Consider the following 57,671-nt stretch of genomic DNA (forward strand, 5'->3'; position numbering starts at 1 on the left):
CAGCGCCGATGGTAGTTGGGGCTTTGCCCCTGCAAGAGTAGGACGCCGCCAGGCAATTCCATTCCATTAACTTATAATGATGGTGATGCTCTGAAATATCTAGCTGCTAGGACAAGCAATTCATGTTTTGGACTAACAATAGATTTTCATTATTGGATTATTCCACAGTAGCTCAGTGGTAGAGCAATCGGCTGTTAACCGATCGGTCGTAGGTTCGAATCCTACCTGTGGAGCCACATGGAGAGCTGTCCGAGTGGCCGAAGGAGCACGATTGGAAATCGTGTAAGCCGTTACCGCGGCTTCGAGGGTTCGAATCCCTCGCTCTCCGCCATTATAACTTATATTATTGGCCCGTTGGTCAAGCGGTTAAGACACCGCCCTTTCACGGCGGTAACACGGGTTCGAATCCCGTACGGGTCACCAACATGGAGGATTAGCTCAGCTGGGAGAGCACCTGCCTTACAAGCAGGGGGTCGCAGGTTCGAGCCCTGCATCCTCCACCATCTTTACTTTATAAGATATACAATTATCTCCCACATCGCGGGGTGGAGCAGTCTGGTAGCTCGTTGGGCTCATAACCCAAAGGTCGTAGGTTCAAATCCTGCCCCCGCAACCAAATTATTTCAATATGGTCCGGTAGTTCAGTTGGTTAGAATGCCTGCCTGTCACGCAGGAGGTCGCGGGTTCGAGTCCCGTCCGGACCGCCACTTTCAAAAAGTAGCTTATTATATTTTTAGATTAAAACTAAATTACATTTTATGGCTTGGTAGCTCAGTCGGTAGAGCAGAGGACTGAAAATCCTTGTGTCGGCGGTTCGATTCCGTCCCGAGCCACTTTTTCATTTAAACATATCTGGAGGGGTAGCGAAGTGGCTAAACGCGGCGGACTGTAAATCCGCTCCCTCAGGGTTCGGCAGTTCGAATCTGCCCCCCTCCACCATGTTTTATTTTTCTTTAAAGGTTTGGTAATATAGGGGTATAGTTTAACGGTAGAACTACGGTCTCCAAAACCGTCAATGTGGGTTCGATTCCTACTACCCCTGCTTTTATTGTGGCGGTCGTGGCGAAGGGGTTAACGCACCGGATTGTGGCTCCGGCATTCGTGGGTTCGATTCCCATCGATCGCCCTCATAATAAATTTTGGGCCATAGCCAAGCGGTAAGGCATCGGGTTTTGATCCCGTGTACCCCAGGTTCGAATCCTGGTGGCCCAGCCATTTGCGGAAGTAGTTCAGTGGTAGAACATCACCTTGCCAAGGTGGGGGTCGCGGGTTCGAATCCCGTCTTCCGCTCCATATTATTATTGGCGGTATAGCCAAGTGGTAAGGCAGAGGTCTGCAAAACCTTTATCACCGGTTCAAATCCGGTTACCGCCTCCATATTACATGCCGGTGTGGCGGAATTGGCAGACGCGCGGGACTCAAAATCCCGTTCCTTCACGGGAGTGTCGGTTCGACCCCGACCACCGGTATCAATAGGTCGAAACGAGTTAAATTAATAAACGAAAAAGCACTCACAAATGTTGATAAATCAATGCTTGTGAGTTTTTTTTGATTTTGAAGAAAAAGGTGGGATCTGAATTATTTTGGCATTATTTTTTAACATTTTTTACAGAAGGGTTTTAAAAAAACGATAATACTTTAATTGGATTATTATTGAGCTTATAAGGCGATTTATATATTATGTTATAATACAAAGTAATCACAATTAAACTTTAGATAAAGGTAATTTGATTAGCTAAATAGTCTTCTTGACAGAAATCTCTACAGAATTTACATGCAAGGGTGACATGAGATGTTACATACATTCAAATTTAATTAACTTTAGAAATATTGACGTATACAATATAGCTATTAAAATTCTGAAATTTACCAGGATAAATTAACTGAATAGGGTTAATATATTTTCTTGAGAAAATATATAGAACTTATTGACAAGTGCGAAAAATACCTTTATATTATTCCTAAGAGTTACATCTTAAGTGGAGATGAATGGATTGAAAACAGTTTTAGTAACGGGATATGCAAAAGCGCCACAGGGAACTTCCATGTATGAAAATTACAAACATGCAGGAATTATTTTAGTAATCAACACAGAGACAAATAAAATAGAAAATGCATCTTTTACTTTTATCTCTGAATTGACAACAACCTTTTTTCAAAACCTTTTGGTAGGCTATGACTTATCGAATGGATTGGACGAGTTAATTAAACGAATTCAAAATCATTATTTAGCACCATCTCAGCAAGCCGTTATTGTGGCTCTGAAATCTGCCGCACAGAGGTACTGGGACCATAAAAATGAAGATTCATAATGTAACGTGCAGTTCTTTTGCGGTGATAAAAGTCACCCCTTTTATCAACTAACCATTAAAACTCAGCACATACAATATGAGATCAGGCGATTTAACAGTCTGGTTGAATGTTGTTGTGCTGAGTTTTTTTATTGAACTTAATGAAGGAGAGAACAAAATGACCGGGATATATGCAGCCCTACGATCGGGGTTTTGGCAAAATCAATTTGTGTTTAAAAATAAAAATCCACTGGAGTTATTATCATTTGCATTTTTAAACACACTTTCAATCAGTGCTTTAGATGAAAAAGTTATCGATAATTTTATTGTGATAACAATTGAGAACAGCTTTGAAGAGGAGGAAATCAAGGCAGCTTTAATCAAACAGTTGGACACAGAACCAGATAAAATTAAAGTCGTCTTCCGACCAGAACATACAGGAAATGATTTACGGCATTTGTTGAAAACGCTGTCAAGTAATAGCAAAACAGTTTTGATTGGGTCGATATCCATCAATAACACCATACTAGAAGAGACATCTCTAGGTAAAACAGTGAGCAGAGAAGCCATCGACAGCCATTTTAGTAATGGAGAGGAATATATTCAATCACAAAACTATCAAAAAGAGATTTTTCCAATTCAGATAGGAGAAGGGATGAATCAGCAAGAGTTTTTATTTGATGAGTGGAATAGCGAATCAAACCTGAATGTAAATAAAGTTAATGGAGTAGCGACCATTTTGTTGAAGGCTGATAAGGATTTACTAAATTACCATAAGTTACCAATTGTTAAGGTGGATCAATGGAAGTTTAGCCAAGAAGATTCTCTGCAACTGGTTAAACTTTTAAAAGAATTCTCAGTGGATGAAAGCTGGATTGTTGAGTTTGATTACCTTTCACTGGAAAGTTTCCTTAAATTGAAAAGACTGTTGAAGGAAAACGATATTAAAATACCGCAAATGAAAAGCGGCGGATCCGTATTTTATGGAAATTCTAAAATTCTAAATGGATTTCGCGCAATCACTTCGGCTATGGCACAACTTGAACAGTCCATCCATGGAAAAGCAATTCTATTTATCATAAATGAGAATAATACGATAGAAGTACTTACTCTATATCGAAATCAGGAGGTAGATTAGATTGACAGAGCAAGCAGTTAGGGATTCAGAGCCAATATTACAAGAGGTCGAGAACAAGGTGGGTTACATTACTCTTAACCGGCCAAATAACTATAATGCTTTAAACACAGAATTAATGAGAAATCTGAAGCGGAGTCTTCTCGAATTTAATAAAAATGAATCGGTGCATTGTATTGTAATCAGAGGAGCAGGGAATGCTTTCTCAGCCGGTGCAGATATCAAAGAATTCAGCTCTCAAACAGATAATAAAGCTAAAATTGAAGAGCGTGCTCAACTGACGATGGAAATCCACCAAATGGTGAACAAGCTAGATAAGCCGGTTATTGCTTCTGTTCAAGGCTATGTTTATGCGGGTGGTTGTGGGATTGCGTTAGGCAGTGATTTAGTTGTCGCAGCAGACAATGCAGTATTCTCCTATCCAGAAATTAAAAGAGGCTTCGTCCCAGCAATTGTCAGCCCGAATCTCGTGCGCATTTTAGACCGTAAAAGAGCGTTTGAACTGCTGATAACAGGAAGAAAGCTTCACGCAGATGAGGCTTATAGTTGGGGGTTGGTTAACGAAGTCATTCCTCTGGAAGATTTAGCATCACGAACAAAAGAATTTGCGGAAGAAATTGCTGCTTATAGCCTTAATGCATTAACTATGACGAAAAACCTTTTCTATGAAGTGGCTGAAGGAGACTTTGACAACGCATTACAAACAGCGAGACAGTCTAACATCAAAATGAGACAGACAGATGCATTTAAAAAAGGAGTAGAAAGTTTTATTAATAGAAAATAGGAGGCGCATATATGTTTTCAAAAGTTCTTGTAGTGAACCGAGGAGCGATTGCAGCTCGAATTATTCGAACACTCAGAAAAATGGATATATTCATAGTTGCCATTCATTCTGACCCTGATTCGGAATTACCTTATTTAAAAGAAGCAGATGAAGTTTATTCCCTCGATGGAAAAACTGCAGTAGAGACGTACTTAAATCAGGGGAAAATTTTAGAAATCATTGATGAAGCCAAGGTTGATGCTGTTCATCCTGGCTATGGATTTCTAGCAGAAAATACAGGTTTTGCGAAAAAGCTGGAAGAGCGAAATGTAACATTTATCGGCCCTTCTTCCAATTACATTTCCTTAATGTCAGATAAGAACGATGCTCGGACATTAATGAGCAAATACGATTTACCTGTCGGAAAAGGGTCCGCCGTATTATCACAGGATTTGAATGATATGAAATTAGAAGCAGAAAAGGTTGGCTATCCGGTATTAGTAAAGCCAGCCAATGGTGGTGGGGGGATTGGAATGATCCCGGTATACGAGGAGAAAGAATTAGAAAAGGCTGTGGAACGGGCCCGAAGCATGGCAGAAAAGTTTTTCTCCGATGGCAGTGTTTATCTAGAAAAATATTTTGAGCAGCCTCGCCATATCGAGTTTCAAATCATGGCCGACAGAGAAGGCAATGTCGCCCATCTTTACGAAAGGGACTGCTCCCTGCAAAGGAGACACCAGAAAATCATTGAAGAATCACCAGCACCTGGTATCGCACGGGAGGAAATCGTTGGACTTGGTAAGAAAATTCAAGAATCAGTAGAAAAGATTGGCTATGACAATATTGGAACAGTGGAGATGCTCCGAAGTAAAAACGGAGACTATAGTTTTCTTGAAATGAATACCCGACTTCAAGTGGAACATGCAGTAACAGAAGAAATTGTAGATGTTGATTTAGTAGAAGCACAAATAAGATCAGCTGCAAACGAATCTTTATCAGCTATCCTACCAAAAAAGATTGAACCAAGTGGACATAGTCTAGAAGTTCGAATTTATGCGGAAGATCCTTATAATTTCTTCCCATCACCAGGAACACTCGAGACCTACCAGTTTCCGGAAACAGAAGGTATTCGGATTGAAACAGGTTTTAAAGAAGGAAACGTAATTTCATCGTTTTACGATCCAATGATTGCTAAGGTCATCGTCCATCGGGAATCAAGAGAACAAGCAATAGCAGATCTTATTGAATATCTGAAGGAAATTAAAATTGAAGGTTTAAAAACAAACCTTCCATTTTTAATCTACGCGTTACAGTCTGAAGAGTTTCAAGCTGGTCAAGTTCATACTAAACTCGCAGAAGAATTAGCAAAACGAATGAAAGAATCATCAAAGCTAAAATCATAGGAGGAATTAAACATGAAAATAGAAGTGACATCACAAATGACAGGAAATGTATGGAAAGTTGTAGTAGCAAAAGGAGAACAAGTAGAGGAAGACCAAGAAATTCTAATCTTAGAATCTATGAAAATGGAGATTCCCGTAGTTTCTCCAGATGACGGAACAATTATTGAACTCAAAGTGGAAGAAGGAGATTTTGTTAGCGAAGGCGATGTCATTGCTATTTTAGAAGAAGATTAATTTAAAGGAGAGAAGAGTAAATGACGAAACAAGTGGTGGAAGAACAAAACGAATTGAAACAAAAAATTGATAAGCTACTCGAAAAAAAAGAAAAATACAGGGAAATGGGTGGACAGAAATATATTGATGCCCAGCATGAGAAAAATAAATTAACGGCTAGAGAAAGAATCAACCTTTTGTTAGATGAAGGCTCTTTTAAAGAAATGGGAATTCTTGCCCATCATCAAAACCTTCATCCAACGATGGAAGGAAAGTTCACACCCGCAGATGGTGTAGTTGCAGGAAGAGGGACAATCGACGGAAGAGAAGTTTGTGTTGCTGCACATGACTATACTGTGTTAGCTGGTGCAATTGGTAAAGTTGCTGAAACAAAGGTTGCTCGTGTTCGTGAGTGGTCATTAAAGAATCGCGTGCCAATGATTTGGTTAGTGGACTCTGCGGGAGTTCGCGTCCAGGAATCTATCGGTTCCTTGTTCGCAGGCAACGGTCGTCAATTCTTTGACCAGGTACAAATGTCAGGGGTTGTTCCGTTAATCTGTGCATTGATGGGCCCTGGTATTGCCGGAACTGCATATCTTCCAGCACTTGCTGATTTTGTGCCAATGGTGAAGAAAACGAGCTATATGGCACTTGGGGGACCACACCTCGTCCGTTCAGTTGTCGGTGAGGATGTAGACGAACAAACACTTGGCGGCTCAAGAGTTCACACCCAAGAAAGCGGTGTTGCGGACCTCGAGGTAAAGAGTGATGAGGAATGTCTTAAAGTCATTAAAAAGTATCTTTCCTACTTCCCATCAAACAATGAACAAAAACCACCGATTAAGGAAGGCGTGGAACGAGCAGAAATAACAATCAATGAAAGATTAGCCGAAATCGTACCAACTAATCCGAAGAAAATTTATAACATGTATGACGTCATTAAAGAACTCTCTGATGATAACGATATCTTAGCTATGAAACCAAAATGGGCAAAAAACATTATTACTGCATTTGGAAGAGTTGGAGGATATCCAGTAGGCTTTATCGCGAACCAGCCGATGCATTTAGGTGGTGCTCTGGATGGGGATGCTGCAGATAAAGCAGCAAGATTTATGAATATCTGTGATTCATTCAATATCCCACTTGTATTCCTGCAGGATATCCCAGGATTTATTGTAGGTTCGAAAGTGGAGAAAGCTGGAATTATCCGTCACGGTGCAAAAATGCTTCATATGGTATCCGAGGCTACGGTGCCTAAAATAACGATTATCATCCGCAAAGCATACGGAGCCGGATATTTCGTGATGAATGGCAGACAATTTGACCCTGATTATATTGCAGCGTGGCCGACTGCTGAAATAAGTGTAATGGGTGCAGAAGGTGCTTCCAGTATTTTATACCATAAACAAATCCGAAAAGCGGAAGATTCAAAAGCTGCATGGTCGGAATATGCAGATCAATTTCGAAATCTCATTGATGTAGAGGTTGCTGCGTCCAATATGCTTATTGATGATGTCATTGACCCAAGAGAAACGAAACTACAAATCTTTGATGCTGTTGCGTCCGCATGGAATAAGAAAGTTGAACGACCATGGAAGAAAAACAGTATTCGTCCGGTATAAGAGGTGAAAATATGAAACTGCCAACAAGTGTTGTGATTAATGAATGTTGGGCAAGGGACGGGTTACAAAACCAGCATAAATTTATCGAAACAAATCAAAAAATAGAGATGTTGGAGTTGTTGGTACAGACTGGGTTTCGTCGCATTGAAGCGACGTCTTTCAGTCACCCGAAATATGTCCCGCAATTTAGAGATGCCCTGGATGTATTAAAAAGATTGCCGGCAGCCGAAAATGTTCAATTCAAGACAACGTGTGTGAACAGGAAAGCATTGGAACGAGCAATTGAAGCAAAAAATAGCGGTATTCGCATTGATGAAATCAGTTTTGTCATGGCTGCCCACGAAGATTATAATCTCGTGAATGTTCGCATGAATAATAAAGAGCTTTTAGAAACGATTAGAGGGAATATCGAACTAGCTCAAAAAGAGGATTTCCCCAGTATTTTAGTAAGCGTTTCCACTGCGTTTGGCTATCAGAATTTTGGTGATGTCAGTGAAACACAGATTGTCGACCTGGTCACTTATTTTTATAACTGCGGCATCAGGAAAATGGCAATCTCCGATACGACAGGAATGGGGAATCCGAAGCAGGCATATGACCTGTTCGCTTTGCTACTTGAAAAGTTTCCAAATGCTCAATTTATCGCCCACTTCCACGATACGAAGGGATGGGGAATCGCTAATAACCTGGCAGCATTGCAAGCGGGAGTTCGATTCTTTGACTCTAGTCTTGGTGGAATTGGCGGCCCCCCAGCTGAGAGATTGGCTGAAGGAGATGAAAATACTGGAAATGTTTGTACGGAAGATTTTGTCTTAATGCTGGAAACGATGGGCATTGATACAGGCCTTGATTTATCACTAGTTAAGGAAGCAGGTCGCAAATCAGAAGAATTATTGGGTAGACAGTATTCTTATACATTAACAAATTAAAGGGAGATGAAGGAAAATGGCAATGTTTTTTGATGATTTTAAAGTAGGAGATAAATTTACTAGCCCAGCAAGAACGGTGACAGAAACGGATATCGTGATGTTTGCAGGGTTATCTGGAGATTACAATCCATTACATACAGATTCAGAGTTCTGTAAAAAAACTATTTTTGGAGAGAAAATTGCTCATGGATTATTAGGACTTTCGATTCTAACCGGTTTAAGTACACGTCTTGGTATTTTTGATGGATCAGCTATCGCATTTCTCGGAATCAATGATTGGAAATTTAAAAAACCTATCCTTGTAAATGATACGATTCATTTTGAAATGGAAGTAATCGAAAAGCGAGAGACATCGAAAGACGATCGTGGAATCATTTTTAGGGAGTTCAAATTGATCAACCAAAAGGATGAAGTAGTTCAAAGTGGCGTGTTGCCAATTATGGTGGTTAGGAGGAAAGAGCATGCGGTGGTTAATGAAAAATAGAAGGAGGTTTTGTATGTGAAAAATAATATAATATTAGTCTTTATAATAGTTTTAATTATGGTATTAGCAGCCTGCAATGATAACAGTTCTAATGGGATTGAGGCTAACTCAAGTGGTTCTGGCAGTACGAATTTGGCTGTAGGAGGCTCAACTTCTGGATCTGTTGCTTTTGCCTATAGTATTGCTATTGGAAACCTTACCGGATCTGAAACAGATGGTATTAATATGCAAATTCAAGAGACTGCAGGTACGGTAGATGGAGTTAGGCAGTTAATTGATGGTGGTGTGGATATAGCTGTATCCGCTTCAGGAACAACAATTGATGCTCTAAATGGGGTCGGCCCATTTGAAGCAACAGGAGAGTATGAAGACTTAAGACTCTTATGGAATCTATATCCTAGCCCATTCAATATGGTAGTTGCTGAGAATTCTGAAATCGATACACCTGAAGATTTTGTTGGTAAATCAATAGGTGCCGGAGCCCCGGGAAGTGGCAGTTATATTATGTTAGTCGATGTGTTGGAGGCATATGGAATTGATGTTTCTGATGTTGATCTGCAAGCTTTGACACCGGAAGAACAAGATACAGCTTTCAGAGATGGACATCTGGATATTATGACTTTCCAAGCTGGTCCACAAACAGCTTGGTTGACAGATTTAGCCAGAACTAGAGATTTAAAATGGATTCAGATTCCAGAAGAGAAGTTTGAAGAAATGATTGCGTCTCAACCAGCAGGTTACTATGTCTACTCTGAACTACCGGCTAATAGCTATGAAGGCCAGAGTGAACCAGTAAAAACTGTAGGGGCAAATATCGAATGGGTAGCAAACAGTGAGCTAGATGAAGATACAGTTTACGAATTTACAAAGGCTTTCTGGGAGAATAAAGAGAAAGCTGATGAGATGCATACAATAATAGCTCAAAGTTCAATTGAAGATGCTTTCGGTAGTGCTTCTACGGAATGGCATCCTGCGGTGATTAGGTATTTGGAAGAAGTAGGAATTGAATTTACTGAGTTTGGCAGTGGTTCAGACTGATTCCAAGGGGCATTAACCGATTAAAGGAGGATGATTAACTTGATTACATCAAGAATAGATAGAATACTAAAAATACTGATGGCTGTAATCGCCGTTTCTACCTCAGTAATTTTTATGTATACTGCTTTCGTTGGATCATTTGAGGCAGTTATCCATAGAAGTCTCCTGTTATTAGGAGCACTTCTATGGGCATATTTAAACTTTGCATATCGCTCAAAAACACTGACAGGTAAAGTTTTTCATATAGTTGGAGGTATGCTAGCTGCCGTTCCACTATTCTACATTGTCATGTCTTGGGATAATATAGTACTTCGTTATGGGATTCCTCTCCTAAGAGAGTATGTAATTGGAGGAGTATTGTTAATCATCCTTCTGTATATCGGTAAGAGAATGCTTGGATGGGGCTTCACCATTATTGTTGCTGTATTCATTGGTTATGCACTGTTTGGTTCTTATTTGCCTGGTATATTCGAGCACCGGGGAATATCTTTAGAAAGATTAGTTTCCACAACTTTTCTTACAACTCAAGGTATCTTTGGGACGGTAATGAACGTTGCTTCTACGGTAATAATTCAATTTGTGATTTTTGCAGCTTTTTTAAGAATATGGGGAGCAGGAGACTTCTTTATGGATTTATCTAGTTCCTTATTTGGATCAGTAAAAGGTGGACCGGCAAAAATATCTGTAATCGGAAGTGGGTTAACGGGGATGTTCAATGGTGTTGCTACAGCAAACGTAGCAAGCACCGGATCTGTAACTATACCCTTGATGAAGAAAAATGGATATCCCCCAGAATTTGCAGGAGGAGTGGAGGCTGCAGCATCCACTGGGGGGCAGATTTTACCACCAATTATGGGTGCCTCTGCTTTTGTAATGGCAGAGACGTTAGGGGTTCCTATTTCAGAAATAATTAAAGCAGCAATAGTACCTGCATTACTCTTTTTCTTCTCTATATATTTAGCTGTACATTTTAAGGCAGGTAAAAGCAATTTAAAAGGGCTTAGCAAGGATAGCTTGCCAAACTTTAAGAAGACATTCAAATCGGGTTGGTTGTACATCGTTCCTATTATCATTCTGGTAGTTGTTATTTTTAATCAATTTTCTGCGGGAAGAGCAGCTGCATTAGCGACTATATCATTAATAGTTATCGGACTTTTTATTAAGAATGCGAAGCCCTCATTCTCTAAAGTAATAGAGGCATTAAAAGCAGGAGCAGAAGATACGGTGATGATTACTATTGCTTGTGCAATGGCTGGAATTGTAGTTGGTGTACTTAACATTTCAGGTCTAGCTGTATCCTTAGGAAGCTTGTTGATCTCTATGTCTTCGGGCGTGTTTATCCTCTTATTGATATTTACGATGATCACTTCCATTATCTTAGGGATGGGTCTTCCAACAATTGCAGGTTATATCATTGTTTCCTTGACAATCGCTCCTGTATTGGTTGCTGAATATGGTGTTATCCCTATTGCAGCACATTTATTTGTATTTTACTTTGCTATTTTATCTGTAATTACGCCGCCAGTAGCTGTAGCGTCATTTGTAGGTGCCGGAATAGCAAAGGCAAATCCAGTAAAAACAGGCTGGGTAGCTTTTGCCATAGCGTTACCTTGTTTCATTGTTCCGTATATATTCATCTACAATCCTCAAATATTATTAATGGGGTCAGCTATAGAAGTGACATTTAAAATAATCTTGGCTGCATTATCTGTTTATGCTCTAGCTATGGCGATTCAAGGATACCATCGAAAATCAATAAATACAGTAAACAGGGGTTTATTGTTTGCGGTTGCTGTATTACTAATTGTTCCAAATTTATATTTTGATTTAGTTGGGTTACTATTACTTGGATTAATCTTATTTATTGAGCATAGGCAAGTAGAGGTTATGAAGTTTCAGCCAGAAAGTAGAATCTCGGGATAAATGGATTCTCCAATATTTAAAATTAATAATATGACTCAGAATCATTAGTAATTAAGCAATTGATAACACAAAAGAGGATGCCGATTATGGCAGTTATAAATAGTGAAGATAGTATAAGTTGAAACTAGGGAGGATATTCTATGTTCCAACCCTTTGAAGGTGTAAAAGTTCTTGATTTGACCGAGGGAGTTGCCGGTCCCTATGCAACAATGATCCTTGGTGATTTAGGAGCTGAGGTAATAAAGATAGAACGACCAGATGGAGATTGGGGACGCATACTAGGTGAGGTAAAGGATGGTTTTTCTTCTCAATATATAGCCTTGAATCGAAATAAAAAGAATATCTCATTAAATATTCAGGAACCAGAGGGGCAAGCGATATTTAAGAAGATCGCAAAACAATCGGAAATAATAATAACCAGCTTTAGACCAGGTGTAACAGAAAAATATGGAATTGGATATGAAGATATAAAAAAAATAAACCCTGAGATTATTTATGGCAGGATCAGTGGTTATGGGTATCAGGGGAAATATAAAAATTATACCGGGGTGGATACAGTAATACAAGCTAACTCAGGAATTATGAACCATATAGGTCCTAGGAATGGTCAACCCTATCGAACAGGTTTTCCGATTGTTGATCATGTTGCAGCAAGAGACTTGGTGCAGGGAATACAAGCAGCCTATATTGACACTTTAAAAGGAAAGGTAATTGAAGGACCAATTGATGTCAGCCTCTATGCTACAGCAGCGGCTTTACAAGCTCAGCAATGGCAGGATTACTTGTTAAATAAACAAGTACCTATGAGAAATGGGAATATGAATCCGGTTATCTCGCCCGCAGCTGTTTATGAAACAAGGGAAGGCTCCTTTATTTCTATTACTATTGTTCGAGATAAACAATGGATAAGATTTTGTGAAGCTATAGAAAAAAAAGAACTTGCAACCAATGAAAAGTTTTTAACAAATGCTTTGAGATTAAAGAACCGTCAAGAATTGGAAGAAGTTATCGTTCAAGAATTAAAAACAAGAACTCTTGATGAATGGATTAGTGTATTTGAAAAATTTGATATAACTCACGCTCCTGTGTTAGATATGGAGCAAATATATCAATCGGATTATTTTGACGCAATACCTACGGTCGATTTTTACCTTAAAGGTAATAAAGTTAACGCAATTGGACTTCCGTTTGTATACAATGGTGAATTGCATCGCAGTAACCTGGAACCACCAGCCTTGAGAGGGGAACAGACAATTGAGATTTTAAGTATTCTCGATATTGAGCAAGGGACGATTAAAAGATTAATTGATAAAGGTGTCATAGCTGTGGCTGAAGAGGTGATTTATTGAAATTAAAAGCAGCAGTATCATATGGAGATAGTAATTTTGTTATTGAAGATGTATTTTACGAAGATATAGATCCAGAGGAACTATTGATCAGCATCAAAGCTGTTGGTATTTGCCATACCGATATTTCTTCCACCGAAGGTATATATCCCTTTACATATCCTGTCATCCTCGGACATGAAGGTGCAGGTATAGTTGATAAAGTTGGAGAAAATGTGAAAGGGATAGAAGAAGGTGATCATGTAATTTTAACTTTCGCCCAATGTAATTCTTGTGAGGCTTGTGAACAAGGAAAACCTTATATTTGTGAAAGTTTTTATCGATTAAATACACATGGAGTAAATTACAAAGGTACAAAGAAAATCAAACTTGAAAGTGGAGAAAAGGTTTCTAACTTTTTTGGTCAATCTAGTTTTGCAGAGTATGCATTGGTCCACATGAACAATGTGGTTAAAGTTCCAAAAGATCTGCCATTAGAATATTTAGGTCCACTGGCTTGTGGAATAATGACTGGTTTTGGTGCAGTCCTTGAAAAAATAAAGCCAAAGGTAAATGAATCTATTGCAGTATTTGGGTGTGGTACTGTTGGGTTAAGTTCAATTATAGCGAGCAAATTGGCAGAATGTAAAAAAATAATTGCAGTCGATATAAATGAAGAGAAATTATTAAACGCAAAGAAATTCGGCGCTACTCACACCATTAATAGTTCAATAGAAGATGTTCCTAAAACAATTAAAGAAATTGAAAAAAACGGTGTGGATTATGCAATAGAATCAACAGGGATTCCATCTGTATTGACGCAAACGGTAGATTGCTTGAAAATACCTGGAATGGTAGTGATATTAAGTGCTACGAAATATGGAACAAAAATTGAAATTGATTATAAAAGCATACAAACTGAAAGACAAATTGTAGGCACTGTTATGGGAAGTGTGAATCCTACTCAATTTATTCCCAAATTAATCAGTCTCTATCGTGACAAGAAATTACCACTAGAAGAAATGATAACGTTTTTCCCTTTTGAAAAAGTAAATGAAGCAGTAGCATCAGTGGAATCGGGACAGTCAATTAAAGCGATTTTGAAATTTTAGAGGAGTGTGAGACAATGAATAATTTGTATATAAATGGAGAGTGGAAATCTTCGGGTACAGGAGAGACACTAGAAGTCATAAATCCCGGAACAGGAAAACTTTATAAAGAAATCCCGTTTGGAGGAGGCAGTGATGCCAATGAAGCTATAGAAGCTGCACATAGAGCATTCTACCATTGGTCTAATATGACGCCTAATGAGAGATCCCAATGTTTAAGAAGAGCTTCAGAACTCATTGAAGAGCATGTGGAAGAACTAGCTCTGATAGTCACAAGAGAAACTGGCAAACCAATAACTGAGGCAAGGAATGAGACATTAAGAGCTAGTGAAAACTTTCTTTGGTACTCAGAAGAAACTAAAAGAATTAATGGGGAGACGTTACCATCAAACATACCAACAAAACGCTTAATGGTATTAAAACAACCTATAGGTGTAGTAGGGGCTATTACCCCTTGGAATATTCCACTAAACATGATTGCTAGAAAACTAGGACCTGCATTAGCAGCAGGATGTACAGTAGTTTTGAAACCATCTGAAAACACCCCCATCAGCTCTGTTAAAATATTCGAAATCTTCGAACAGGTTGGTTTTCCAAAAGGAGTAGTAAATCTAGTAATAGGAAAACCACAGGAAATTGGGGAGGAATTCATCAATAATGAAAAAGTAAGTAAAATTACATTCACGGGGTCAACTCGTGTTGGAAAGTACTTAATGGAAGGGGCCTCTAAACAAGTAAAAAACATTAGTTTGGAATTAGGAGGCCATGCACCATTTATCGTATTTGAAGATGCAGATATAGATCAAGCAATTGACGCGCTATTTTTAACGAAGTTTGGAAATAATGGCCAAATGTGTATCAGTGCTAATCGTCTTTATGTACATGAGGATATCGTGGATGAATTTACTAATAAACTAGTAAATAGGTTATCTAATACAAAAGTCGGTATTGGTGAAGAGAACGATACGGATATTGGTCCTCTGATTAATGAAGATGCGTTAAATAAAGTTTTGGATCATGTCAACGATGCAGTTTCAAGGGGAGCGACAGTGGTTTATGGAGGTGAGAGAATTAATTCAGACAGTTTAGAAGAAGGATTCTTTTGTATGCCGACGGTATTAACTAATGTAGACAACACGATGAAAGTTTATAAAGAGGAGACCTTTGGGCCAGTTGCACCAATCATTACATTTACTAGCGATGAAGAAATTGTAGAAAAAGCTAATGATACCAAATACGGATTAGCTGCTTACTTCTTTAGTAAGAACACGAAGAGGTGTTTCGAAGTATCGGAAAAATTACAATTTGGAATGATTGGTGTTAATGACGGTTGGCCAATTCAAATACATACACCATTCCCAGGTCATAAAGAAAGCGGAATAGGAGTGGAAGGTGGATACTTCGCTGTCGATGAATTCTTATTAACAAAATTAGTTACATTTAATATTGAAAATTAGGAGGGAATACTATTATGAAAAAAATACTTATTTTAATTCTGGCTATGTTATCACTGTTTATTGCTGCATGTGGAAGTGATGAAGGGGAAGCATCAGGATCTGATGAATCCGTCAATCTTCGGATTAGTACAGGGTTACCTGATACTCATCAATGGATGCTTGGTTATTTTAATCCTATGTTAGAAGAGATTAAAGAAAAGTCAGGAGAACAATTAGATTATACCTTGTTTACATCGGGTGAGCTAGTTGCTACTCGTGAGGAGCAAGAAGCACTAAACTCGGGAACTATTGATGTAGCAATTCCATTACATCCAATTTATGATCCAGAAAGATTTCCATTAGCAGAAGTAACAATGTTACCGATTTTAACTTCGAATGTTGAAATCGCAACAGAAGCTTTTAATAATCTCATAAACAGTGAAGAAGAGTTGACGGATGGGATGAACTATAGAGAGTATGTTTATGAACAACATGGACTAAAAGTATTTCCTATGGTATCAACACAACCATACGTAATTTCTACTACAAATACTGAAATAAAAAGCGCTGAAGACCTAGCAGCATTAAAGCTTCGTTCAGGTGCAAGGGTGCATGATTTGTTTGCTTCAAATATCGGGGCATCCCCAATTTCTCTGCCATTTACTGATTTATATGATGGTCTGAGCAAAGGGACTTTAGATGGTACTTTATTAGCAATTCCAGATTGGACTAGTTACGGAATTGAGGACCTTTTCTCCTATACTCTTGAAGGAATAAATCTTGGTCATTACTCAGCGTTAACGGCTATGACTATGGAAAAATGGGAATCGTTACCGGAAACTGTTCAAACAGCATTTAATGAAGCAAGTCAAAATCAACTACAATCTGGGATTGATAATTGGCTTGAAGTTAACGAAGAAGTAGTAAAAGAAACAGAGGCTAATGGAGCACAATTTGTTAGTATACAAGAATTAGATCAAGAAATTCAAGATATGTTTAATGATGCAATTGAAAAAACATGGTTGCAGTGGATTGAGGATGTAGAAAAACAGGGGCAACCTGCTAAGGATGTCGCTATTATGTGGAGGGATTTGATCATCGATGCTGGGGGCGAAGTGCCAGCTGCATTAATGGATATTGAGTAATCTACTCGGAGTAAGAGACTGGGAACGAAATTAAGGATTAATCGGGAAAGGCGAACAATATTTCCGTAAGGGTGGTCTTCTACTAACTTTGTATGGAATTTACCATAACTGGATAACTTTATCCCAGCCTCTTACTTGAAAGGATTGAGAAAAATGGATGAAAATCTTGTAATACTTATTGTTATGGTACTTTTTATAATATTCCTTGCTTTAGGTCAAAACATTGCAAGTTTACTACTTTTCTTCGGGATTATGGGGATTTTCTTACTAGATGGATGGAATACAGTCGGGGGATTCTTAGAAAATGGTCCATTCTATCTAGTTGCTACTTATACACTGACAACAATACCCTTGTATATTGTAATGTCCCAGTTTATTTTACACTCAGGTCTGATTGAAGATATATTTAAGATTATTAATAAATACTCGAAAGGGAAATCAGGAATTCTGGGTTCTTTGACTATTGTTGTGGGGGGGCTTATGGGAGCCGTTTCTGGGTCTGGTGCTGCAACTGCTGCGACTTTGGGTCAAGTGGCAACTCCACAGCTAACCAAATATGGATTTCCGAAAGATCTTGCAGCTGCTGTATCTGCTTCTGGAGGTTCACTAGCAGGGCTTATCCCACCTAGTATTATTTTAATTCTCTATGGCTCAATTACCCAGACTTCTATCGGACATTTGTTTATTGGAGCTATTATTCCAGGTGGGTTGCTAGTTTTAGTTTTTATACTATACACACAATATCTTTATGTAAAGCACAAGAAAAAAATCTCACAGGAAACACCAAATAATACAGAAAAGAAAGAAGCTCCTGGAGAAGAGATTTCCGTTGGCCGACAAATTGTTGTATTAACAGTTGGGGCTACTGTTTTTTCAATAATTTTTGTAGGTATCTATTCTGGGGTTTTTACACCTAATGAAGCTGGAGGGGTTGCTGCTTTAGTAGCGTTTCTTACAGCATTACTGTTTAAGAAAGTTAATTGGAACTTTTTGAAGACTACTTTTTCAGAGACGATTAAAGTCTCTGGAATGATTCTTATGATTATGATAGGGGCGCAAGTGTTCGGTAGGTTTATATCGCTCTCTTTAATACCTAGGAAATTAATTGCCTTATTAGAGCCGATTTTAGAGTATCATATTTTAATTATATTAATATTAACTATATTTTATTTTTTCTTATTTATGTTTTTAGAAACTGCTGCAGCAATTGTTATGAGTGTGCCAGTTACATATCCAATTGCAATGGAAATAGGACTAGATCCCGTTTGGTTTGGAGTATTTATCTGTATAATTTCAGTTCTTGGTTTATTAACACCTCCAGTCGGAGTAAGTACATTTATGGTTGCGAGTGTGACAAGAGTTTCTGTTGGTCCTTTATTTAAATTGACTACTATCTATGCAGTTGTAGGACTAATCATTGTAGGTACTTTGATTACGTTATTCCCGGAACTCATCACTTGGTTACCATCAAAAATGAACTAGGAGGATTGCTATGGTCATATTTAATAAAATATATCATGCTCTAAAATATGTTAAAAGACTAAGTTTGATAATATCGGGGATTGCTTTGGCATTTATGATATTAGTAATTTCAGTAGATGTATTTACAAGAAATATAGTTTCTTATGGCATACCTGGGAGTTATGAAATAGTTGAAAGTATTATAATGCCTACTGTAATATTCTGGGCATTCATAATTACCTATTCATCAGGATCTATACCTCGGATTGATATGTTAACAGAAAAGTTTAATGAGAATATTAAGTTTGCGATAGGGATTCTTTTGATATCAATCGATATATTTATTTACTCTTTGATGACCTATTATGGTTGGTCTCGGGCTGAAATTGCTTTGACTTCAGGTGTTTCAATCTCTGCTGGGGGGAGTTTAATAAGTATTGCACCAGTATTTGTATTTTTACCCATAGGATTTTTATTAGTAACTATAGAAGCTGTGTTTATACTGATCAAAATGTTAATTCATAAAAAATACTATTACAGTGTGGATAGTGAGAATGAGCCAATGAAAGAATAAAAGAGCAGTACTTGATTAAAGGGAATTTAAACGAGCTAGTTAAAGGAGGTTTTTAATTGAAAACAAAAGCAGCCATATTAAATAAAACTGTTGAAAATCAGCCATTTAAAGAGTCAGAACCATTGTTAATAAAAGAGGTTGACATCAGTAAACCAGGAAAACGTGAAGTCATGATTAAAGTAATGGCGGCAGGCTTATGTCAATCGGATGTGTCGGTTATAAAAGGTTATATTGACCGTCCGCGACCGATGATAATTGGACATGAAGCTGCAGGTATAGTATATGAGGTCGGTGAAGATGTCAGAGATTTTAAACCGGGTGATAAAGTTGTTACAACTTTTGTTCCTTCCTGTGGAAAGTGTTTACCATGTTCAGAGGGAAGACCTGCCCTTTGTGAGTTAGGGGTTGAATCTAATAAAAAAGGAGAACTTTTTGAAGGTGGAACTAGGTTTAGTGATGACAATCACCACATATATACGCATGTAGGAGTTTCTGCCTTTTCTCAGTACACGGTAGTTTCTGAAAACTCATTAGTCAAAGTTGATACAGAAGTACCTTTTGAGTACCTAGCATTATTTGGTTGTTCGATAGTTACAGGAGTTGGAGCAATCGTAAATGCTGCAAAAATAAATTTAGGTGAAACAATTTGTATATTAGGACTAGGCGGAGTTGGATTCAGTGCATTAATCGGAGCAAAAGCAGCCGGTGCCGCAAGAATCATAGCAATTGACGTGAACCAAAAAAAACTACAGATGGCGAAAGAACTGTCAGAAGATATTGAAGTATATACTCCAGATCAAGTTAAAGAAAAGATTATTGAAGTGGATGTAGCTGTGGAAACTGCTGGAGTAATGGACGCGTTAAAACTTGGATATTCACTGGTTAAACGGGGAGGTAGAGTTGTTACTACCGGGTTACCTGGCCCCGATAAAAAAATAGACATTCCAATTATGTCTGTTACTTTTGAGGAGAAAGAAATAAAAGGTTCTTATTTAGGTAGTTGCATTCCAAAAAGAGATATTCCAAGATTCTTAGAGTTATATTCTAAAGGAAAATTACCCATTGATAAACTCTTATCAAAAACAATTTTATTAGAGGATATTAATAGTGGTTTCGATGATTTAGTATCCGGAGATAATATTCGGATCGTTGTAAAGTTTGATTGATATAATGAGTTCTGTTTTTAGAAAAGTCAGGAATTAATGCTCTTCTGAAATAATTGATTTAGACACTGCATTATTTCAATTTAACTAAGTTTATAAGGAAATCGTATTACTCAAATAGGAGGGAAAGTATGCAAAGTTTCCAACCGCTAAAGGGACTCCAAGTCATTGATATCACAGAAGGTGTTGCGGGTCCTTATGCTGGACAGTACCTTGGTGATTTAGGGGCAGACGTAATTAAAGTAGAACGTTTTGAAGGAGACTGGGGAAGGACGTTAGGCTCTTTAAAATATGGTTTCAGTACGCAATACCTTGCATTAAATAGAAATAAGAGAAATCTATCTATTGATTTTAAGAGTGAAAAAGGGAATAAAGTTGTCAGAAGGCTTCTCACGAAAGCTGATATTGTTATTACTAGTTTTAGACCAGGTGTTACCGAAAAGTATGGGCTAGGATATGAGGATATTGTAAAAGAAAATCCTAACATGCTTTATGGAAGGATCTCCGGTTACGGATATACTGGTCCAATTGCACATAAAACGGGTGTGGACACGGTCATCCAAGCGAACTCAGGTGTGATGAACTATGTAGGTCCTCCAGATGGCGAACCCTTTCGTATCGGATTTGCTGTAATTGACCAAGTTGCTGCAAGGGATTTAGTGGCGGGTATTCTATCATCTTATATTGAATACTTAAAGACAGGTAATGTAGAAGGACCAATAGATGTTAGTTTATTTGCTACTGCAGCCGCACTGCAATCTCAGCAATGGCAAGACTATTTGGAAACCGGAAAAGTTCCGATGCGGGTTGGTAACAAAAATCCGGTAATCGTTCCATCTGCAGTTTATGTTACAAAAGATGAAAAATATCTTTCTGTTGCTGCTGTACGTAATGATCAGTTCCACAGATTATGTAAGGTGATTGGACATGAAGAGTTGGTTGATGACGAACGCTTCAGTTCAAATAATAAACGTATGAAACATCGTCATTTATTAGAGCCAATTTTAACTGAGACATTTTTAACGAAAACCAGGGATGAGTGGGAAGGAATTCTAGAGGAAAATGATATTTTAGTAGCTCCAGTTAATACCTTGGAAAGTGTATATGAGAATAAAGATTTATATAATTCTATTCCAAAAGCTGTTTATAAACTAAATGAAGTTGAGAAGGAAATCGTGTCTATTGCAAAACCTTTTGTAATCAACAACGAATATAAATCGGAGGCAGTTATTCCGCCAGCTTATCAAGGGCAGCATACAGATGATATCCTAAAAGAACTAGATTTTTCGAATGAAGAGATAATGCAGATGAAGGAAGAGAATATTATTCGTAGTGCGAAAGAGGAATTAACAACAAATAAAGGATGAGGTTTATGTCAAAAATTATTAAGGATGTAAATCAATTATTGCGTGAACAATTAACAGACGGCCAGACGATTTTAGTAGGCGGGTTTGGTTTAATCGGAGCGCCACTTACGTTAATTGAGGAATTATCAAATATTGATGTTTCGGATCTTAGTATCGTCAGTAATAACTTAGGAGAAAAAGGAAAAGGCCTTGGGAAAGTCTTGAATCAAGGTAAGATAAGCAAAGGGATTGGTTCCTACTTCACGAGTAATCCCGATGTAGGTGAACGTTACCAAAAGGGGGAAATTGAACTTCAGCTATTGCCACAAGGTACCTTATCCGAATCGATTCGCGCTGGGGGAGCGGGGATTGGCGGTTATTTTACGAAAACAAGTGTGGGGACTGACCTTGCAAAGGGGAAAGATATACGGGTAATCTATGGGGAAGAATATGTTTTTGAGCCAGCTATAAAAGGGGATGTCGCTTTTATCAAGGCGTATAAAGCGGATCAGGCTGGAAATCTGGTATATTACAAGACTGCACGAAATTTCAACCCATTAATGGCAACGGCAGCTAAATATGTAATAGCTGAAGTAGAGCATATTGTAGAAGATGGTGAGCTCGATCCTGAAGAGATTGTAACGCCGCATCTATTTGTCGATGCGATTGTACAATCGAGGTACATTCTCACCAAGGAGGGAGTTGTTCCAGTTGAACGTGAAATTGTCTAGAAATGAATTGATTGCAAAGCGAGTAGCGGAAGAATTGGAAGGCAGATTAATCGTTAATCTTGGTATCGGTATTCCAACACTAGTGCCACAGTATTTGGATAATCCGGAAGTGTTTTTACACACGGAGAACGGCATGCTTGGAATCGATGATGTAGAAGAGGATAATATTGATCCAAATATCGTTAATGCTGGTAAGTTGCCAATAGCAGAAACAAAGAACTCATCTTACTTTAATAGTGCGGAGTCATTTGCCATGATTCGTGGTGGTCACGTGGATGTTGCAGTCTTAGGGGCGCTGCAAGTTGATGAAACTGGAAAAATTGCCAACTGGGCGATCCCTGGGAAGAATATCATTGGAGTCGGAGGGGCGATGGATTTGCTCGTCGGAGCCAAAAAAATTGTTGTGGCCATGACTCACTTGACAAAGAAGAATCAAATCAAGATTAAGAAACAATGTGAATTTCCACTTACTTCTACACGACCAGTAGATATGATTGTAACGGATTATGCTGTTTTTAGAGTGAAAAATGAAGAACTGTATTTAACAGAGTTGATGCCAGGAGTAACACTGGAAGAAGTAAAGGAAAATACAGAAGCAAATTTTACTGTACAGTTGAAAGGTGAGGAAGTCTATTGACTGGGGTTGTAATTGTAGATAGTGTTCGTACAGCTGTTGGAAAATTAGGTGGTACGTTAATTAATGAAACGGCAGATAAACTGGCGGCGACTGTTCTGAAGGACTTATTTGAGAGATCAGGGATTACCTATGAAATGATTGATGAAGTCATTTTAGGCCAGGCCAAACAAACAGCAGATCTTTCAAATGTAGCAAGGGTAGCTTCATTATTAGCAGAATATCCTATTGAAATACCGAGTTACACGGTACATCGACAATGCGGATCTGGTTTGCAGACAGTTAACAACGCTGCCCAACAGATTATTGCCGGGCTAAGTGATGTGATTATTGCTGGTGGAGTCGAATCGATGAGCACCGCCCCATTTTATGTAAACAATGTTCGATTTGGAGTCGGGTCCGGTAATGTAGAAATGCGGGATCCGAACGTTGCGAGTCAGCCAGGATCACAGCCAACCTCTATGTATCAGATTGACACAATGGGTGGAACGGCTGAGACATTAGCTGAGAAGTATCAAATCAGCAGAGAAGAGCAAGATGAATTCGCTCAATTAAGTCAGGAAAGGGCCCATCACGCGATTGAGAAAGGCTATTTTAATAGTCAAATTACTCCTTATATCGTGAAAGAACGAAAAAGGACTGTAGTTTTTGCTCAAGATGAGCATCCTCGCTTGACCTCTTTGGAAAAGCTAAGTACGTTAAGTCCAGTTTTCAAAAAGGGCGGAACGGTCACTGCGGGAAATTCAAGTGGAAGAAACGACGCGGCTGCGGCTTTAGTAGTAATGGGGAAAGAATATGCATTCAACCATGGCTTTAAACCAAAAGTGGAAATCATCAGTCAGGCAGCGGTGGGATGTGATCCGCGTACAATGGGGCTTGGTCCTGTGTATGCAACACAGAAGGCGTTAAAGCAGGCAAATCTGAACATGAATGATATCGATGTTGTCGAATTGAATGAGGCTTTTGCTGCACAATCGATAGCTTGTATACGTGATCTAGATATTCCGCTTGAAAAAGTGAATCCAAACGGAGGGGCAATCGCACTCGGCCATCCAATTGGAGCAACCGGAGCAATTTTAATGACAAAATTAATCCATGAATTAGAACGAACAGGTAAAAAATACGGTCTAGTGACGCTCTGTATTGCTGGAGGACTTGGAATCTCAACGATAGTTGAAAACTTGAATGTGTAAGGTGATCGTAATGAATCGGGAACAGATTATAAGGGATTTTCATGAGAGCGGATTTTGGAATTTTATGAATTTCAAACTGGTTGATTTACAAGAAGGTACCGCGGTAATTAAACTTTATCTTGAATCCCAATTAAAAAATATTCAAGGTATTCTCCATGGTGGAGCAATCATGTCATTAATTGATACATCTATGGGGATGGCCGCAAGGAGTATAGGTGCAGAAAGAGTCTCTACCATCCAGCTTGAAGTACGTTTTATTGACTCAGTAGTTTCAGGTTCTGTGATAGCGGAATCAACGGTTATTCATCAATTGAAAAGCACATGTATCATCGAGTGTAGAGTAAAAGATGAAGCTGGTAATCTAGTTGCTTTAAGTACGTCGACATTTAAGAAATAGTTGAACTGTTATCCAAAATCACAATAGCGTGGTAGCATGTGGAAAATGTTGGGGGATCAAAAGTCATGGAAAACATAGCATTCGTTAAAAATTCAAAGGAAAAACACGATGTTTCTTTTGTCGAGGAAGTCTTACCGGAACTAAGTGAAAATGAATGTTTAATAGAGGTGCATGCAGTTGGAATTTGTGGTAGTGACTTACACATGTATGAGGGTCATGGAGGCTATGAGTGGATAACCTATCCCTTAGTTTTAGGTCATGAAGTTACCGGTAAGATTATCGATGTTGGCAACCTCAAAAATAAAGGCTGCATTTCTAAGCGGATTGTTATCGACCCTTATACCGGTTGTGGAAAATGTAGTTTTTGTAAAAATGGAGAAACAAATCGCTGTGATAGTGGAACATTTCAATTAAACAAAACTCCTACTGATGCATTGCAGTATGGTTTCAGAAAGGCAGGCGGATTAGCGAAATTTATGATTGCCGACATCAATAATTGTATTATCATTGATGAGGCAATTACAGATGAGGTGGCAGCAATTTCCGAGGCACTAGCTGTTAGCTATACCGCTATTTTAAAAGTGAATGATTATACTAATAAGAAAATATTAGTAGTCGGGCCAGGTCCAATAGGTTTGGGGGCTCTGGCAATATTGGTAGGAGGAGGAAATAAACAGGTAGATGTTTTGGGAACAAGAGAAGATGGAGATAGACTGAATTTGGCGAAGAAAATTGGTGCACAACGAGTATACGTAGACTCAAAGGAAATAATTGAAGAATCTTTCTCAGGGTACGATGTTGTCATTGACAGCTCAGGACATCCAAGTGTTCCCCGAGAGAGCATTAAACTCTTGAAAAGAGGCGGGCAGATGGTATTAGTGGGTATTAATCATGCTGATTTTTCACTACAGATGAGTCAAGTTGTTCGCGGTGAAATAACTATAGATGGCAGCTATGGTATTACAAGAAAAAACTATGAGAAATTATTGGAGCTTGCATCGGAGCCAGAGTATCCGTTTGACCGATTAATTGCAGAAAAAGTAAACTTTAAGGATGTGATTAAAGGATTAGAATTGGCTTCTAAAAAGGTAAGTGGGAAAGTCGTCGTTCGGATGAAAGGTTAATAGAAAGATTAAGGGGGTGATTAAAAAAAGTAATGGAATGTGTCGTAGAGCAGGGGAGAAATTAGCTTAGAAAAAACTATTTAATTAGGAGGAGATTGATAAATGAGTCGTTTAAGTGAAAAGTTGGATTTTGATGCAATTGTCATTGGTGGGGGATTTAGTGGCATTTATGCAGTACACCGTTTAAAAAACGAACTTAATCTAGATGTCCGTGCTTTTGAAAAAGGAGGACATGTCGGAGGTACTTGGTATTGGAATCGTTACCCAGGAGCGTTATCGGATACGGAAAGTTTCGCTTATCGATTTTCTTTCGATAAAGAATTATTACAAGATTATACTTGGACACATAACTATCTAAAACAGAAGGAAGTTCTAAAGTATTTAACACATGTTGTAGAACGTTGGGATATAAAAGATGAATTTAGCCTGTATACAGAAGTTATTAAAGTAGAATTCAATGAAAAAGAAGCTCATTGGGAAGTGACAACCAATAAAATGGAAACGTTTACTGCAAGGTTTCTAGTTAATGGATTAGGGCTCTTAGCAGCCGTTCATAAACCAGACCTTCCAGGGATTGATAACTTCCAAGGTGAATACTATCATACTGCGGAATGGCCAGACGATGCAGAATATAAGGGGGAAAAAGTTGGTGTCATTGGAACGGGTTCTACTGGAATTCAGTTAATCACTGAAATTGCTCCTGATGTAGAACACTTGACTGTATTTCAGCGTACACCGCAATACACCGTACCATTAGGCTATCGGAAACAAACAGAGGAAGAAATCGCTGAGATTAAGGCAAATTACGATGAACTCTGGGATATGGTACACAACTCTGTTACAGCCTTTGGTTATCCTGATGCAGAAATCAGCGCAATGGATGTATCTGATGAGGAGCGTGAAAAAATCTTTGAGGATGCATGGAATAAAGGGAATGGGTTCCGATTTTTCAGTCATGTATTTAATGATCTTTCTTTCAATAGAGAAGCAAATGATGCAGCCGCAAATTTTATTAAGAAAAAAATCAGTGAAATCGTCAAAGATCCTGAAACTGCTAGAAAGTTGACACCTACAGAACCTTATGCGAGACGACCTGCAGCTGACAACGGTTACTATGCTACATTTAATCGTGATAACGTCACACTTGCGGATATTAAAGCTCATCCAATCGTAGAAGTTACGGAGAAAGGTATTCGTACAGAAGAAGGTTTCCATGAACTAGATGTAATTATCTTCGCTACTGGATTTGACGCGATGGATGGGAATTATAAAAGGTTCGATATTATTGGACGGAATGGCGTCAATCTAAAAGATCAGTGGAAAGATGGCTCAAGAGCATATCTAGGAGTGATGGAATCTGGTTTTCCAAATTTCTTCATGTCACGGGCTCCACTGAGTTCATTCACGAATAATCCACCAGCAATTGAAGCCGAATTAGGATGGGCAATTGATCTTATCAAACATTTAATCGATAACGATCTAAAAACGGCGGAACCATCGAAAGAGACAGTAGATGCTTGGTATGATTTATGTATGGAAACATCAAAAGGTACTCTCTTCCATGAAGCACAGTCTTGGATCTATGGGGTGAACGTTCCAGGAAAACCATTCTCGTTAAGATTCTATATGGGTGGAATGGGAAATTACAACAAAGAATTAGAGAAGAGAGGATTTACGGAACTCGAATTTGACAAGGCACCGGAGAAAACAACTAGTTTGTAGTAATGTGAATACAGTTTACCTCGAGCATCATCTCTAGCAAACTAGGGAATTCTGACAAATTCAAAATATACTATTGCGATTTAAAAAACAAGAATATTATGAATTCATACAGTGTGAAACCTTGTAATGAGCAAAGATAAATTCGAAGTACCACAATTATGAAAGGGGTAGTGACATTGAGTAAAATTTCTATAAAAACGTTGCAACATGGTGCGATAGGATTGGATAGGGATGCTTTGATTGCCGGAGGAAAAATGACAGTGAATAACAAGGATAAAAAAAGAGATTGGTATATGTGTCCTTCATTTACCTATGTAATTGATCACCCGGATGGCAAGATATTATTCGATGCATCTATGTATAGAGGTTGGCAAGATGAGTGGCCTAAAGAATGGCAAGAGACTTCCGACTATACAGGAACAACGGATGAGGAGTTTTTTGAATCTCGTTTGAAGCAATTGAATCTCGATCCATCGGATTTCAAGTATGTATTTTTAAGTCACCTCCATACCGATCACGCTGGAAACGCACGTCTTTTTGCAGGGACAGATGCCAAAATTTTAGTCCATGAAGAAGAATTAAAAGGAGTCGCTAATCTAGAAGCAGATGGGAAAAATGCATGGAATTTCTTTTTATCGAGTGATTACAGTGTGAGTAGGTTAAAGTATACACCGTTGTATGGAGATCAAGAAATCTTAAAAGGTATACGATCCATTAGTCTCCCTGGTCATACATGGGGAACCATGGGATTGATGGTTGAACTGGAACATAGCGGTACGATTATTTTATCTTCAGATTCATTGTATGTAGCGGATAGTTATGAAACTGGGATGGGGTCTATGTTAGACCTAGACCGGGATAAGTGGAGAACGTCCGTTAACAAACTGAAATTGCTCCAAAAAGGACATGATGCGATGATCATACCAGGCCATGATCATAATGTTATTCACCATAACTGTTCTTGTCATCCTCTAAAAGAAGAAAAGAAATTAAGAGTTTGGCCAGATGCTCAATATGATTGATTTATTTAAAGAAAGTAAAAGATATACTCTATGTAATACAGTAAAAATTTTATTGAAGTTTAATAGAGAGAGGTCGCGAATATGATTTAAGATTACCTGTGAATGGTTTGGAAAAATCATATTCGCGATATACATCTATTATAATCTCTATCGTCTTTTACCTCTAATAGTTTACCCATGGACAATTGACAAACATAATACAAATATTAAATGGAAATGAGAGTGCTGTAAAGTGTACATTAATAATCAGTGGATAACAACAGATAATAAAGTAGCTATAGAAAATCCTTCGAATGGTGAAGTTATTGATAGTGTCTCTACTGTTGGCACGATAGAAACCGAGGAAGCCATTAATGCTGCTAGTGGTGCTTTTTTAGAATGGGCACAATTAACAGCTTTAGAGAGAACTGCTTATATATATAAAGCTATAGAAAAGATTGAAGCTAAAAGGGAATTACTTGCTGAAACTATAACAATGGAAAATGGAAAACCGATTGAAAGTGCCAGATACGAGGTTGATAGTACTGTTGCATTTTTTAAGTGGTTTGCAGAAGAGGCAAGAAGAGTATATGGAGAGACAATCCCCTCTCCAAAAAGAGGAAAGAGGCTTTTGCATATCATGCAACCGGTTGGAGTAGTTTTAGCTATTGCCCCATGGAATTTTCCACTCTCGATGGCGGCAAGAAAGTTGGCGCCAGCATTAGCGGCAGGCTGTACGGTAATACTTCGACCGTCGAAGTCCGCTCCACTAAGCTCCATCGAACTATTCAAGATTTTTGATGAAGTTGGTTTCCCACCAGGTGTTGTTAACCTTCTTATTGGGGATGCTGATGAAATTGTGGGAACTGCCATGCAAGATAAAAGAGTGAAGAAAGTTTCATTTACTGGTTCAACAGAAGTTGGGAAACAACTAATAAGACAGTCTGCAGATACCGTTAAAAGAGTATCAATGGAACTTGGGGGCCATGCACCTTATATTGTGTTTGAAGATGCAGATTTAGATAAAGCATTAGAAGGAGCTATAAGGATTAAATTTAACTGTGCAGGTCAACAGTGTACATCCATTAATAGGTTATATGTTCATGATAAAATTTTCAACGAATTTAGTGAACGTTATGTAGAACTTGTTAATCGTTTAAAAGTAGCGGATGGATTAAAGGAGGATACTGATGTAGGTCCGTTGATCAACCAAAGAGCGATTGAGAAAGTAGAACAACAAGTAGAAGATGCAGTTAAAAAAGGTGCAAAGATATTACACGGAGGAAACCGCCTTACAGAAGGTGAGTTTGCAAACGGAAACTTTTACAGTCCAACTGTTTTAACAGATGTTAATGAAGAAATGGATATTTATTATGAAGAAACATTTGGTCCCGTTGCCCCTATGATTCGCTTTTCAGAAGAAGACGAAGTGATTCAAAAAGCAAATGATTCAATCTATGGTTTGGGCTCGTACATGTTTACGAATGATATTTCAAGAATTTATAGGGTTATGGAAAAATTAGATTATGGAATTGTTGGAGTTAATGACCCGTATCCTTTTGTACCAGAAGGCCCATTTGGAGGAGTTAAAGAGAGTGGAATAGGTATAGAAGGAGGACACGGTATAGTTGAGTATTTAGAATCAAAATTTGTTTCAATTGGAATAAATGAATGATTTTGTTAAAGGGGAAACGAATCCAAGCTTTTTGGATTCGTTTCTTATTACATCAAGGGATAAAAAGGGTCAGACCCCGATTGAAAGATTTTAGAGCCAAAACCAATCCCGGACATTAAAAAGGGGATTGCGGATTTTATAAATTCTTCCATAGGTACCTTCATCCCATTTCTTTTCCATTCTACAGAAGCTCCGTAAATGCCTCAGCTTAATATAACCGAAGTAATTTTTAGTGATTCATCATGCTCTCTTCTATTTTGTTTTAGCAACATTTTGTAAAAAATGATTTCGAGCTGTTCCCGAATTATTCGTCCAATTGTATCTTCATAGCCTCGATGGCAACGATTGGATAATGACTTTTGAAAATTTGTAATCGCTGTAAAGATACGAACAAAAGCTTCTTCATTTAGTTCATCATTCTCGTAAGTATCATAATTCAAATTGACTAACAATACTTCTGATAAGACCTTTTCTAGTAAGTCATAGATATCTTCAAAATGATAATAAAAAGTTGCCCGATTAATCATGGCTTCTGTAGTAATATCTTTTATCGTAATATCCTTGAATTCCTTTTTTCCTGAAAGTTCAATGAAAGAATTCATAATTAATTTACGCGTACGAAGAACTCGAGGGTCCGTCTTTGGTTGCGTCACTTTTTCTTCCACCTATTTTTTAAACATATTCTTCAATCTGTTGTATAAACAACAAATTGCCAGAACTATTGGTATTAATCCTCTTTAGTATGACTTAATATTTAATTATAAAGCAAATAAGATGTTTTATTAAAAAAATTTTAGGAGGAAAAGATATGATTAAAATTGGTAGATATTAAAGAGTACAACCTGCCAAAATTTAATGAACCTATTCCTGCTATTATGTCACAGGATTATCAAGCAGCGGAAGCGAAAGTTTGGTCTGAAAAAATTAGTGAACTTGATGGGTTTGTTTTCGTAACTCCTGAATACAACAAAGCCGTTACATCCGGTTTAAAAGATGCGATTGATTACTTATATGTCGAGTGGAACAATAAAGCAGCTGGTATTGTAAGTTATGGTTCTACGCTAGGGGTGACAGCAGCTAATAATTTGCGATTAATTTTGACTGTACCGAAAGTCGCAACAGTAGGAACTCAACCTGCCCTAAGTCTATTCACAGATTTTGAAGACATGAGAACTTTCAAGCCAGCACCGTTTCATGAAGAAACCGTTCAAACCATGTTAAATGAGGTCGTTGCTTGGTCTACTGCATTGAAAACAATTAGATAATCATTTAAAGAAATGATTTAAGGCGAGGGATTAGGGTTTCGCTTTTTCCTCGATTGTTCCATAGAAATGAGGAAATTGAATTGAAAAACAATAATAATATGATTTGTGATTTAGAAAAAGGTGTATGTGGCGTTGCGGGTGAAGATGAAGTGGAGGTAATCGATTTGAACCAACCAAGTAAAAAAATTGATTTATATTATGTTACCGATCCAATTTGCTCACATTGCTGGGCAATAGAACCAACACTTCGTCGTTTTATGAAGCAGTATGGACACTACTTCAACTTCAAAACCGTCATGGGTGGTTTATTAGAAAAATGGCATGGTGGTCCTATCGATCCTGCTAACGGCATCAACGGACCCGCTGATGTTGCAGGTCACTGGAGAGAAGTAGGCGAACATTCTCGAATGCCGATTGATGGTTCACTTATGATTGACAATCCAGTTCAGTCATCTTTTCCACCATCTCGTGTCCATAAAATAATTCAAAAACATCATGGTGAGGAAAAAGCATTTGAATACCTGCATCGTGCCAGAGAAGTTCTATTTGCTTTCAATAAAAACATTGGGGAAGCGGCTGTATTAGTAGAAATCGTCAATGAAATGGGACTGGATGGTAAGGTAATTGTAAAAAAAGCTGATGAGCAAACCGGTTATGATTTACTAAACGAAGACTTTGTGCTAACAAGACAACTTGGTGCTAGAGGGTTCCCTACTATTTATCATGGTTAATGAAGAAAATAAAGGGGTTAAGATTGTTGGTGGTCGCCCTTTCGAATATTATGTCGATGGATTAACGCAAATTCTAGGTGAAAAACCTGCCCCGAAACAACAACCGGCATTATCAGCTTTACTTGAAGAAGAAAAGCTCCTTTTCTCAAAAGAAATTGAAGTAATGTATGATGTTGAACAGTCAGATATCAACGCTTTCGTCAAAAGAGAGCTTTCACCAAATAGTTATACAGTGAAGGAAATTTTGGGAGAATTGTATTTTACAACGACTACAAAGTAAGGGAGAATGACTATGATCTACGTACTGCAAGTGGATTTCAAAATGAATGGACCCTTCGGAGATGAAATGGCAGAGGCATTTTCTGATTTAGCGAAAAGCATTAATAAGGGCAAAAATCTTTGCCATCAATTCTAAACTGACTGAGATTACAAAAGGACCAGTTAAATAAATTAATCTCAAGGAAAAGAAGAAGAGTAGAGCCACTCTTCTTCTTATTGAATTAAAGTACCATCCTGGTCTGATAAAAAAGCCAGTACTTTTTATTGTTCAACTGGATTTCACCTCGGAATAAAGGGTCAGTCCCCCACACGCTAAAACGATAGCGAAGTGGGGGACTGACCCCTTAATCCTATTACTGTGCAATAACGCTTGGAATAATTTCGGTAAAATTAGAGACACAATCTGTTATTTTCTGGTATAATTTTAGTGTGAGGATTTATAATATTGTGATTTTTTTTACTAATGAGCAGGGATGTTGTTACTCAAGGAGAATATTCTAATATGAATATTTAATAAGGGGGAGAAATCTAATTGGCCAATGAAGATGAGAAAAATTTAATGAAGATTATAAAGGTCTTGGATAAACTTGGTGTAGAAGATGCTAATGAAATAGTTGATATAGAAAAGTTCGAAGAATTAATACAGAATTTATCTAAGCTACCTGCGGAAGCTTTAGAAAGTTTGGTTAGTAAAATTCCAAACTTTACGGAGCTATCTAAGATGTATCTCGATAATTTAAATCATTCATATGATAAATTAATGGATGATCTAATAGAGGAAAAAAATAATCTTTATTCAATGTTACAAAAAGGAGATTTGTCAGATAGTGATAAGGCTTGGATGATGGGTGAAATTAAGGATATAAGAAGGACTATGCTTATAAAGGATACATTATATAATATTCAAAATAATAAAGTATTTAAAGTAGGTGCAGCAGCTCTTACTATTGCAGTGGCAGCAGTTGCAGGTAATAAGATGAAGAAATAAATATCCAAGAACGCTCATATAGGGTGTTTTTTATTTTGGAAAAAACAGGAGTGTTAAATACATTACAGATATCCCTAATTAAAATTATTACTCAACTAACTTTAGGTGAAGAAGAACTTAATTATCACAAAATCTTTTGCTGCGTAGTACAACGATACTATACAAAAAAATTAATTTTCAACAATAGGGTGCTTTTATTGAATAATGATATATGTAAGCTCAGAGTTAGTCTCTAAGCTTAAAAATCCTCAAAAGTATTAATTGCTTTTATCTCCTCTTCCTCCCGCAGTTCCTTAATTACATGAGAATAGTGCTTATAAGTGAGCACGAATGAGCACGGGGACGATTCGAGACCTTTTTAAAGTTCCAAGATAGCCAAGTGAAAATATGATTACAATAAAAGTAACAATATAACTCATTAGATTTCACCGTCAAGTTTTTGTTCTATAATATTAATATAAATCATTTACATAAAGTCACAGAAGACGAGTGACTTTATCAGAATATTTTAGCAGATATTGAAACTATTATGTTAATATGTGCTTAAAATACAACTTCTAGTCTAATACCATGACCTCATTGGATAGAAGAAATAGTTAATTAGGAGGCACTCCAATGACTAACATACAAACAGCACTAAAAATGCGAGGCTTTTTCATCAGCAAGGAAAATGGTTACTTAAAGTTAGGAAAAGGGAGTCATTCTCGGGATGAAGTCGAACTGAAGGAAATGCTAGAAAAACTAAATATACAAGCAACTTTTTCTGATAATAAAATAATGATCACATCAGAACATATTGATAATCAGAAATATGAAAAAATCCTGTGGTATCCTGCAAAGAATCATGAGGCTGGGGGAAATGGTGGTTGGCGTAGTTGGAAGTATTTTAGTAAAGGAATGTATGGGCCAAAGATTAGGACGATTTCTTTAGAAACTGGAGTAGCCCTTTTTGTAAAAGCATTAAGTGCAGCAGGTGTTAGAACTATTTCAAGTTGTGATGGGCATGGGAAGAAGACTCCTGTTGTTACTTTCTTTGGACATTACAATGCATGTTGGTTCATGGTGCTGAAGCAACACTTCATTCAAGATATGAAGTTGAATTATGATTGGAAATTAATGAAATGGAATAACGTAGATCCAGATTTAATCGCTGAATCTCAAACAGGAAAGTGGGAACTACAACTAGTACTGAAAGATACCCATCAAATGGCTGAATTCCTTCTCAAGAATGGGAAGGGAATATCCGAATTGAAGAGGGAATTATTTGAAGCAAACAGAAATAGTACTAGAAAACTAGTAAAAGAGATGAATAAAGAAGAGTTAATTTCTTGGATGGAGCAAAAGTTATTAGAAAGAATACGAGTAAAAGGAGGGCTTTAGGTGGGGGTACCATTATCAAGCTATACCGTACTAAAATACATTGCTGACAGTGTGGATGTAGCGAAAAGACCTAATATTTTTCAAAGTATTGAAATGGAGCTTGCATTAGATTCCCTAAAAGAATATAGTGTTTTTGCTTTTATTATCCATGATCCATTAGTTCATCATAATTTTCATGCTATTTTACAAAAACAATTTCAAAACTTGCACTATAGCTCTGGAGAACATCTAGTATTTTTCGGTTTAGTAGATTCTCCGAAAAAATTATCCTTAGTAGGAAAAAGACCTTTTTATCAAGATGTCCGTGATATGGTGACTACATATGAGGAAATGTATAAGGAAGATGCAAGCTATTCAGCCTTTGCTTTAGCAAACAGTTTGAACATTGAACCAGAATTGTTACCTGCAATTGTGGTTACGCATGATACAAGGTTATCCTCATTCCGTTACTATAAAACATCTGCGAACGAGTTAGAGAGGCAATTTAGTAGATTAACAGGAATATCCTATCAGATGAATGCATATAAAGAGCTCCCCAATCTTTCTCTAGAAAAAAGACAGGAGATTCTTTACGATTTATTGGATAAGGATGAGTTGGATCTTTGTGATGAAAAAGGGAGTTCCGATCTAGTGGAAAGCATGGCTCGTGCACTATCGGATGTTTTGAGTTTCCTCGTGCCAGATAGTAGAGATTACAATGAACGAACAATAAAGAAAATTGCCACAGAACAAAAAAGGATGAGTATCGATCGCGTTATTAAAAGTCTGGAAGAATTGAAAATTGATTTAGAAGACGTAAATATGGAGGAAATGGAGAACCATCATTTATTCACAACGATTGAGGAGTTGAATATTACACTTGCAGTTTTTTTAAAACTATCTAAACATAATCAACCACAGATGGATTTGGAAACTTACCAATAAAAAGGGAGTGGTTAGACCAGCACACCTGGCAGTTTCTAATCACTGGGTTAGAGGTTGCAAGTTTCCTTAATAATAATAATCCGGAAGATGACTACTCGGCTAGTGCTATTTGTTTAGCTAAAATGTTTGAACAAGAAATTAATAATTCATTTGTACACTGGGTGCGAAAATCCCATGCCATTGACCTGCCTGAATACTATAATAAAGTCCAACCAGGAGTACGTGCTCTCGTAACTCCGAATTTCTCAAGGAAAAATGCGAATACTCCACCGGTAGACTTAAACAGGAATCGATATGGTTCATGGCAACCTCTTGAATTAGGTAAATCTATGACTATAGCAAAATATAATATAAGAGACAATGACTGGGCTAATATGGGTATAACTAATTATAAAGACTTCTTACGAGAATGGAGAACCATTCATTCGATTAGAAACAAGGCAGCGCATACAGAGGTTGTAACATTCGAAGACTTTAATAGGATGAAACTTTCACTGATGAATATAGCCAAATTCCAGGTGTTGGACAAGTTGTCGAGTTTGAAGAATAGTTTTAGAGGGGTTATTAAGTAATAACTGATAAAACAATTTAGTGAGTAAAGGGTTCTCGATTAGAAGAACCTATTCTTATCAAGATAAAAACTATAGTTCCGTCAACAAAATCATTTAGACTAGCAATCAGGACAAAGAACGTGTATCTCTATCCCACACTACCGGCCATCTAAAGGGGTATATGGATAATCATACAAGAAGTACTTCGAAATATAAGACATTGGTCTATAAAAGACCAAGTTGAAATGAAAAAATAAATCAAATCCTTAGAGGTCACTACAATTACTATGGTATGGCAGGAAATCTTTGGTCACTAACTAAAATCTATATAATTACTGAACGTTATTGGAAAAGAATGTTAAGTAGCAGAAGTCAAAAGAGCTATATAACTTGGGAAAAATTCAATAAGATTAAGTCAATATTTCCTTTAGAGCGTCCAAAACTCTCAATTCCATTTTCAGAATTAAAGAAGTACGCAATACTGTGAAGCAATTTCTGAAGAGCCCGGTGCGGGAAATCCGAACGCCGGGTTCTGTGGGGGTTTGAGTCGCCAATTGGGCGACCTCTCTACCCGGAGGGTGGAGTACAATTTACCGCAAGGTAAAAAAGGCTCCCTTCTACTCGACTAATACAACAAGAAGATCGTCAATACGACGGTCTTTTTTGACTAAATGGCATTAATGTTGAATAAGATGTTTGCTAAAATTGGTAAAAGGGGTCAACTTATTTTTATGACAAAGTGGTAATATACACTGTAATAAATTAGGGGGATAACAATGAGGAAAGTCATCTTAGTTATGTTAATTTCGATAGTAAGTTTATCTTTAATAGGGTGTTCTAATCCAGAAGAACAGGTAAAGAATGTAACAAATGATTATTATCAAGCCCTCGTAAATAAAGACTATGAAAAGGCATTCGAAACGTTATATTTATATGATTTTACTGAAGAAAATCATCCAACTGATGGTACGACATTAAGTCAAAAAGAAGCTAAAGAGTTCTATATGAAAAAAGTAAATGTCTTGAAAGAAAATAACTATAAAGTTAAGGACTTTGAAATTACAAAGGTTAGAAAAGAAGACGGTCATACATCTTTTGCGGAAGTAAAATTCAATGTTGAGGTGAATGGAGAAAGCTTTGAATGGCGTGAAACAGTAGATGAATGGGAAGGAAAAGCTTGGATTATCAATGAAAATGATCCGTTTTCAATATATCGTGATGGGAAAATGAACCTTGATATTGAAGTATCAATTATCAACTCAGGGAATGACCCAGAAGAACTTGGAGAGGTAGCATTATCGGAGGAAGAAGCGATAGACTTTGCTGAAAACTTTTTTGAAGCACAAAATGATAAGGACTATGACTATTTAGAATCTGTTATAGCTCAGGAGGTAGAATTAGAACGAAGTAATGATAAATTTATCTTTGAAAATTCTAACGGTATAGTGGAGCAAAGTTTTTCTAACATCAATTTAAACAACTTAGAGTTTCGCTTTATTCAAGAAAATCAAGATATTGTTACAGTAGGATTTGCTGAAGTTTCCGATGAACTTAATATCGAATTATATTTGGATTTAAAAAATGTTGACGGGAATTGGAAGTTGACTTCATTTATTACAAATTAGAATATTGCTTCTTGATAATGCGAATATTGACTGCAAAATTAAAGAGGTGGAGAGGGCATTGATGAGATTTGGGTCAGTGAAAAGGACTTTGGCGATGTGACAGCTTAATGTAGTTAATCAGGCTATTCGCTAACGGGTGGCTTTACTTGAAATAGGTATTGTTGTAAGACAGTTCATGCAAGAAAAGGAGTTTGTTTTATTTGAAAAAAATAATATGGTTGATCTTACTTTTGATAATTATAGGTATTGGAGTTATTATTTTTAATCAAGAAAGAACCACTACTTACGGAGAAGTTATGACGAACTTGATTGGAGAAGGTGAAGAAATCAGTGAGATTTACATTAAATATTATTCCCCAAATGACGAGAAATCAATGAGGACAATGAGACTTACTGAAGATGATGAAATCAAAAAAGTAATAGAACTTTCTTCCGATATGAAAATGAAAAGAACTACTGATGATAGTCGGGATACTTACTTTGTAATTATTGAATCCAATAAAGATTCTTACGATATGAGGTTAAGTAATAACGGACATATAAGAATGGATTCAGAAGATGGCAAGAAAAGATATTACAAAATTTTGGGAGAAAATACTTTTTTAAATGTTATCGAAACTTTTAATGATAAGTGGAAGTAGGATGAAAAGATTGGAACTTATTGTATTTATAGGAGCTATTTTTAAGATAAGATATTCAACTATCTGGTGAAAGAGTTAAACAAGGTGATCATCTAAACAACATCTTTTTTTAGGGGTGTTTTTTGAATATTATATTATGGTGAAGATGGACTTATTTAACTATCGGGGCAGGGTTGTTTAACAAGGGGGGAAATTGATGAAATCGTTGTTCAGTTATATATTTCTAATTTGTATGATGATTTTCATCGTCGGATGTAGTGATATATCGGATTATGATGACTATGATGTAGCAGCAATTGTAAGAGGCGAAGAAATAACAGTTGGGGATTTACGCTTTTTATATCCTGATGATAGAATACTTGAATATCTTGATGGTACGATAAAGGCAAAATTAGCCGAGCAAGAAGTAAAAGAATTAAACCTTGATGTGTCACAAGAGCTAAAAGAAATTCAAGATACGAAAAGTGTAATTGGTATTTATCCTTCTGAAGATGATGATACTGAATTTGCAAATGATACTCGTGAATTCGCACATGCTCAGTCTGCCAAATTTGGAATGGAACCAGAAGAATATTATGAGAAACATTACGAAAAAACACAGGAAACGAGTGTTTATGTAATAGCTTATATAGAAGAAATGTTAGGTGACCCAAAGGATATCGGAGAGGAATATTTCGAAAAAGCAAATGAGTTATTGGATAAATTAGTTGAAGAAAACGAAGATGAAGTTCAGATATTAATTAAGTAAAATAAGACTTAACCAGCTAATAGAGATGATTTTCTTATTGTGTTAACGGGTGCAAGCGTTAAACTAGACGATTATAAAACGATTATCAACGGTGTTTTTTGAATATTATGGTATTATTAAGGTTGAGTTATTGAACTACAGGTTTATGCAAGAAGGATTTCTAACATTTTGTTATGTAAATGGTTATTGATAGTAAAATTTATGGGGGGATGTTTGTTGAAATCAAACAGCATATGGTCAATAGTATTTATCATTTTCGGGTTACTTTCCTTTGGATTAAACTGGATGATAGAGGGTTATTCTGAACTTATTGTATTTGTAGGAGCTATTTTTATATTGTTAGGGGCTATATTTGGTTTTATTGCTATCTTTAAAAATGAAAAAGGAAGTATAAAATTTATATCACTTGTTTCTTTCTTTATTATTTTATTTTTAATAACTTGGTATGAACCATTTCAGGTTCTCCGTATAGTAACTTGGCTTTAAAATATTGTTTAATTATTTGGTGATTTACTTGAATAAGCAATATTAACAAAGGACCTTCAATATACATCAATCTAAAAAGCGGCTGTATGTTGAAAGGTTTTTCTTTATACAAAAATTCTACTGGCATTTTAGTGATTTAAATGCCAAATACATTGACCGCTTATCTATCATATATGTGAACAAGAAGATAAAATATGCATTGCACTAGTGTTTTATTGTTTATACTGTATTAAGGAGGATTTAGATATTATCCTACCGCTATTGCGGAGTTGTTGAATGTTAAAGCGGTGCTTCTTCCCCAAATAGCCTAACTACAGTATATTTAGTTTTTTGAATATGTAATAGTAGTTCTCACAAAATAAATTTATCATGATAATTTGTAGTAAATTGAAGATAATAGTTTAAGGAAAGGGGGGATTATATGTCTATCAAAAATTCGTTTGTAGGATTAGCTGGATTAGTTGTGATGAATATGGTTATGTCCATTCTAGAACCACTACATGTGTCTGCAACAATCGAAGTCGAAACAGAACCTCTGGAAACAGTCACAGAGATTGTGGTCGAGCTGCACGATGATTACTTTTCCCCAGATTCGATTACGATTGCTAAAGAAGAAACAACAAAGCTGCTATTGGAAAATGTAGGTCAGAAAGAACATACCTTCACCGTGGAAAAGCTCGGGATTGACGTTGAGGTAAAGCCGGGAGAGCAGAAAACAATCACCGTAAAACCGGAAGAGCCCGGTACATACGAACTTATATGTCGGTACCATGAAAAAGAAGGAATGGTTGGAGAAGTAATCGTCGAATAGAAAACAGGATCAGGTGACCCTTACTTTTTGTTGACGAGCAAAGGAAATAGTTAAAATACGTTTAAAAGTAAACGAAATAGCGATAGTCCAGCCTGAAAGCTGTTCTATCGCTATTTTATTTTATGTATTTCAACGACGCTTTTTCGATGCGGTTTTGGCCTTAATTCGGTTATTAAGATAGCAACCATAATAAAAGCTGCACCAGTAATCATACGTCCTGTACGCTCCTCATGTAAAACTAGGACGGACAATTATCATACAAAAAAAATATAATTCTAGGGAAAGGCATATGATGGACAAGGAGCCAAGTATAGAGGGGTTTAAGTTGCCCGTCTGTACACATGTATTATATTTACAATCCTCCCCTTTTGTTGACAGATTCAAAAATAAAAAACTGACTACCAAAGAGGAGGATTGTTATGTTATTTTTCTAAGTTTGCAACGAGTCTTCCAGTTACTTCGTGTCGCTCAAGCTTTAACAAACCTTCATATATTTCATCAAATGTAATTTCGGAAATCGTTGGCTCGATATCACCAGAAGCCATCAGTTTATAAACTTCCGCAATATCGTGTACGTCACCGCCAACACTACCTTTTAATGTTGCAGCTTTTAGAATAAGAGGGTCGGTATTAATCGTTGCTTCTAATTTACCCATACCTACTAAAACAACTGTGCCTCCTGGTGCAATGACATCGATTGTACCTGCTGTTGATGTACCAAATCCAGCATAGTCAACAATTAAATCTGGTGCGATATCTGCTAATTCACGTACATCTTCAAAGACTTCCTTTACACCAAGTTCTTTTGCTAGTTCACGCGCTTTTGGACTAACATCAACTGCATATATTTCGATACCTTTAACAACTGCTGCACGGGCAGCAATCTGACCAAGTCCACCGATTCCAATAACGCCAACTTTCATCCCAGGTTTAGCATTACCATAGTTAATGTCGGTCGAAATCATGATGTACGAAGCACCATTTAAAATAACTCCTTTTCTTCAATACAGAATAACAAATAATAACCATCATACATGTTAAACAATGTGTCCTATAAATAGATCAGTCCCCCAACCACGTTAAAGCGATAGTGAAATGAGGGACTGACTCATTGGGCTTTTAATCGAGAGTCAAACTATTAAGCTGAAGCTACCGTTCTTACAAAAAATTAAGGTTGTGAAATAATTAAGCTTGTATCCGTATTTTCAAACTGGCTGATAAAGGTTTTGTCTACGTGGTGATCTGTAATGATATAATCAATTTCATCCAGTGTGGCAATTCCGATGATAACGTTTTTTCCAAACTTTGAATGATCAGCTGCGACATAGACTTCAGATTATGCGCTTTTTCCACATTTAAATGCCTATGAAAATATCATATATGGCTTAAGAAATAGGAAGGAGTCGATATCAACAAATGAAGTGGAAGAATATATTGATTTCTTGGAGCTAAAGCCGCATTTAAAAAAGAGGATAGGGGAGCTATCAGGTGGACAAAAGCAACGGGTTGCCCTTGCGAGAACACTGGTTACAAAACCGAGGCTATTATTGCTGGATGAGCCGTTAAGTGCGCTGGATGGAGTGATTAAGGAATCCATTAAGGAGCGGATTAAGTTAATCGCAAAAGAGTTTAAGCTAACGACCATCATTGTCACGCATGATCCAGAGGAAGCTTTAACAATATCCGATAAAATTCTCATTATTAATGAGGGGAATATATCGCAGTTCGGAACACCATCTGAAATTATTAATCAGCCAAGTAATGAATTTGTGGAAGAATTCATTTTAAAACAGCTGCTGATTGCATAAACCGGAGGGACAGGTTCACTGATCCAATTTGAAAATATATAACAATGGACCGCGGTGCCTAGTCCCTGTGGTTCTCCCTAAATGATTATTTAAAGCTGATATGGGAATAAATATATTTTGTTATAATAGGGAGTAATCTGCTTAATATAAAACTCTAACTTTTGGGGGTCATATTGTAAACCTGCCATCTGTCCAACTGCTTAACCTATTATCCCTTTTCTTAACAGTACAGCAATTGCGTGAGTGCGATTCTGTACTGTTAATTTTTTTAGTACAGATTTTACATATTGCTGTACAGTAAGATTACTGATTCCTAGAAAGCTAGCAATTTCTTTTGTATTTTCTCCACATGAAATTCTTTGCATGACTTCGACTTCCCTTTTACTTAAACTTTCAGTGTTTCCAACCATTTCATTATTGTCGAGTAAACCCCCTGAAAATTTGGCGAAGTGAGTGATTGTATTCAGTAATTTCTTATCAAAGTTTGGTTCTCCTTCAAAATGATAACTTAAAATAAAGCCAATAATGACTTCGCCAATACAGAGGGGGACTACTAAGACTGAATTGATTGTAGAAGGAAAAATATAATCACTTGTCATAAGTTTTATTAGATCGATACCAGAATAGAATCTAGCCTTTTTTTCTTTTAGTAGCGGGATAAAACCAGGAGACGTCTTGATACTTGCTCTTTCTTCGCGGATATAAATAATACGTGATGAAGATAAACCGATTACACCTTCGCATAGGTAGCCAATAGGAGAATAACGATATAGAAAGGCATCCTCTACAGGGAAGATGTCGATATAAGTTTTTAGAATACTATATAGCTTGTCTTCTTGGTTAGAGATGTTTTTAAGGTGTGAAATTTGATTTAGAATTTCGGTTTGGTTCATACACGTACCCCCTCCATATTGGTATTATTAATATATATATTATCAAAAAATTTAAAATACTACTATTTAAGTGTCTGAAAATTACATAATACTACTATTTAGATAAAAAAGGAATCACCCAAAAAAGGGAATATACAAGGGTGCTTCTATTCCAATACAATAAGTTTATAGATGAAAAGGGAGGCAGATAACCAAAATAAAGAAAACGCTTACAATAATCCAATACAATTATTTGTAGGAAAAACATTTTCAAAGGAGGAGAAAGGTATGAGTAAATATGATTATATTATTATTGGCGCGGGATCAGCAGGTGCCCCTCTGGCAGCACGTTTAAGTGAGGATCGAGACAAGGAAGTGTTATTGATAGAAGCTGGAGACGATTATCCTGATAGTGACAAGTTTCGTGAAGACCTTTTAAATGCTAGTTTTATGGCAGGTGCTGTCCCAGGACATCCAAATAACTGGGCTTACACTGGAAATCTCACTCCAGAATTACCATACTCGGTTCCAAGAGGGAAAATTCTTGGCGGTTCATCTGCTTTAAATGGTTGTTACTTCATCCGTGGTACAAAGGCAGACTTTGATCGTTGGGAAAAAGATGGGAACACGGAATGGTCGTATGAAAAGGTTTTGCCATATTATATAAAAGCTGAAAATGATTTAAATTTTGGGGAAACGGATATCCATAGTAGTAATGGTCCTGTACCAGTTTATCGGGAAATGAAAAATCCTTATGGGATGACGAAAGCCTTTTACCAAGCTTGTAAGGAACTTGGTTTCACTTATGAAGAAGATAAGAATGCAGGAGGGGAACCTGGATATGGTCCGGTGCCTTTAAATGCAGTAGATGGGATCAGAATTAATACTGGTCTCGCGTATATTAATCCGAATCGAGATCGTGAAAATTTAACTGTCAGTGGAAAGACCTTTGTGAGAAGAGTCATTTTTAGAGAGAAGAAGGCAATTGGTGTGGAGGTCGAGAGAAATGGCGGAACGGAAATTATTCATGGAGACCAAATTGTATTATCAGCTGGGGCTTTTAATACACCTCACTTATTGATGTTATCTGGGGTTGGACCTAGGGAAGAATTGGATGCGGTTGGAATTGATGTGGTACATAATTTACCTGGTGTAGGTAAAAAGTTTTCTGACCACCCTGATATTCAAATGGGATATAAACCAAACAAAGTACCTAGCCCGGATGAGCAGCGAGATAACTTACAGTCTGCATTAAACTTCACGTCAACTGGCTCGGAACATCCAGGTGATTTGGAAATTATGCTCATGTCGTTACCACTTGGTGCCTCCATGCTCGGTGCATCCGGGTCGAAGTTTAAGGGGATTGCGGATATCGTCAAAAGACCTGGCCAAACATTAAAGTCAGTGAAAGGTATTTCTAAGAAGCGATTCCTTCAGCAAGCAATGCATCAGGGAGACATGATGATTGTTATAGGTTTGCAATACTCGAAAGGCAGAGGAAATATTACCATTACTTCAAAAGACCCTCACAAATATCCTAGAATAGATTACCATTATTTAGAGAATGAATATGATTTAAGTAGAATGAGAGAAGCCATGCGAACTGCTGTAAAAATATTAACTAGCGACGCTTATAAACCGTATTTCAAAAAATTGACTGAAATAGATGAAGCGACACTGAATGATGATGATAAATTAAATGAATGGTTACTTTCTCACCTTGCATCTGCAATTCATGCTAGTGGAAGTGCAAAAATGGGGCCAAGTAATGACCCTCAAGCAGTCGTTGACCAATATGGTAGAGTACATGGAATGGAAGGATTATGGGCTGCGGATACATCCATCTTCCCAATGGTTCCATCACGTGGCCCTGCAGCAACGGCGATAATGGTAGGAGAAAGAGTTGCAGATTTCATTAAGGCATTTTCAAAGGATAAGGAAAAAGCGAATCAATAGGATTTAAATTGTGAAGAAGATATCCATTATTTAGGATAGCTTCTTTTTTATGAAATTTGGTAGTATAGGCGGAGAAGGTGGCGCCTGTCCCCCCAGTACGTAAAAGTTAAGCGGAGGACTGACCCAAAATTCTCGTGTGAATTTTAATTGTAATTCCTTAAATAATATATGTAGTTCTTTATCCTAGTTGCATGATTGTCAAAAAATACCCTCAGTAGTTGAATACTAAAGAAGTATATCCATAATTTGGTATTTATGTCATCGAAGCTGCTTAACTTGATGGCTATGGGGAATGCCCCCATTTTTACTGTTATACAGCGATTTTTTATTACCCTTTTTTTGGTGTCGGTTTTGGATAGGTCCTGCGTGTTTAAAACGTAATTGTTAACACACTCGGGACCTACTGTATAATATTTTGTCTTTCGTTGAAAGAAACGGAGGATTTTTTTATTGTCTAGGAAATTGTAGATAACTTCTATATTAAAAAAATTATCTGAGGAACCCAGGGACAGGTAGCACGGTCAACTGTTACAAATGTTGCTTTCATAGGACGATGGTGGGTATAACTAAAGCAGTTGCAAAGTAGAGAATAGTGTCTTCGATTGCTTATCAAAAGAATAGCTTGTCTATCAAAATATAAGAAATTCAACAAGAAGTGGTCCAGGGTTCCTGTCCCCCTGGACCTTGTTGTATTAACTATCCCAGAGCTTGTATTAAATCTTCTTTCAGATCCTCTACATTTTCGATCCCAATAGATACTCGTAATAGATTAGCTGGGGCCATCGTATTGCTTCCTTCAACTGAAGAACGGTGCTCAATTAAGCTGTGTGTACCACCTAAACTTGTAGCACGTGTGAATAACCGCAGCTTTGCTGTAACAGCTATTGCCTCACGCTCTCCACCTTTCACCTGAAATGACAACATACCACCGAATGAGCTCATCTGCCGTGCTGCAATTTGATGTCCAGGATGACTAGCAAGACCGGGGTAATGAACAGCTACAACATTCGGATGCTGATCTAAAAACCTTGCAATTTCCGATGCATTTGAACAATGAACCATCAGACGGGGGGCTAATGATTGCACGCCGCGTAATGCAAGCCAACAGTCGAAAGGAGAAGGTACAGCACCTTTTGCATGTTGCCAAGCACGAAGATTGGAGAGCATTGGACTATCTGATTTTGCGACAACAGCGCCTATCATTAAGTCACTATGACCTCCTATATATTTCGTCACAGAATGAAGCGAAAAATCCACACCAAGAGTTAGGGGACGTTGCAGAGCTGGAGTTGGCCATGTATTATCAACCACAGTGTAAGCTCCCGCCTGCTGTGCTATTTTGGTAACAGCTTCAATATCGGTCACCTTCACTAGTGGATTAGAAGGCGTCTCCATCCAAACCAGACCGGTTGGTGCATGTTTTATGACTTTCTCAACTTCCTGAAGATCTGTCATGTCAACCATCACTATATCAAACTTTGAACCAATATCCGTATCCGTAAGAAGGGAACGAATACCAAAATACATATCGTCTGGCATAATAACTCTACGTGGTTTATCTGAAGGCAATGCCTCGATTAATGAAGTGATTGCAGCCATCCCTGAGGCGAATGTGACGCAATCGTGACCATTCTCGAGCGATGTAAGGCAATCCTCCAGTTCACGGCGATTCGGATTATCTCCACGGCTATACATGAATTCGTTTGTATAAGACCCATCTATATTCCTTTCGTATGTAGTAGAGAGATGGATTGGCGTAGTCACTGCACCAGTTAATTTATCAACCTGGCGCCCAGAGTGAATAGCCTTCGTTTCAAATCGCATAAATTTTCCTCACTTTCAAATATTATTATCATGTGCTTTTTAATATTAATGTGCCATGTAATATATTGTATCATCACTCCCTATTTAATTGAATGTTTAATTATTGCTCTTATAAAATAGCAATACGATATCTGACTTTTAAAAAGATATAATTTGGAGTAGACCGGAGGGACAGGTTCACTGGTCCAATTTGCAAAAATATATAACAATGGACCGCATTGCCTAGTCCCTGTGGTTCTCCCTAAATTGATTATTAGAGCTGATATGGGAATTAACATATTTTGTTATAATAGGGAGTAATCTGCTTAATATAAAACTCTAACTTTGGGGTGCACTACAAACCTGTCCCTGTGGATCACGTATTAAGCCTGTAATTAAAATACTTGAGAATGACACTCTTATACAAAATGCCAACCATAATTCAATTAGTGAAATGCTTAATCAAGCAGCAAAAAATTATCAAGTTTGTGTATGAGATGGAGTATGGTCCACCAGTATCTAATCTAAGCACAACCTGTAAAGGATGTCATACCCCTGTATTAAAATAGGTACCTGCTACTATAAATGGGAACTGTCCACGAAGAGTAGCAGGTACCTTTTCACTTAAGAAAAAACTTTTTCATACCAACTCCAAAAAGATTTGAACTAAACGTTGTCATATCACAAAAAGCAACTGCAATTTGACGACTTACCTTCATCAATAACTTCCTCGTATTTCCTGTCCTATCCAATCGTACTACCACCTAGCCCTATGGTAAAATAGAAGAATCATAGAGGAGGTTTGTACCTTGGTTTCTGGAGAGTTACAGGATTATTTGCAGCACCACATCGTATTAAAAAATGAAAGTGTACATGTCAGTGATGCTTATGAGCAGAATGACATTATCCATATACCAGTAATTAAGCGAACTGCACGCACAAGAAGGATTGTTGCAAGGCTAATGCTAGGAACTACTACGGATCCGGATCCACAAGATTTAGATACAATTCCGACTAAACTAACTCACGGTTTCAATAGTCCAAAAACGAAGAAGCAGATTGATCTTTCTGATGAAACTTATGAATGGATTCGTTATGGTTGGGTCATTCGTGAAATTCGTTTAGAAAAAGATGAAAGAACTGTGAAAGCAGAACGCTATCGAATGGGTTTCGTTCTTTATCAGCTAAGCTTAAGGATACAAGCAGAAGCAGAAGATGAGAATAGAAATTTAATTAGTGATTGGAAAAAGCGATGGGATATTGCAAAACAGGGCACTGTTTTACGTATTGAACAAGAAGAGCGTGTGGATGTTGTTTCTCTGTTAGCAAACCAACTAGATGAAGTTGCAATGGAGGCAGATAAGGTCTTGGCTGGAGATGCTAAATTAATTGAGAGTATTCATCCGTCCTGGCGTTTGAGGAAACAAGTAATATTCCTCCATTTTTTGATTGCTTTATACCAACTAGCATGCACAGAAAAATATTTTGATTGGAAGCAAATAGGTGCTACCTATTACCGGACAATAGGTGGGTCAAAAAAGTTTGATGCATATAAAAAAGAGTTTATTGAAGAAACAGAAAGCCAGCTTCATCGTCCAATACAGTTGTTAGGTCTAGCAAGTATGGGGACAATTACACCATTGTTTTTTACTGGGCCAATGAAAGGGAACTATGTGGAGTATAGTTATGGCACAGTTCATGCAACGACAGATCTAGCTGTTTTTTCGGAGACGTTTAATACGAAAGCAGACGTATTGTGGTTGGTTGAAAACAGAGGTGTGTTAACACGTATGGCTTACGAGGAAGAATTTTTGAGAGATTCGAAAAGCTATGTATTAGGTGTGGATGGACAAGTCAGGTCTGCACATAGACAACTAATTTCGCAACTAGTAACCTGTGTCAGTCAAGTTATTATTTGGACGGATGTTGATGAAGCAGGTCATTTGATTGCCGAGCAATTATATAAGTTAACACAAGATGAACATGTCCTAACAAAGTGGATTGTACCACCATTAACCGTGGAAACAGAATGGGAAACTTTTGCAAGCAAATACCAACAATCGATACAAATGAGTAAAGAAGAGCAGGAACAAGAAATTGGAGGAGTAGAGCTGTGGAAAAAGTGGATCAATCATTAATTTCGATCTTTGACGTTACAGATGATAAACCTGAGCTACTACAATCGATGCGTGATATTGCACAACTTTCGGGTGTGTTAACGGAATTAAGTGATAAGGAGTATTTTCAGTCACCAATCCACGTACTACGTTTCCTCCGAGTGTTAAATATTATTAATCAAGAAGCACTCGGTATCGCAGAGCCGATTGAAAGCGAGGAAACATTATTCTATCGCTATCGCAATGTATATGGCTATGATGAAGCAATGACGCAAAGTTATATGAAACACCTTGTGTTCGTTTTGGGAAAATTCAATTGGGTAGCAAAAACAGCAAAACGAATTAAAATGCGTGATGTAGGAAAAAGAATGATGGATGTACTGATTCGTTTAGCTAATGATTCTCTTGCGTATTATCTTAATGATGATGTGGCAAGGTCACTCTTTCAAGCAAAAAGAGATGCAGAACTAAGTGAAGCATATGATGATAAAGGGATTTCTGGTGGGAATAAGCTTGCTAGTATGATTAAAAATGTGGAAGAAGCTGTATTGCTTCTCCGTGAAAGGGAACTTGAGTATTTAGCAGACCGAAATGCATTAACACAAGTAGAAGTGATTCATCATCTAATGACAGAGCTAGAAGGTAAGATGGCAGAACGAATGGACAAATTTGAAACAATTGATCAAGAGCTTGTGTTTTCAGATATTAAACAACGTGGTACGGCGGCGATTAGTGATGGGACAAAAATCAGCCTTGGGACAATTAATAAAATTCTAAAGTTTGCCCACCTACAAGAAACAGATTCTAACCATAGAATCCAGCCGGAAGCGTTTCGCACATTTATCGTAAAATCGTTTAATCCGCCCCTTGGTTCTGAAATACCGAATGCACATCAAATACTAAGTTTCATGGAACAAGGACAATACGAGGACGAAGAAATAGATGGTCTTTGGGCGCCGGTGAAATTTGCTAGCCCGCTATCACCGATGGCTATTGATGAAGGAATTAACTATATCGAAAACTATGATCCTATTACAGAAGAGATAGAAGAAATAGTGGAAGAAGAATTTCCAGACACAGAAGAAATAATGGAAGATCAGTTGGATGAAATAATGGGTGATTCGAAATGGCAAATGACAAAACAGATGATACACACAGAGCGTATTGAAGCATATCTGGAGGAAGTAGAAGAAGCAGGCCTTGACGAGCTTATTATTCGGTCTGGGTCATCCAAATGGAGTGATGTACTCAACGGATTAATTGGTGTTTCAGCGTTAGTCGCTAATAAAAAAGCTGACATTGATGAACATGCAAGAAAGAGACTGTACGATAACAAAGATCAACGTGACTGGAGGTGGAGTGAAGATGAACAAGGAACATACGGAATTAGAAAACGAGGAAGAAAACATGAACGTTAATCCATTAGCAACCCTACAATCGATAAAAGGCTTTTTAACTACAGAGGAAGAGCTTGCATTTATGCAAATCCTTTTTTCATCGTCTGGTACAATTCGAAGTGGGAATTTTGGACTTTCACGTAAGGAAGTAGAAAAAATAATTGGAATTACAGATGATGAACAAGCATTCTTTTCTTTTCTCAAGCGAGTAAACCAAGCAGTTAGTCGTTATATGAAAGTGATTTATGATGAGCGAAGGAATCAAGTGGTAGCACTCATGCGCGTGCCTGCCAAACAAGCGAAAACACTATTAAATAAAGAAAGTTTAGCTATTCTCATGTTTATTTTTTATCACCAAGAAGTACTGCAGAATGAATATACACTCTTTTCCCAATTGATTAATAGTTTCGGCCACGAATCATTGCAGGTAACACGAAAAATTCAAGCGAATTTGGACCCGTTGAAAAAGATTGGGGCAATTGAAGTATATGATACGAATTCAGAGGAAGAAGCCTATCAACTTACATCTATTGGTGCTAATTTATTTTCGGATTCATTTTTACGAAGATACACCGAGTTTAGTCAATCGAATCAGTTGCACATGGATGATGTCTTACGGTTCTTTAAACGCTACAACATGAATGGAGGCACAAGTAATGATTCCATGGAGACTTAAATTTTCAGGCATACGGGATTATACGTCGATAGTTATGGATTTCTCTGATAAAGATGACCATATTTTAATATCTGGACCAAATGGTGCTGGAAAATCAACGGTTACGTTTTGTATGGGTGGCGTTCTTTATTCAAGTAAAGTTGACCTTGAAGGGTTAAAGTCAAACAATCTTCCAACAGACCAAACGTGGCGAGCAAAAATTGAGTTGCTTTTTAAAAATGACGGAAAGATCAAGGTTGATGCGCCACAGTTTGTTCAGTTTCGATTAGACATTGAACAGAAGCCGGGTGATCCAGTTAAAAAAGAATTTTATATTCAAGAGGGAGAGGTCATTGACGAATGGGAACGGGAAACGAAATATTCTTCTGGAGATCGGAGCTTTAACTTTACTGAATATAAAAACCAGATTCTCTATAAATATGCTGTTGACCCGGATGAATTTTATTTGATTTGGTATCAAAAAGAGGTAAACCAGTTTGCAGTGATGCATCCAGAAGAACGTTTCCGTATATTCAGTGAAATGAATGGTATTGATAAAATCCAGAAAAGCTGGGAAGAAAGTAAAGAACTCGTAAAAGAAACGGAGCAGACCTTGCAGGAAGCGGAGAGTAAACAAGGCCTTAACAAACTCCAGTTAAATCAAAAGAAAACGGAATTAGACAGGTATTATAGTCGAAATAAACGATTAGAAGAAGGGTTTAAGCAGTATATTTCAGCTCTTAAATGGTTGGAAAAGCATCATTTTAATCAACTGGATACTTTAAGAGGTCAAATAGAAACACTAAAATCAGACAAAGAAGAGAAAATTACAGAGAAGCAGCAAGATATAATTCTACAAGCAGACCAGAGAGAAGAACATGAACAGTTTCAGGTAGCAATCATTCAAATGGAATCCGGTGAACTCGAGTTGGACAATGAGTTAACGCGTTTGCAGAAGGAGATAACCAATCATAAAGACAAAGTGGAGGCTATCTCAAAGGAAATCGAGGAAATTACGAAGAGAGTAGAACGGATTGGCATGACTGAAGAAGAAGTAAATGAAACTTTGGTTAATGCGGAGGAAAAATATGTTTCTATTGATGCTTCAATGAAAGAAAAGCAACAGTTGTTGGAAAGCAATAAACAAATATTAGATGAAATAACCCCGCAAATTGCTGTACTAAAAGTGAAGATTGACCAAGACAGTTCTAGGGAACAAGAAGTGCGTAAACTTATTGATGCATATAACAGTAGTCAAGCTGTGCAAAAAGAAATGGAGTTAAATGAGCAACGACTAGAAGATGCAAAAGATGAAAAAGGAAATCTTGTTATTAAAAAGGGAAGTTTAGAAAAAGAACTAGAAAATCTTAGAAACAATCGCGTTTACAGTCCTCGTCAGGAAGTGGCTATCCAGTACTTCCAAAAGCGAAACATAGAAGTATATCCTTTGCGTGAGCTTGTTGAACTAGATGAAACAGCTAAGCAAAATGACGAAGATTTGTTTGATACGATAAAGTATACGTTGTTTGTGAACAAAAAAGATTTCCTTGCACCAAATGATTTATACCATGTTCCATTGCCAAATATTGTTCCAGAAAAAACAATTACACACCTTCCGGGTAAACATTTAAAGATAAAAGAATTAAGCAATAATCTTTATCCACTTGCGGTAAAAGCATTGTGGTGGGTTAAGAGCTTTTTAGAAAATGAAAAACCACAGATTCAAAATGGTGTGCTTATCGATGCAAGAGGGATAAGAGGTCCCCAAGAGGAAAAGCGTATCATTCTAAGTGAAAAAGTTTTAAAAAATTATCAAGTACAAGTAGAAGATGAGCTTGAACGGGTTGGCAATGAAATTAGCAATCTATCAAATGAAATAGGTGAATTTACACGTAGAAATAGTACGTTGTTTCGCAGACAAGAGGCTTTAAAAGATGCGGAAGCCTTTTTGATAAAAGAAAATGAACGAGAGTGGCGAAAGAGTAAGCATGACAATCTAAGTAATGAAAAACGTGAACTCGAGAAAAATAGGGACGAGATTCAGGTAGACTGGAATCGGCTCAATGAAGAACGTGCTGACTGGAAGCAAAAGGTAGAAACTTTTAGAAACTATCAAGAAACTTTTATTCAGTATGAAAAAGAGAAGGAAAAAATCACAGAAGTAAGCCGATTGAAGCAATATTTAACCGAGTTAGAAGAAGAGAAAAAGAATAAAAATTCACAGTTAGAACGACTTGGTTCGCTCTTGGATGAGAAGCGACGTGAAGAAAAGAAATTAAATCGAGATATAGAGGACTTGGACGATACCCTCCTATACAAAGACCGAGAAATTGAGTCAATAGAAAGGCAAATCAAAAATCGGTCTGAAGAATATTTAACGAATGAAGAGAAATATTCATCCATCAATCATGACACCCAAAGATTATTAGACTCTGTAAAACAGGAGTTAAAAGATTTTGCATTAGAGCTTACAGAACTACCAAATGTCACTAAACCTGAGGCAGAAGACATGCGAGAAAGTGGAAAAATTCAATATACTCATGCAGCAAATGAAACAGGGATTGATGAAGCTGCTCCAGAAAATTATCAAAAAATGAAAGAAGAGTATGATCGCTCCGCAACAGAAGTGAAGAAATCCAAACTATTGTTGGAGGAATATACAGAGCGAATGGAACGTCTAAAAGAAGATTTAGAAAGCACAATTAATAGTAAAGTTATTGGTGTTAATCAAAAGTTTGTCCATTATATGTCTCTGTTTGGCTTTCAAGGGGAGATAGATTGGGATATGCGAATAGACCGCCGTAATCAAATTCACTATGCCTTATACATTAAAGCACGTAAGGAAGGACATCGAGGAAAATTAGAGGATGTAAGTGTTAAAGCAAGAGGAGGTAAAGTAGGAAAAGGAGTATCTGGTGGGGAAGAATCCCTTAGTTCCTTACTGTTTGCTTTGGCATTATTACAAACGATTCAAGCATCACCTGGTTATATCGTACTCGACGAGTTTGATAGTGCACTCGATGAAGGACGTAAAGATAAAGTGTTTGAGTTATATGAACACGAACTAAAGCGGAAAATGATAATCTTAACTCCTAAGTCTCATGAAGCAGAGTACCTATATCGTTTTTCTAAAGCATATGTCGTTCATCACAATCCAAATATTCCGCAGAGTAAGATTTTTAAGGTAAAAAGAAATGAAGCACCGTTAAAATGAATTACAGCAAATGACTTTAACTCATGGGTCAGACCCTCGATATGGACAAATGTTCAGGAGGAGGGTTAGACCCATTTTTATAATTTCAATTTTATTCCATGTGAATGAACACTATTGTGGTAATTTTATACCTAATGAGTTAGTATAAGCCAAAAACATTACATGGTTTAGAGAACGTATGGAAAAGTATATGAAGCTAATCAATGTGTGTATAACGTAGAATACGGTCCACCGGTCCCAACACCAAACACAAAAATAATTAAATATTATTATCGTGAAAAAAGACAGGATGAACAATCTTCTGTCTTTTTTTAGCTTAGATATGAGGTGGTAATTTTAATTATATGCCTTAATCTAATGAGATAATTATAACATTAGCCTTAAAATTCATATATTATAGACAGAAATGATATTATTGTCACATTGACCCTGTATTAAAAAAGAAGACAAGGCATAAAAAATTTATAAAGTATTTGTTGTTTGCTAAAATTGAAGATTTAATTCAGAACCAGCATCCTGAATGTATCGAAAAAACTTGCTAGAAATAGGCTGTTTCATAAAAAGAAAGAAGGATTGGATGAGAGTCATAGGAATTGATTTATCGGGACCGAGTAACCACAAAGATACGGTACTTGCTGTATTCGAAGTACAAAAAAGTAAATTGCGATTTGTTAAAAGTATGAGCAATATGAGTGATGAAGATATTTTAAAAGAGGTTTCAGTACAATCTCAAATAGATGAAGTCGTAATCGGCATTGACGCTCCTTTGTCTTATGAGGATGGAGGAGGAGACAGGCAATCGGATCGTGCATTGAGAAAGTTTATTGTCAAAATCGGAATGAAATCCGGATCCATCATGCCTCCCACTTTAAATCGAATGGTATATTTAACATTGAGAGGGATTAAACTCAGCAGAGAAATCACAGCACAAGCATCGTTACACCCAATTTCCATCGTGGAAGTGCATCCTGGCGCAGTGATTGGTTCAAGATTGTCTTCAATAGAAATGAATTATGTTTTAGCATATAAACAAGACTTGGAAGTGAGAAAGGTTCTTCTAACTTGGCTAGAACAAAAACAGCTTATCGGAATTCCAGAAACAGTTGCTAATCAAAGCCATTCGATTGATGCCTGTGCAGCGGCCTTAGGTGCCTGGCATTGGCGGGACGCCGCATTTACACCGAAATGGTTATTTCCGGCTGAACCGCCTTTGCATCCTTATGATTATTGCTGCTAATCGGGGAAAATGAGTTAAAAAATTATAAAGCTATTAAGCAGTATGTACTATGGCTTTTTGTTTGGAATAATTTGGCATCTATTAAACGAAAATAGGTGTTTTGATTTATTGAAACTGGATCTAGTAGTCCACCAGTAATCCCGTTGGAAAACACATGCCATACGATTAGTATTTTTAGTTGTTGAAAGCGGTTTTTTCATTAGAATATCCCCAATACTAATCAATTTGAGATCAATGATAATAGACAATAGATTTGGGTTGGTATATCTAGTAGACGTTAAAAAAATGTTTGGATTACCTCATTTAAGGTAAGATTATTAAAGATGTAGTGCTCTTTTTAATATTGATGGATTTATATATATAAAGGAGGATAAACAATGGGTAAATTACAAGATAAAGTAGCTGTTATAACTGGTGGAGTATCTGGTATCGGTGCTGCAACAGCGCGTTTATTCGCTGATGAAGGAGCAAAATTAGTTTTAGCGGACTTTAATGAAGAAAAAGGTGCTTCTTTTAAAGAGGAGTTGGAATCTGAAGGTGCAGAAGCAGTTTTCGTAAAAGCTGATGTTACGAATGAGGAAGATGTTAAAAATATTTACGATACAGCATTATCGGCATTTGGCAAAGTTGATGTTCTGTTTAACAATGCTGGTATCGGTGCTGTAAAACCTACAGAAGAACTAACATATGCGGAATGGAGAAAAACCGTAGAAGTGGACTTAGATGGTGTGTTTTTGGTTGCACAAGCTGCAATCAAAGAATTCTTAAAAGCCGGCGGCGGTGTTATCGTTAACACAGCTTCTATGTATGGCTGGGTTGGATCACCCGGCAGTGCAGCATACAACGCAGCAAAAGCTGGTGTTATTAACTTAACCCGATCTCTAGGTTTGGAATATGCAGAGCGCAATATCCGTGTCAATGCACTATGTCCGGGATTTATCGAAACACCAATCTTAGGTGAAACAGATAGAGAATTCCTGACAAACGCAACACCGATGAAGCGTTTGGGTAAAGCGGAAGAAATTGCAAAAGCTGTATTATTTATGGCTAGTGATGATTCCTCTTTCATGACTGGTAACTCCCTGATCGTTGATGGTGGATATACAGCACAATAATAGAAAATAATATAAGGGAATCCATTTTGAATTATTCAGAGTGGATTCCTTTAAATGCTTTACGATAAATAAGATAATTTAAAAAGCTCACCATCGTTGATGTATTAATGATTGTGGGATTTGTTATGTTACAGCATTTTGGCATGCAAATTCACCATATAATCGGTTTTTTCAATCACTTATAATACTTTCTCTCTAGTTGAATCTTTAATACCTTTTTCGTTAATTATAACTCTCAAAACCGTTTTAAATAAGACACCAGCAAGTTCGCCAAGTCCTTTAATGTATAATTCTTTTTCATCGTACTTCCTCTCCTGATTGTTCTTCTAAGTTAGATAGAATAACTTTTTTGGTTATAGATCTATTATATCGGGGAATAAAACTGTATTTGGCTTAAGTGCAAACAATTTACAAGGTGTTATGGGAGCTGTGCTTGGAATGGTTACATCAACATAGTATGTGCAGTAATATTACTCGTGGGCTATTATGACAAATTTCTAGCCAAAATAAAGAAGGGGCTATTAGATTGCTTAGCCGACAGGTAATCAGTCATGTTAAGAGGGCGCTTCGTTTAGAATAGAGGGTCAGTCCCCACCACGTTAAAGCGATAGCGAAGGGTGGGGCTGACCAGCCTTATGAAGCTGGAATTTCTAGAAATCTATAAAGTAGATAGTAGAAGGTCTAGAAGGTGAGGAAAATAATCATTAAGAGAAATTCAACCTTATATCAATCTTATAAGGCATATGATAAATAAGGAGCCCAGCATAGAGGTGTTTTAAGTTGTTTGTACACTGCTTTATTATATTTACAAGAATGAAAAGAAAAATCACAGACTTATATTTGCTCCCCTTTAGTAGTCAGATTCAAAAATAGAAATCTGATTACAAAAAGGGGAGGATATTATGTTATTTTTCTAAATTTGCCACAAGTCTTCCAGTTACTTCGTGTCGCTCGAGCTTTAGCAATCCTTCATATATTTCATCAAATGTAATTTCGGAAATCGTTGGCTCGATATCACCAGAAGCCATCAGTTTGTATACTTCCGCAATATCGTGCCCGTCACCGCCAACACTACCTTTTAATGTTGCAGCTTTTAGAATAAGAGGGTCGGTATTAATCGTTGCTTCTAACTTACCCATACCTACTAAAACAACCGTTCCTCCTGGTGCAATTACATCGATTGCACCAGCAGTTGTCGTGCCAAATCCAGCATAGTCAACAATTAAATCTG

General features: G+C 37.2%; 47 protein-coding genes, 14 tRNA genes and 3 pseudogenes (1 of these 64 running past the window's edge). 59 read left to right on the forward strand and 5 right to left on the reverse strand.

The features are described 5' to 3' along the window. Positions 1 to 161 precede the first annotated feature (161 nt). From A4245_RS00005 to A4245_RS00200, 40 genes are all read left to right on the forward strand, one after another. Positions 162 to 236 (forward strand) — tRNA-Asn (locus A4245_RS00005). Positions 237 to 239: 3 nt separating this feature from the next. Then, a tRNA-Ser gene (locus A4245_RS00010) sits at positions 240 to 331 on the forward strand. A gap of 17 nt (positions 332 to 348) precedes the next feature. Continuing rightward, positions 349 to 423 (forward strand) — tRNA-Glu (locus A4245_RS00015). A gap of 4 nt (positions 424 to 427) precedes the next feature. Then, positions 428 to 503: transfer RNA gene (locus tag A4245_RS00020), tRNA-Val, on the forward strand. A 36-nt stretch (positions 504 to 539) separates the two neighbouring features. After that, positions 540 to 616: transfer RNA gene (locus tag A4245_RS00025), tRNA-Met, on the forward strand. A gap of 14 nt (positions 617 to 630) precedes the next feature. Further along, positions 631 to 707, forward strand: a tRNA-Asp gene (locus tag A4245_RS00030). A 53-nt stretch (positions 708 to 760) separates the two neighbouring features. After that, positions 761 to 833 (forward strand) — tRNA-Phe (locus A4245_RS00035). A gap of 21 nt (positions 834 to 854) precedes the next feature. Beyond that, positions 855 to 939 (forward strand) — tRNA-Tyr (locus A4245_RS00040). A gap of 32 nt (positions 940 to 971) precedes the next feature. Beyond that, positions 972 to 1,042: transfer RNA gene (locus tag A4245_RS00045), tRNA-Trp, on the forward strand. A gap of 11 nt (positions 1,043 to 1,053) precedes the next feature. Continuing rightward, a tRNA-His gene (locus tag A4245_RS00050) sits at positions 1,054 to 1,126 on the forward strand. Positions 1,127 to 1,140: 14 nt separating this feature from the next. After that, positions 1,141 to 1,215, forward strand: a tRNA-Gln gene (locus A4245_RS00055). Between the two features lie 3 nt (positions 1,216 to 1,218). Further along, positions 1,219 to 1,293: transfer RNA gene (locus A4245_RS00060), tRNA-Gly, on the forward strand. Positions 1,294 to 1,303: 10 nt separating this feature from the next. After that, positions 1,304 to 1,377 (forward strand) — tRNA-Cys (locus A4245_RS00065). Between the two features lie 8 nt (positions 1,378 to 1,385). Further along, positions 1,386 to 1,469 (forward strand) — tRNA-Leu (locus A4245_RS00070). A gap of 516 nt (positions 1,470 to 1,985) precedes the next feature. Continuing rightward, positions 1,986 to 2,312: a DUF3870 domain-containing protein gene (locus A4245_RS00075; RefSeq protein ID WP_067724965.1), complete on the forward strand. Its 327-nt coding sequence runs from the start codon at positions 1,986 to 1,988 to the stop codon at positions 2,310 to 2,312. 157 nt (positions 2,313 to 2,469) lie between these two features. Continuing rightward, on the forward strand, positions 2,470 to 3,429 hold the full coding sequence (locus A4245_RS00080; protein WP_067724467.1) for a hypothetical protein: 960 nt from the start codon (positions 2,470 to 2,472) through the stop codon (positions 3,427 to 3,429). Between the two features lies 1 nt (position 3,430). Continuing rightward, a complete protein-coding gene (locus tag A4245_RS00085) occupies positions 3,431 to 4,210 on the forward strand; it encodes an enoyl-CoA hydratase/isomerase family protein (protein ID WP_067724468.1) in 780 nt (259 codons plus the stop codon). Between the two features lie 11 nt (positions 4,211 to 4,221). Beyond that, positions 4,222 to 5,592, forward strand: coding sequence for an acetyl-CoA carboxylase biotin carboxylase subunit (locus A4245_RS00090; protein ID WP_067724469.1), 1,371 nt, complete (start codon positions 4,222 to 4,224; stop codon positions 5,590 to 5,592). A 12-nt stretch (positions 5,593 to 5,604) separates the two neighbouring features. Further along, on the forward strand, positions 5,605 to 5,826 hold the full coding sequence (locus A4245_RS00095; protein WP_067724471.1) for an acetyl-CoA carboxylase biotin carboxyl carrier protein subunit: 222 nt from the start codon (positions 5,605 to 5,607) through the stop codon (positions 5,824 to 5,826). Between the two features lie 20 nt (positions 5,827 to 5,846). Next, the gene (locus tag A4245_RS00100; RefSeq protein WP_067724473.1) at positions 5,847 to 7,427 is read left to right on the forward strand and encodes an acyl-CoA carboxylase subunit beta; all 1,581 of its coding nucleotides are present in this window, start codon (positions 5,847 to 5,849) and stop codon (positions 7,425 to 7,427) included. 11 nt (positions 7,428 to 7,438) lie between these two features. Continuing rightward, positions 7,439 to 8,356: a hydroxymethylglutaryl-CoA lyase gene (locus tag A4245_RS00105; protein ID WP_199860623.1), complete on the forward strand. Its 918-nt coding sequence runs from the start codon at positions 7,439 to 7,441 to the stop codon at positions 8,354 to 8,356. Between the two features lie 16 nt (positions 8,357 to 8,372). Further along, on the forward strand, positions 8,373 to 8,840 hold the full coding sequence (locus tag A4245_RS00110) for a MaoC family dehydratase (protein ID WP_067724477.1): 468 nt from the start codon (positions 8,373 to 8,375) through the stop codon (positions 8,838 to 8,840). A 15-nt stretch (positions 8,841 to 8,855) separates the two neighbouring features. Then, positions 8,856 to 9,878: a TAXI family TRAP transporter solute-binding subunit gene (locus A4245_RS00115; RefSeq protein ID WP_067724479.1), complete on the forward strand. Its 1,023-nt coding sequence runs from the start codon at positions 8,856 to 8,858 to the stop codon at positions 9,876 to 9,878. Between the two features lie 39 nt (positions 9,879 to 9,917). Then, positions 9,918 to 11,801: a TRAP transporter permease gene (locus A4245_RS00120; protein ID WP_067724481.1), complete on the forward strand. Its 1,884-nt coding sequence runs from the start codon at positions 9,918 to 9,920 to the stop codon at positions 11,799 to 11,801. Between the two features lie 140 nt (positions 11,802 to 11,941). Continuing rightward, positions 11,942 to 13,150: a CaiB/BaiF CoA transferase family protein gene (locus tag A4245_RS00125; protein ID WP_067724483.1), complete on the forward strand. Its 1,209-nt coding sequence runs from the start codon at positions 11,942 to 11,944 to the stop codon at positions 13,148 to 13,150. Continuing rightward, a complete protein-coding gene (locus A4245_RS00130; protein WP_067724485.1) occupies positions 13,147 to 14,238 on the forward strand; it encodes an NAD(P)-dependent alcohol dehydrogenase in 1,092 nt (363 codons plus the stop codon). Before A4245_RS00125 ends, A4245_RS00130 begins: the two co-directional genes overlap by 4 nt. 14 nt (positions 14,239 to 14,252) lie before the next feature. Continuing rightward, a complete protein-coding gene (locus tag A4245_RS00135; protein ID WP_067724487.1) occupies positions 14,253 to 15,692 on the forward strand; it encodes an NAD-dependent succinate-semialdehyde dehydrogenase in 1,440 nt (479 codons plus the stop codon). Between the two features lie 14 nt (positions 15,693 to 15,706). Beyond that, positions 15,707 to 16,816 carry a TRAP transporter substrate-binding protein gene (locus A4245_RS00140; protein ID WP_067724489.1) on the forward strand — a complete coding sequence of 370 codons (1,110 nt, stop codon included), beginning with the start codon at positions 15,707 to 15,709 and terminating at the stop codon, positions 16,814 to 16,816. A gap of 153 nt (positions 16,817 to 16,969) precedes the next feature. Beyond that, complete coding sequence (locus tag A4245_RS00145; protein ID WP_067724491.1) at positions 16,970 to 18,298, forward strand: TRAP transporter large permease; 1,329 nt, start codon at positions 16,970 to 16,972, stop codon at positions 18,296 to 18,298. Positions 18,299 to 18,308: 10 nt separating this feature from the next. Further along, positions 18,309 to 18,851 (forward strand): TRAP transporter small permease, encoded by a 543-nt coding sequence (locus A4245_RS00150; protein WP_067724493.1) that lies wholly within the window; start codon positions 18,309 to 18,311, stop codon positions 18,849 to 18,851. A 56-nt stretch (positions 18,852 to 18,907) separates the two neighbouring features. Next, a complete protein-coding gene (locus tag A4245_RS00155) occupies positions 18,908 to 20,017 on the forward strand; it encodes an alcohol dehydrogenase catalytic domain-containing protein (RefSeq protein WP_067724495.1) in 1,110 nt (369 codons plus the stop codon). A 128-nt stretch (positions 20,018 to 20,145) separates the two neighbouring features. After that, entirely contained in the window at positions 20,146 to 21,381 is a 1,236-nt protein-coding gene (locus A4245_RS00160; RefSeq protein WP_067724497.1) for a CaiB/BaiF CoA transferase family protein, read from the forward strand. Positions 21,382 to 21,386: 5 nt separating this feature from the next. Beyond that, positions 21,387 to 22,091 (forward strand): CoA transferase subunit A, encoded by a 705-nt coding sequence (locus tag A4245_RS00165; protein WP_067724499.1) that lies wholly within the window; start codon positions 21,387 to 21,389, stop codon positions 22,089 to 22,091. Then, on the forward strand, positions 22,072 to 22,728 hold the full coding sequence (locus A4245_RS00170) for a 3-oxoacid CoA-transferase subunit B (protein WP_067724501.1): 657 nt from the start codon (positions 22,072 to 22,074) through the stop codon (positions 22,726 to 22,728). Before A4245_RS00165 ends, A4245_RS00170 begins: the two co-directional genes overlap by 20 nt. Next, complete coding sequence (locus tag A4245_RS00175) at positions 22,725 to 23,918, forward strand: thiolase family protein (RefSeq protein ID WP_067724503.1); 1,194 nt, start codon at positions 22,725 to 22,727, stop codon at positions 23,916 to 23,918. Before A4245_RS00170 ends, A4245_RS00175 begins: the two co-directional genes overlap by 4 nt. A 10-nt stretch (positions 23,919 to 23,928) precedes the next feature. Next, positions 23,929 to 24,315: a PaaI family thioesterase gene (locus A4245_RS00180; protein ID WP_199860625.1), complete on the forward strand. Its 387-nt coding sequence runs from the start codon at positions 23,929 to 23,931 to the stop codon at positions 24,313 to 24,315. Positions 24,316 to 24,380: 65 nt separating this feature from the next. Next, positions 24,381 to 25,439 carry a zinc-dependent alcohol dehydrogenase gene (locus A4245_RS00185; RefSeq protein WP_067724506.1) on the forward strand — a complete coding sequence of 353 codons (1,059 nt, stop codon included), beginning with the start codon at positions 24,381 to 24,383 and terminating at the stop codon, positions 25,437 to 25,439. A 102-nt stretch (positions 25,440 to 25,541) separates the two neighbouring features. Further along, on the forward strand, positions 25,542 to 27,161 hold the full coding sequence (locus A4245_RS00190) for a flavin-containing monooxygenase (protein ID WP_067724508.1): 1,620 nt from the start codon (positions 25,542 to 25,544) through the stop codon (positions 27,159 to 27,161). A gap of 176 nt (positions 27,162 to 27,337) precedes the next feature. Next, a complete protein-coding gene (locus tag A4245_RS00195) occupies positions 27,338 to 28,183 on the forward strand; it encodes an N-acyl homoserine lactonase family protein (protein WP_067724510.1) in 846 nt (281 codons plus the stop codon). Positions 28,184 to 28,415: 232 nt separating this feature from the next. Then, the gene (locus tag A4245_RS00200) at positions 28,416 to 29,837 is read left to right on the forward strand and encodes an NAD-dependent succinate-semialdehyde dehydrogenase (protein WP_067724512.1); all 1,422 of its coding nucleotides are present in this window, start codon (positions 28,416 to 28,418) and stop codon (positions 29,835 to 29,837) included. Between the two features lie 47 nt (positions 29,838 to 29,884). On the opposite strand, the pseudogene A4245_RS00205 reads toward A4245_RS00200, so the two are convergent. Beyond that, a pseudogene (locus A4245_RS00205) lies at positions 29,885 to 30,490 on the reverse strand (TetR/AcrR family transcriptional regulator). Positions 30,491 to 30,655: 165 nt separating this feature from the next. On the opposite strand from A4245_RS00205, the gene A4245_RS00210 reads away from it, so the two are divergent. The 11 genes and pseudogenes from A4245_RS00210 to A4245_RS00260 all read left to right on the forward strand — a co-directional run bounded on the left by A4245_RS00210 (position 30,656) and on the right by A4245_RS00260 (position 40,266). After that, the gene (locus tag A4245_RS00210) at positions 30,656 to 31,102 is read left to right on the forward strand and encodes an NADPH-dependent FMN reductase (RefSeq protein WP_084268604.1); all 447 of its coding nucleotides are present in this window, start codon (positions 30,656 to 30,658) and stop codon (positions 31,100 to 31,102) included. A gap of 98 nt (positions 31,103 to 31,200) precedes the next feature. After that, positions 31,201 to 32,113, forward strand: a pseudogene (locus A4245_RS00215) (DsbA family protein). Between the two features lie 12 nt (positions 32,114 to 32,125). Further along, positions 32,126 to 32,248 carry a YdhR family protein gene (locus tag A4245_RS19475; RefSeq protein WP_234402313.1) on the forward strand — a complete coding sequence of 41 codons (123 nt, stop codon included), beginning with the start codon at positions 32,126 to 32,128 and terminating at the stop codon, positions 32,246 to 32,248. Positions 32,249 to 32,644: 396 nt separating this feature from the next. Beyond that, on the forward strand, positions 32,645 to 33,100 hold the full coding sequence (locus tag A4245_RS00220; RefSeq protein ID WP_067724514.1) for a hypothetical protein: 456 nt from the start codon (positions 32,645 to 32,647) through the stop codon (positions 33,098 to 33,100). 615 nt (positions 33,101 to 33,715) lie between these two features. Then, positions 33,716 to 34,480 carry a hypothetical protein gene (locus A4245_RS00225; protein WP_067724516.1) on the forward strand — a complete coding sequence of 255 codons (765 nt, stop codon included), beginning with the start codon at positions 33,716 to 33,718 and terminating at the stop codon, positions 34,478 to 34,480. Beyond that, complete coding sequence (locus A4245_RS00230) at positions 34,481 to 35,404, forward strand: hypothetical protein (protein ID WP_067724518.1); 924 nt, start codon at positions 34,481 to 34,483, stop codon at positions 35,402 to 35,404. Positions 35,405 to 36,731: 1,327 nt separating this feature from the next. Beyond that, a complete protein-coding gene (locus A4245_RS20260) occupies positions 36,732 to 37,580 on the forward strand; it encodes an outer membrane protein assembly factor BamD (protein ID WP_199860626.1) in 849 nt (282 codons plus the stop codon). A 200-nt stretch (positions 37,581 to 37,780) separates the two neighbouring features. Then, the gene (locus A4245_RS00245; protein ID WP_067724522.1) at positions 37,781 to 38,221 is read left to right on the forward strand and encodes a hypothetical protein; all 441 of its coding nucleotides are present in this window, start codon (positions 37,781 to 37,783) and stop codon (positions 38,219 to 38,221) included. Positions 38,222 to 38,417: 196 nt separating this feature from the next. Then, on the forward strand, positions 38,418 to 38,969 hold the full coding sequence (locus A4245_RS00250) for a hypothetical protein (protein WP_067724524.1): 552 nt from the start codon (positions 38,418 to 38,420) through the stop codon (positions 38,967 to 38,969). A gap of 216 nt (positions 38,970 to 39,185) precedes the next feature. After that, positions 39,186 to 39,455, forward strand: coding sequence for a hypothetical protein (locus A4245_RS00255; protein WP_067724526.1), 270 nt, complete (start codon positions 39,186 to 39,188; stop codon positions 39,453 to 39,455). Between the two features lie 421 nt (positions 39,456 to 39,876). After that, on the forward strand, positions 39,877 to 40,266 hold the full coding sequence (locus A4245_RS00260) for a cupredoxin domain-containing protein (protein WP_067724528.1): 390 nt from the start codon (positions 39,877 to 39,879) through the stop codon (positions 40,264 to 40,266). A 422-nt stretch (positions 40,267 to 40,688) separates the two neighbouring features. On the opposite strand, the gene A4245_RS00265 is transcribed toward A4245_RS00260, so the two are convergent. After that, positions 40,689 to 41,231, reverse strand: coding sequence for a zinc-binding dehydrogenase (locus A4245_RS00265; RefSeq protein WP_067724530.1), 543 nt, complete (start codon positions 41,229 to 41,231; stop codon positions 40,689 to 40,691). 369 nt (positions 41,232 to 41,600) lie between these two features. On the opposite strand from A4245_RS00265, the pseudogene A4245_RS00270 reads away from it, so the two are divergent. Further along, a pseudogene (locus tag A4245_RS00270) lies at positions 41,601 to 42,074 on the forward strand (ABC transporter ATP-binding protein); the annotation flags it as partial. Between the two features lie 200 nt (positions 42,075 to 42,274). Here A4245_RS00270 and A4245_RS00275 read toward each other — a convergent pair. Further along, a complete protein-coding gene (locus tag A4245_RS00275) occupies positions 42,275 to 42,967 on the reverse strand; it encodes a helix-turn-helix transcriptional regulator (protein ID WP_067724531.1) in 693 nt (230 codons plus the stop codon). 267 nt (positions 42,968 to 43,234) lie between these two features. Between A4245_RS00275 and A4245_RS00280 the strand changes: the two genes are divergently transcribed. After that, the gene (locus A4245_RS00280) at positions 43,235 to 44,902 is read left to right on the forward strand and encodes a GMC family oxidoreductase (protein ID WP_199860627.1); all 1,668 of its coding nucleotides are present in this window, start codon (positions 43,235 to 43,237) and stop codon (positions 44,900 to 44,902) included. Between the two features lie 696 nt (positions 44,903 to 45,598). Here A4245_RS00280 and A4245_RS00285 read toward each other — a convergent pair. Beyond that, entirely contained in the window at positions 45,599 to 46,726 is a 1,128-nt protein-coding gene (locus tag A4245_RS00285) for a trans-sulfuration enzyme family protein (protein WP_067724535.1), read from the reverse strand. A 788-nt stretch (positions 46,727 to 47,514) separates the two neighbouring features. On the opposite strand from A4245_RS00285, the gene A4245_RS00290 reads away from it, so the two are divergent. From A4245_RS00290 to A4245_RS00315, 6 genes are all read left to right on the forward strand, one after another. Further along, positions 47,515 to 48,843, forward strand: coding sequence for a toprim domain-containing protein (locus A4245_RS00290; RefSeq protein WP_067724537.1), 1,329 nt, complete (start codon positions 47,515 to 47,517; stop codon positions 48,841 to 48,843). Beyond that, a complete protein-coding gene (locus tag A4245_RS00295) occupies positions 48,819 to 50,240 on the forward strand; it encodes a hypothetical protein (protein WP_067724539.1) in 1,422 nt (473 codons plus the stop codon). Before A4245_RS00290 ends, A4245_RS00295 begins: the two co-directional genes overlap by 25 nt. Continuing rightward, positions 50,188 to 50,895, forward strand: coding sequence for a hypothetical protein (locus A4245_RS00300; protein WP_067724541.1), 708 nt, complete (start codon positions 50,188 to 50,190; stop codon positions 50,893 to 50,895). The genes A4245_RS00295 and A4245_RS00300 overlap by 53 nt, the downstream gene beginning before the upstream one ends. Continuing rightward, the gene (locus tag A4245_RS00305) at positions 50,876 to 54,088 is read left to right on the forward strand and encodes an AAA family ATPase (protein ID WP_067724543.1); all 3,213 of its coding nucleotides are present in this window, start codon (positions 50,876 to 50,878) and stop codon (positions 54,086 to 54,088) included. The genes A4245_RS00300 and A4245_RS00305 overlap by 20 nt, the downstream gene beginning before the upstream one ends. 577 nt (positions 54,089 to 54,665) lie before the next feature. Continuing rightward, positions 54,666 to 55,325, forward strand: coding sequence for a DUF429 domain-containing protein (locus tag A4245_RS00310; RefSeq protein WP_067724545.1), 660 nt, complete (start codon positions 54,666 to 54,668; stop codon positions 55,323 to 55,325). 377 nt (positions 55,326 to 55,702) lie between these two features. Next, the gene (locus A4245_RS00315) at positions 55,703 to 56,440 is read left to right on the forward strand and encodes an SDR family NAD(P)-dependent oxidoreductase (RefSeq protein WP_067724547.1); all 738 of its coding nucleotides are present in this window, start codon (positions 55,703 to 55,705) and stop codon (positions 56,438 to 56,440) included. Between the two features lie 905 nt (positions 56,441 to 57,345). Here A4245_RS00315 and A4245_RS00320 read toward each other — a convergent pair. Beyond that, positions 57,346 to 57,671, reverse strand: partial view of a zinc-binding dehydrogenase gene (locus tag A4245_RS00320; protein WP_067724548.1) — the end only. The gene runs 628 nt beyond the window's last position; the window shows 326 of its 954 coding nt (coding positions 629–954); its start codon lies off the right edge, out of view — the gene reads right to left on this strand; its stop codon occupies positions 57,346 to 57,348.

Source organism: Oceanobacillus damuensis (assembly GCF_001618145.1).
Classification (GTDB): Bacteria; Bacillota; Bacilli; order Bacillales; family Amphibacillaceae; genus Oceanobacillus; species Oceanobacillus damuensis.

Coding starts and splice junctions, on each gene's coding strand:
- A4245_RS00075 (WP_067724965.1), top strand. CDS start 1,986: ATGAATGGATTGAAAACAGTTTTAGTAACGGGATATGCAAAAGCGCCA.
- A4245_RS00080 (WP_067724467.1), top strand. CDS start 2,470: ATGACCGGGATATATGCAGCCCTACGATCGGGGTTTTGGCAAAATCAA.
- A4245_RS00090 (WP_067724469.1), top strand. CDS start 4,222: ATGTTTTCAAAAGTTCTTGTAGTGAACCGAGGAGCGATTGCAGCTCGA.
- A4245_RS00095 (WP_067724471.1), top strand. CDS start 5,605: ATGAAAATAGAAGTGACATCACAAATGACAGGAAATGTATGGAAAGTT.
- A4245_RS00100 (WP_067724473.1), top strand. CDS start 5,847: ATGACGAAACAAGTGGTGGAAGAACAAAACGAATTGAAACAAAAAATT.
- A4245_RS00105 (WP_199860623.1), top strand. CDS start 7,439: ATGAAACTGCCAACAAGTGTTGTGATTAATGAATGTTGGGCAAGGGAC.
- A4245_RS00110 (WP_067724477.1), top strand. CDS start 8,373: ATGGCAATGTTTTTTGATGATTTTAAAGTAGGAGATAAATTTACTAGC.
- A4245_RS00125 (WP_067724483.1), top strand. CDS start 11,942: ATGTTCCAACCCTTTGAAGGTGTAAAAGTTCTTGATTTGACCGAGGGA.
- A4245_RS00135 (WP_067724487.1), top strand. CDS start 14,253: ATGAATAATTTGTATATAAATGGAGAGTGGAAATCTTCGGGTACAGGA.
- A4245_RS00140 (WP_067724489.1), top strand. CDS start 15,707: ATGAAAAAAATACTTATTTTAATTCTGGCTATGTTATCACTGTTTATT.
- A4245_RS00145 (WP_067724491.1), top strand. CDS start 16,970: ATGGATGAAAATCTTGTAATACTTATTGTTATGGTACTTTTTATAATA.
- A4245_RS00150 (WP_067724493.1), top strand. CDS start 18,309: ATGGTCATATTTAATAAAATATATCATGCTCTAAAATATGTTAAAAGA.
- A4245_RS00160 (WP_067724497.1), top strand. CDS start 20,146: ATGCAAAGTTTCCAACCGCTAAAGGGACTCCAAGTCATTGATATCACA.
- A4245_RS00165 (WP_067724499.1), top strand. CDS start 21,387: ATGTCAAAAATTATTAAGGATGTAAATCAATTATTGCGTGAACAATTA.
- A4245_RS00180 (WP_199860625.1), top strand. CDS start 23,929: ATGAATCGGGAACAGATTATAAGGGATTTTCATGAGAGCGGATTTTGG.
- A4245_RS00185 (WP_067724506.1), top strand. CDS start 24,381: ATGGAAAACATAGCATTCGTTAAAAATTCAAAGGAAAAACACGATGTT.
- A4245_RS00190 (WP_067724508.1), top strand. CDS start 25,542: ATGAGTCGTTTAAGTGAAAAGTTGGATTTTGATGCAATTGTCATTGGT.
- A4245_RS19475 (WP_234402313.1), top strand. CDS start 32,126: ATGATCTACGTACTGCAAGTGGATTTCAAAATGAATGGACCCTTCGGA.
- A4245_RS00225 (WP_067724516.1), top strand. CDS start 33,716: ATGACTAACATACAAACAGCACTAAAAATGCGAGGCTTTTTCATCAGC.
- A4245_RS20260 (WP_199860626.1), top strand. CDS start 36,732: ATGAGGAAAGTCATCTTAGTTATGTTAATTTCGATAGTAAGTTTATCT.
- A4245_RS00250 (WP_067724524.1), top strand. CDS start 38,418: ATGAAATCGTTGTTCAGTTATATATTTCTAATTTGTATGATGATTTTC.
- A4245_RS00260 (WP_067724528.1), top strand. CDS start 39,877: ATGTCTATCAAAAATTCGTTTGTAGGATTAGCTGGATTAGTTGTGATG.
- A4245_RS00265 (WP_067724530.1), bottom strand. CDS start 41,231: ATGATTTCGACCGACATTAACTATGGTAATGCTAAACCTGGGATGAAA.
- A4245_RS00275 (WP_067724531.1), bottom strand. CDS start 42,967: ATGAACCAAACCGAAATTCTAAATCAAATTTCACACCTTAAAAACATC.
- A4245_RS00280 (WP_199860627.1), top strand. CDS start 43,235: ATGAGTAAATATGATTATATTATTATTGGCGCGGGATCAGCAGGTGCC.
- A4245_RS00285 (WP_067724535.1), bottom strand. CDS start 46,726: ATGCGATTTGAAACGAAGGCTATTCACTCTGGGCGCCAGGTTGATAAA.
- A4245_RS00300 (WP_067724541.1), top strand. CDS start 50,188: ATGAACAAGGAACATACGGAATTAGAAAACGAGGAAGAAAACATGAAC.
- A4245_RS00305 (WP_067724543.1), top strand. CDS start 50,876: ATGATTCCATGGAGACTTAAATTTTCAGGCATACGGGATTATACGTCG.
- A4245_RS00310 (WP_067724545.1), top strand. CDS start 54,666: ATGAGAGTCATAGGAATTGATTTATCGGGACCGAGTAACCACAAAGAT.
- A4245_RS00315 (WP_067724547.1), top strand. CDS start 55,703: ATGGGTAAATTACAAGATAAAGTAGCTGTTATAACTGGTGGAGTATCT.